Origin of the sequence: Pseudomonas sp. GL-RE-26 (genome assembly GCF_019956275.1) — a bacterium.
GTDB lineage: Bacteria > Pseudomonadota > Gammaproteobacteria > Pseudomonadales > Pseudomonadaceae > Aquipseudomonas > Aquipseudomonas grandcourensis.
On sequence record NZ_JAHBDI010000013.1, the window covers coordinates 1 to 57,671 of the forward strand.

The 57,671-nt window shown below is 60.1% G+C and carries 50 protein-coding genes and 1 pseudogene (1 of these 51 running past the window's edge); 30 read left to right on the top strand and 21 right to left on the bottom strand.

Features of this window, described 5'->3' with window-relative positions:
• The coding region (gene rlmF / locus KGB07_RS11300) for a 23S rRNA (adenine(1618)-N(6))-methyltransferase RlmF (protein ID WP_223465427.1) at positions 1-1,013 on the top strand (1,013 nt) is incomplete at its 5' end.
• Positions 1,014-1,085: 72 nt separating this feature from the next.
• On the opposite strand, the gene KGB07_RS11305 is transcribed toward rlmF, so the two are convergent.
• The gene (locus KGB07_RS11305; RefSeq protein ID WP_007905514.1) at positions 1,086-1,367 is read right to left on the bottom strand and encodes an HU family DNA-binding protein; all 282 of its coding nucleotides are present in this window, start codon (positions 1,365-1,367) and stop codon (positions 1,086-1,088) included.
• A 396-nt stretch (positions 1,368-1,763) separates the two neighbouring features.
• Between KGB07_RS11305 and yejK the strand changes: the two genes are divergently transcribed.
• Entirely contained in the window at positions 1,764-2,768 is a 1,005-nt protein-coding gene (gene yejK / locus KGB07_RS11310; protein WP_008018580.1) for a nucleoid-associated protein YejK, read from the top strand.
• The gene (locus KGB07_RS11315; RefSeq protein ID WP_046041984.1) at positions 2,768-3,118 is read left to right on the top strand and encodes a glutaredoxin family protein; all 351 of its coding nucleotides are present in this window, start codon (positions 2,768-2,770) and stop codon (positions 3,116-3,118) included. The genes yejK and KGB07_RS11315 overlap by 1 nt, the downstream gene beginning before the upstream one ends.
• 175 nt (positions 3,119-3,293) lie before the next feature.
• Here KGB07_RS11315 and KGB07_RS11320 read toward each other — a convergent pair whose 3' ends face one another.
• The 9 genes from KGB07_RS11320 to KGB07_RS11360 form a co-directional block, all read right to left on the bottom strand.
• A complete protein-coding gene (locus KGB07_RS11320) occupies positions 3,294-4,229 on the bottom strand; it encodes a glutathione S-transferase family protein (RefSeq protein WP_223465429.1) in 936 nt (311 codons plus the stop codon).
• Between the two features lie 88 nt (positions 4,230-4,317).
• Positions 4,318-4,629, bottom strand: a complete 312-nt coding sequence (locus KGB07_RS11325) for a GIY-YIG nuclease family protein (protein ID WP_223465431.1) — start codon at positions 4,627-4,629, stop codon at positions 4,318-4,320.
• Positions 4,630-4,669: 40 nt separating this feature from the next.
• Complete coding sequence (locus tag KGB07_RS11330) at positions 4,670-5,140, bottom strand: nuclear transport factor 2 family protein (RefSeq protein WP_046041981.1); 471 nt, start codon at positions 5,138-5,140, stop codon at positions 4,670-4,672.
• A 111-nt stretch (positions 5,141-5,251) separates the two neighbouring features.
• Positions 5,252-6,556, bottom strand: coding sequence for a CynX/NimT family MFS transporter (locus KGB07_RS11335; protein WP_223465432.1), 1,305 nt, complete (start codon positions 6,554-6,556; stop codon positions 5,252-5,254).
• A complete protein-coding gene (locus KGB07_RS11340; protein ID WP_046041979.1) occupies positions 6,546-7,205 on the bottom strand; it encodes a FadR/GntR family transcriptional regulator in 660 nt (219 codons plus the stop codon). Before KGB07_RS11340 ends, KGB07_RS11335 begins: the two co-directional genes overlap by 11 nt.
• Before the next feature lie 279 nt (positions 7,206-7,484).
• Positions 7,485-8,249, bottom strand: coding sequence for an amino acid ABC transporter ATP-binding protein (locus KGB07_RS11345; protein WP_223465433.1), 765 nt, complete (start codon positions 8,247-8,249; stop codon positions 7,485-7,487).
• Between the two features lie 30 nt (positions 8,250-8,279).
• Entirely contained in the window at positions 8,280-9,377 is a 1,098-nt protein-coding gene (locus tag KGB07_RS11350) for an amino acid ABC transporter permease (RefSeq protein WP_046041977.1), read from the bottom strand.
• 10 nt (positions 9,378-9,387) lie between these two features.
• Positions 9,388-10,569 carry an amino acid ABC transporter permease gene (locus KGB07_RS11355; protein ID WP_046041976.1) on the bottom strand — a complete coding sequence of 394 codons (1,182 nt, stop codon included), beginning with the start codon at positions 10,567-10,569 and terminating at the stop codon, positions 9,388-9,390.
• A gap of 65 nt (positions 10,570-10,634) precedes the next feature.
• Positions 10,635-11,666, bottom strand: a complete 1,032-nt coding sequence (locus tag KGB07_RS11360) for an amino acid ABC transporter substrate-binding protein (protein WP_046041975.1) — start codon at positions 11,664-11,666, stop codon at positions 10,635-10,637.
• Positions 11,667-12,133: 467 nt separating this feature from the next.
• Here KGB07_RS11360 and KGB07_RS11365 point away from each other — a divergent pair, with 467 nt between their 5' ends.
• From KGB07_RS11365 to KGB07_RS11385, 5 genes are all read left to right on the top strand, one after another.
• Entirely contained in the window at positions 12,134-12,790 is a 657-nt protein-coding gene (locus KGB07_RS11365; protein ID WP_046041974.1) for an alpha/beta hydrolase, read from the top strand.
• Between the two features lie 98 nt (positions 12,791-12,888).
• Positions 12,889-14,379 carry an ATP-dependent RNA helicase RhlB gene (gene rhlB, locus KGB07_RS11370; protein ID WP_223465434.1) on the top strand — a complete coding sequence of 497 codons (1,491 nt, stop codon included), beginning with the start codon at positions 12,889-12,891 and terminating at the stop codon, positions 14,377-14,379.
• A gap of 136 nt (positions 14,380-14,515) precedes the next feature.
• Positions 14,516-15,460: an ornithine cyclodeaminase family protein gene (locus KGB07_RS11375; protein WP_223465435.1), complete on the top strand. Its 945-nt coding sequence runs from the start codon at positions 14,516-14,518 to the stop codon at positions 15,458-15,460.
• A gap of 60 nt (positions 15,461-15,520) precedes the next feature.
• Positions 15,521-16,648 carry an NAD(P)/FAD-dependent oxidoreductase gene (locus tag KGB07_RS11380; RefSeq protein WP_046041971.1) on the top strand — a complete coding sequence of 376 codons (1,128 nt, stop codon included), beginning with the start codon at positions 15,521-15,523 and terminating at the stop codon, positions 16,646-16,648.
• Positions 16,649-16,738: 90 nt separating this feature from the next.
• Positions 16,739-17,380, top strand: a complete 642-nt coding sequence (locus KGB07_RS11385; protein ID WP_046041970.1) for a transcriptional regulator — start codon at positions 16,739-16,741, stop codon at positions 17,378-17,380.
• A 113-nt stretch (positions 17,381-17,493) separates the two neighbouring features.
• Here the strand turns inward: KGB07_RS11385 and KGB07_RS11390 are convergent, their stop codons facing one another.
• The 4 genes from KGB07_RS11390 to moaC all read right to left on the bottom strand — a co-directional run bounded on the left by KGB07_RS11390 (position 17,494) and on the right by moaC (position 19,726).
• The gene (locus tag KGB07_RS11390; protein ID WP_046041969.1) at positions 17,494-18,270 is read right to left on the bottom strand and encodes an ABC transporter substrate-binding protein; all 777 of its coding nucleotides are present in this window, start codon (positions 18,268-18,270) and stop codon (positions 17,494-17,496) included.
• 287 nt (positions 18,271-18,557) lie between these two features.
• Positions 18,558-19,010 carry a molybdopterin synthase catalytic subunit MoaE gene (moaE, locus tag KGB07_RS11395; protein ID WP_223465436.1) on the bottom strand — a complete coding sequence of 151 codons (453 nt, stop codon included), beginning with the start codon at positions 19,008-19,010 and terminating at the stop codon, positions 18,558-18,560.
• 3 nt (positions 19,011-19,013) lie between these two features.
• Positions 19,014-19,256, bottom strand: coding sequence for a molybdopterin converting factor subunit 1 (gene moaD, locus KGB07_RS11400; protein ID WP_223465437.1), 243 nt, complete (start codon positions 19,254-19,256; stop codon positions 19,014-19,016).
• The gene (gene moaC, locus KGB07_RS11405; RefSeq protein WP_056726185.1) at positions 19,253-19,726 is read right to left on the bottom strand and encodes a cyclic pyranopterin monophosphate synthase MoaC; all 474 of its coding nucleotides are present in this window, start codon (positions 19,724-19,726) and stop codon (positions 19,253-19,255) included. The genes moaD and moaC overlap by 4 nt, the downstream gene beginning before the upstream one ends.
• Before the next feature lie 596 nt (positions 19,727-20,322).
• On the opposite strand from moaC, the gene KGB07_RS11410 reads away from it, so the two are divergent.
• Positions 20,323-20,766, top strand: coding sequence for an HIT family protein (locus tag KGB07_RS11410; protein WP_223465438.1), 444 nt, complete (start codon positions 20,323-20,325; stop codon positions 20,764-20,766).
• 131 nt (positions 20,767-20,897) lie between these two features.
• Here the strand turns inward: KGB07_RS11410 and KGB07_RS11415 are convergent, their stop codons facing one another.
• The gene (locus tag KGB07_RS11415; protein ID WP_223465439.1) at positions 20,898-22,292 is read right to left on the bottom strand and encodes a PhoH family protein; all 1,395 of its coding nucleotides are present in this window, start codon (positions 22,290-22,292) and stop codon (positions 20,898-20,900) included.
• Positions 22,293-22,628: 336 nt separating this feature from the next.
• Positions 22,629-23,753 (bottom strand): polysaccharide deacetylase family protein, encoded by a 1,125-nt coding sequence (locus KGB07_RS11420; RefSeq protein ID WP_223465441.1) that lies wholly within the window; start codon positions 23,751-23,753, stop codon positions 22,629-22,631.
• A 324-nt stretch (positions 23,754-24,077) separates the two neighbouring features.
• On the opposite strand from KGB07_RS11420, the gene yaaA reads away from it, so the two are divergent.
• The 13 genes from yaaA to KGB07_RS11485 all read left to right on the top strand — a co-directional run bounded on the left by yaaA (position 24,078) and on the right by KGB07_RS11485 (position 42,235).
• The gene (yaaA, locus tag KGB07_RS11425) at positions 24,078-24,857 is read left to right on the top strand and encodes a peroxide stress protein YaaA (RefSeq protein WP_046041961.1); all 780 of its coding nucleotides are present in this window, start codon (positions 24,078-24,080) and stop codon (positions 24,855-24,857) included.
• Between the two features lie 826 nt (positions 24,858-25,683).
• On the top strand, positions 25,684-27,000 hold the full coding sequence (locus tag KGB07_RS11430; RefSeq protein WP_046041959.1) for a nucleotide sugar dehydrogenase: 1,317 nt from the start codon (positions 25,684-25,686) through the stop codon (positions 26,998-27,000).
• Between the two features lie 95 nt (positions 27,001-27,095).
• Entirely contained in the window at positions 27,096-28,577 is a 1,482-nt protein-coding gene (gene alg8 / locus KGB07_RS11435) for a mannuronan synthase (RefSeq protein WP_046041957.1), read from the top strand.
• 35 nt (positions 28,578-28,612) lie between these two features.
• Positions 28,613-29,782: an alginate biosynthesis protein Alg44 gene (locus tag KGB07_RS11440; RefSeq protein WP_046041956.1), complete on the top strand. Its 1,170-nt coding sequence runs from the start codon at positions 28,613-28,615 to the stop codon at positions 29,780-29,782.
• 15 nt (positions 29,783-29,797) lie between these two features.
• Complete coding sequence (algK, locus tag KGB07_RS11445) at positions 29,798-31,300, top strand: alginate biosynthesis TPR repeat lipoprotein AlgK (RefSeq protein WP_080925337.1); 1,503 nt, start codon at positions 29,798-29,800, stop codon at positions 31,298-31,300.
• On the top strand, positions 31,297-32,787 hold the full coding sequence (locus tag KGB07_RS11450) for an alginate export family protein (RefSeq protein ID WP_223465442.1): 1,491 nt from the start codon (positions 31,297-31,299) through the stop codon (positions 32,785-32,787). Before algK ends, KGB07_RS11450 begins: the two co-directional genes overlap by 4 nt.
• A gap of 26 nt (positions 32,788-32,813) precedes the next feature.
• Positions 32,814-34,388 carry a mannuronan 5-epimerase AlgG gene (gene algG, locus KGB07_RS11455; protein ID WP_046041952.1) on the top strand — a complete coding sequence of 525 codons (1,575 nt, stop codon included), beginning with the start codon at positions 32,814-32,816 and terminating at the stop codon, positions 34,386-34,388.
• 10 nt (positions 34,389-34,398) lie between these two features.
• Entirely contained in the window at positions 34,399-35,847 is a 1,449-nt protein-coding gene (locus tag KGB07_RS11460) for an alginate O-acetyltransferase (RefSeq protein ID WP_046041951.1), read from the top strand.
• An 8-nt stretch (positions 35,848-35,855) separates the two neighbouring features.
• Positions 35,856-36,980, top strand: a complete 1,125-nt coding sequence (locus KGB07_RS11465; RefSeq protein ID WP_046041950.1) for a mannuronate-specific alginate lyase — start codon at positions 35,856-35,858, stop codon at positions 36,978-36,980.
• A 257-nt stretch (positions 36,981-37,237) separates the two neighbouring features.
• The gene (locus KGB07_RS11470) at positions 37,238-38,803 is read left to right on the top strand and encodes an MBOAT family O-acyltransferase (protein WP_046041949.1); all 1,566 of its coding nucleotides are present in this window, start codon (positions 37,238-37,240) and stop codon (positions 38,801-38,803) included.
• Between the two features lie 11 nt (positions 38,804-38,814).
• Positions 38,815-39,987, top strand: a complete 1,173-nt coding sequence (locus KGB07_RS11475; protein ID WP_046041948.1) for an alginate O-acetyltransferase — start codon at positions 38,815-38,817, stop codon at positions 39,985-39,987.
• A gap of 14 nt (positions 39,988-40,001) precedes the next feature.
• Positions 40,002-40,658 carry an alginate O-acetyltransferase AlgF gene (locus KGB07_RS11480; RefSeq protein WP_046041947.1) on the top strand — a complete coding sequence of 219 codons (657 nt, stop codon included), beginning with the start codon at positions 40,002-40,004 and terminating at the stop codon, positions 40,656-40,658.
• 125 nt (positions 40,659-40,783) lie between these two features.
• On the top strand, positions 40,784-42,235 hold the full coding sequence (locus KGB07_RS11485) for a mannose-1-phosphate guanylyltransferase/mannose-6-phosphate isomerase (protein WP_046041946.1): 1,452 nt from the start codon (positions 40,784-40,786) through the stop codon (positions 42,233-42,235).
• Between the two features lie 83 nt (positions 42,236-42,318).
• On the opposite strand, the gene KGB07_RS11490 is transcribed toward KGB07_RS11485, so the two are convergent.
• Positions 42,319-42,624, bottom strand: coding sequence for a hypothetical protein (locus tag KGB07_RS11490; RefSeq protein WP_223465443.1), 306 nt, complete (start codon positions 42,622-42,624; stop codon positions 42,319-42,321).
• A gap of 197 nt (positions 42,625-42,821) precedes the next feature.
• Here KGB07_RS11490 and KGB07_RS11495 point away from each other — a divergent pair.
• The 3 genes and pseudogenes from KGB07_RS11495 to KGB07_RS11505 form a co-directional block, all read left to right on the top strand.
• A pseudogene (locus KGB07_RS11495) lies at positions 42,822-42,973 on the top strand (mannose-1-phosphate guanylyltransferase/mannose-6-phosphate isomerase); the annotation flags it as partial.
• A 373-nt stretch (positions 42,974-43,346) separates the two neighbouring features.
• Positions 43,347-43,811, top strand: coding sequence for a multidrug transporter (locus tag KGB07_RS11500; protein WP_223465444.1), 465 nt, complete (start codon positions 43,347-43,349; stop codon positions 43,809-43,811).
• A 33-nt stretch (positions 43,812-43,844) separates the two neighbouring features.
• Positions 43,845-44,669 (top strand): SDR family oxidoreductase, encoded by an 825-nt coding sequence (locus KGB07_RS11505; protein ID WP_046041944.1) that lies wholly within the window; start codon positions 43,845-43,847, stop codon positions 44,667-44,669.
• A gap of 130 nt (positions 44,670-44,799) precedes the next feature.
• Here KGB07_RS11505 and KGB07_RS11510 read toward each other — a convergent pair whose 3' ends face one another.
• From KGB07_RS11510 to KGB07_RS11525, 4 genes are all read right to left on the bottom strand, one after another.
• Entirely contained in the window at positions 44,800-45,663 is an 864-nt protein-coding gene (locus KGB07_RS11510) for an HlyD family secretion protein (RefSeq protein ID WP_046041943.1), read from the bottom strand.
• A 39-nt stretch (positions 45,664-45,702) separates the two neighbouring features.
• A complete protein-coding gene (locus KGB07_RS11515; protein ID WP_007896379.1) occupies positions 45,703-45,903 on the bottom strand; it encodes a DUF1656 domain-containing protein in 201 nt (66 codons plus the stop codon).
• Positions 45,893-48,085 (bottom strand): FUSC family protein, encoded by a 2,193-nt coding sequence (locus KGB07_RS11520; RefSeq protein WP_223465445.1) that lies wholly within the window; start codon positions 48,083-48,085, stop codon positions 45,893-45,895. Before KGB07_RS11520 ends, KGB07_RS11515 begins: the two co-directional genes overlap by 11 nt.
• A gap of 139 nt (positions 48,086-48,224) precedes the next feature.
• The gene (locus tag KGB07_RS11525) at positions 48,225-49,724 is read right to left on the bottom strand and encodes an efflux transporter outer membrane subunit (RefSeq protein ID WP_223465446.1); all 1,500 of its coding nucleotides are present in this window, start codon (positions 49,722-49,724) and stop codon (positions 48,225-48,227) included.
• A gap of 190 nt (positions 49,725-49,914) precedes the next feature.
• On the opposite strand from KGB07_RS11525, the gene KGB07_RS11530 reads away from it, so the two are divergent.
• From KGB07_RS11530 to KGB07_RS11550, 5 genes are all read left to right on the top strand, one after another.
• Positions 49,915-50,883, top strand: a complete 969-nt coding sequence (locus KGB07_RS11530; protein ID WP_046041939.1) for a LysR family transcriptional regulator — start codon at positions 49,915-49,917, stop codon at positions 50,881-50,883.
• A 588-nt stretch (positions 50,884-51,471) separates the two neighbouring features.
• Positions 51,472-52,632, top strand: a complete 1,161-nt coding sequence (locus KGB07_RS11535) for an efflux RND transporter periplasmic adaptor subunit (RefSeq protein ID WP_046041937.1) — start codon at positions 51,472-51,474, stop codon at positions 52,630-52,632.
• Entirely contained in the window at positions 52,629-55,730 is a 3,102-nt protein-coding gene (locus KGB07_RS11540; RefSeq protein WP_046041936.1) for a multidrug efflux RND transporter permease subunit, read from the top strand. The genes KGB07_RS11535 and KGB07_RS11540 overlap by 4 nt, the downstream gene beginning before the upstream one ends.
• Before the next feature lie 9 nt (positions 55,731-55,739).
• Positions 55,740-56,417 carry a heavy metal response regulator transcription factor gene (locus KGB07_RS11545; protein WP_046041935.1) on the top strand — a complete coding sequence of 226 codons (678 nt, stop codon included), beginning with the start codon at positions 55,740-55,742 and terminating at the stop codon, positions 56,415-56,417.
• Positions 56,407-57,671 carry the 5' portion of a heavy metal sensor histidine kinase gene (locus KGB07_RS11550; RefSeq protein ID WP_046041934.1) on the top strand. 100 nt of this gene lie beyond the right edge of the window, so 1,265 of the gene's 1,365 nt are visible here — the first part of the coding sequence; it begins with the start codon at positions 56,407-56,409; the stop codon falls past the right edge of the window. Before KGB07_RS11545 ends, KGB07_RS11550 begins: the two co-directional genes overlap by 11 nt.

Sequence of the window (57,671 nt, forward strand, 5' to 3'; positions counted from 1 at the left end):
CCCCCAAGCCTGCGCGCAAAAAGCCTGCCCCCAAGACCCCGGCCACGGCCGTCACCCCGAAGGAAAAGGCCAGCCTGCACCCGCGCAATCGCCATCAGGGTCGCTACGACTTTCCGACGCTGATCAAAAGCGCGCCGGAACTGAAGAAGTTCGTGATCATCAATCCTTACGGCAAGGAAAGCATCGACTTCGCCAGCCCGGAAGCCGTGCGGGTGTTCAACCGGGCGCTGCTCAAGTCGTTCTATGGCATCGCTCACTGGGACATCCCGGCCGACTACCTGTGCCCGCCGGTGCCAGGCCGCGCCGATTACGTGCACTTCCTCGCCGACCTGCTGGCCAGTGGCAATGACGGCGTGATCCCCCGTGGCGCCGCCGTGAAGGTGCTGGACATCGGCATGGGCGCCAACTGCGTGTATCCGCTGATCGGTTACAGCGACTATCGCTGGCAGTTCCTCGGCTCCGATATCGATGCGACCGCCATCGCCGCGGCGAAGGCCATCGTTCAATCCAATGGCCTGAACAAAGCGATCCAGGTACGCCAGCAGAGCAATCCCAAGCAGATCCTCACAGGCCTGCTGGAGAGCGCAGAGCGCTTTGACCTGACCATGTGCAACCCGCCATTCCACGCCTCGCTGGACGAGGCCACGCGGGGCAGCACGCGCAAATGGCGCGCCCTGGGCAAAGCCGATCCGAAACGCAAGCTGCCGGTGTTGAACTTTGGCGGCCAGTCGGCCGAGTTGTGGTGTGAAGGCGGTGAAGTACGCTTCGTGACCCAACTGGTCAGCGAAAGCGTGCAGGTCGCTCAGCAAGTGCTGTGGTTCAGTACATTGGTGTCAAAGGCGTCCAACCTGCCGGCGATCCAGACCGCCCTGAAAAAGGCCGGCGCCCTGGAAAGCCAGGTAGTGGAAATGTCCCAAGGGCAGAAGCAGAGCCGCTTCGTCGCCTGGACCTTCCAGACCAAAGCGCAGCAAGAGGCCTGGCGCCAGGCACGATGGAGCAACGCTTCAGCGTAGTGAGCGCTTTATCGCGCCCACAAAAAAACCGTGCCCGGATCGCTCCGGTGCACGGTTTTTTCTTAACAAGTCTTACTTGTTAACAGCGTCGGTCAGGCCTTTGGCCACAACCAGCTTGATCACTTTCTTGGCAGCGATTTCGATGGCGGCGCCAGTCGAAGGGTTGCGGCCAGTACGGGCAGGACGCTCAGTCACTTTCAGTTTGCCGATACCTGGCAGAGTGATTTCGCCGCCGTTTTCCAGCTGATCGGCAACGATTTGGCCCAGTTGGTCCAGAGCGTTACGCGCGGTGGTTTTCGGCGCGTCGATAGCTTCAGCGATGTCGGCGATCAGTTGGTCTTTAGTAAGAGCCATTTAGTGTTCCTTCCCTATCAAATTCATATGGATTGCAGAGTGCAATGTCAGCCATCGAGCCCGATCTTTTGGATCTGGCACCCTCGGCCAAATAACCTCGGGATCGGGGTTATAGATACCGAAATCAGGGTTTGGTTCGACCTGACAAATGCTGACTGCACGCTTAACGCAGTGACTTCGCGCAAGACCGGGCAAAGCTAGCACACAGGCGTGGAAATATCCGCCTCTAGCTACCCATTTGGTCAGCTTTATTGCGCTAAAACAGGAAAAAACTGCATAAGCGCCGTCGGTCGCCCTTCAATTGCCCTTCGCACCGCGCCAAAACCAGTGGTTGCGGTACACTGGGCGCTTTTTCGGGGGAGCACGCCCTCCTCTCCTCATTCAGCCGAGAAGCCCATGCCGATCCGTCATTGCATCGTCCACCTGATCGACAAAAAACCCGACGGCACACCCGCAGTTCTCCACGCCCGTGACTCTGAACTGGCTGAGTCCGCGGCCATCGAGAACATGCTCGCCGACCTCAACGAAAGCTATAACGCCAAACAGGGTAAAGCCTGGGGCCTGTTCCATCCGGAATCCGGCGCGTTCCCGTTCAGCGGCTGGCTGAAGGAGTACCTCGAGGGCGGCCAGGATTTCACTGCGTTCAGCCGCGTGGCGGTCGAGCATCTGCAAAAGCTGATGGAAGAATCGAACCTGTCGGTCGGCGGCCACGTGCTGTTCGCACACTATCAGCAAGGCATGACCGACTACCTGGCTATCGCCCTGCTGCACCACAGCGAAGGCGTGGCCGTGACCGACGAACTGGACGTGACCCCGTCCCGCCACCTCGACCTTGGCCAGTTGCACCTCGCAGCGCGGATCAACGTTTCCGAGTGGCAGAACAACAAACAATCCAAGCAGTACATTTCGTTCATCAAAGGCAAGAACGGCAAAAAGGTTTCTGAGTATTTCCGCGACTTCATTGGCTGCCAGGAAGGCGTCGACGGTCCGGGTGAAACCCGCACCCTGCTCAAGGCCTTCAGCGATTTCGTTGAAAGCGAAGACCTGCCGGAAGACGACGCTCGCGAGAAGACCAAGACCCTGGTGGATTACGCCAGCAGCCAGGCCAAGCTCGGTGAGCCAATGGGCCTGGAGGAGTTGTCGGGGCTGATCGACGAAGAACGCCCGAAGGCCTTCTACGACCACATCCGCAACAAGGATTACGGCCTCTCGCCGGAAATCCCGGCCGATAAACGCACCTTGAACCAGTTCCGCCGATTCACCGGCCGCGCCGAAGGCCTGTCGATCAGTTTCGAAGCGCACCTACTGGGCTCGAAGATCGAGTACGACGAAGAAGCCGGCACGTTGATCATCAAGGGCCTGCCCACTTCGCTCACCGATCAGCTGAAGCGTCGCAACTGATGCTCGGCGGCGTACTGAAGAAATTCCTGCTGATCCTGCTGGTGGTCGTGGCCTATCAGAACTGGGGCAAGATCGAGCGGGTGTTCAACCCATCGCAAGTGGTGCCGGAGCAGACCCAGGCCAAGGCCAATGTCGTGCTCTACGCCACCGAATGGTGTGGTTACTGCAAGCTGACCCGGCGCTTCCTCGATCAGAAAGGCATTGCGTACAAGGAATTCGATATCGAGAAGGATGCCGTCGCGCGCGGGGACTATCAGGCGCTGGGCGGTGGCGGCATTCCGATCATCGATGTGAACGGGACACTGATTCGCGGGTATGACCCGGATGCGATTCTGGCGGCGTTGAAGTAACCCATCAGATTCACCCAACCCTGTGGCGAGGGGGCTTGCTCCCGTTCGGCTGCGCAGCAGTCGCAATCCTACAAATGCGATTTGGCCCATTGAAATACTGGGGCCGCTTCGCTGCCCAACGGGGGCAAGCCCCCTCGCCACAGGTTCGAGTCAAAACCCATATCTGTTACGACGGTTACTGCACTTCAATCCGGAAACCAAACCGCGGGAAGTGCACGTGCACCACACCGCCACGCTCGTCCTCTCGTCGCACAATCAGCTCTTCGCGGCCGGCAAACAACAACTCCCCGGCCACCGGATCCACACCGTAGTCCGTGGCTGCGATCACTACCCGCTGCCCTGCCTTGAATCCATTGGGATCGACGAATTGCTCATCCGGCAATGCCGCTGGCGTGGACGTGCGCGCAACCTCCAGTGCCTCCTCGGACGTCATCTCGCTGGACGCACCATGACCGAAGCCCAACACCCGCGCATGCCATGCATTGACTGCCGGATAAGCTTCGACCAGCGGAGCCGTCACCGGCGTGGCCTTGAGGAACCAGAGGCAATGGGCCAGAGCGAAGTCGGCAATCGATGGCTCGCCAAACAGGTAGTCACCCTCCTCGCGCTGCAGCTGTTGCTCCAGTCGCGACATGATCGTTGGCCACTGATGCTTCGCCTGTTCGGTAGACAATTTTGTCGCGCTGCCACCACTGAACAAACCGGCACGGTCGGCCAGAAACGCCTTGATCGCTTCCGGCGATAAATTGCCAAAGCGCACCGCTATCGATTCCGGCTGGAACACCAGGCTGACCGCATGCTGGAACACCACCGAATCAGCCCAGGCGGCAAACGACGCAGTGATCATTTCCTGACCTTCCGGGAAGAACGCCGGCAAGGCCTTTTCCTGATCGAGTCGCCGGGCAATCAATGCCGTGTCGCAATAGATATCGGCACCGACCTGCAACACCGGGGTCTTGCGGTAGCCACCGGTCAACGCCGTGAGATCCGGTTTGGGCATCACTGGCGAGATCTTCACCGAACGCCAGGACAAGCCCTTGAAGCCCAGCAGCAAGCGGGCCTTCTCGGCAAAGGGGGACGTCGGGTAATGATGCAGAATCAACTCGGACATGCTCGGCTCCGCCGCAAGAATCAGGAGTCCGCAGCTTAGCGCGCAATCACCTGGCAGCCTACAGATCTGCCTGATGGGAACCGATCAGTCAAATTGATAAGCCAGGGGCTGCGCTCGCCACCAGGCATTCCTTGGCGCTCTTCTTGAGTTTCTTGATCAGCCGTTCCTGACGCAACGCATCGCTTTTGTCACGGCAGCGTTCGGTGTAGACCAGGGCCATGGCGGGGCTGGAAAGAAAGAATCGCGCGCCCTTGCCGCTTTGATGCTTGGCGAAGCGACGCACGGGATCATCGCTGATCCCACAATAGAGCGAACCGTTGGCCGCTCGAACGAGGTAGACGAACCAGGTTTTGCTCGCGGGGGTATCGGCGTCGACGGGGCTTTCGCTGAGGGTGGTCACGTAACGATCAGGGCTTGAAAGGAAACAAGCCGCGATCTTATCAGCGACTGGCCTGGAATGCCTTCAGCCCCTTCAGGGCCTGTGAGCGAACGGCGTTGCGTACAAGTGGCGTCCAACCCAGCAGCAGGCCTTTGAAACCCAACGCCTGACGCGACCATGCCCACAGGTCGAAACTGTCGTGATGCTCGCAGATCTTGCCATCGCGAAAGACAAAGCGTGCCTGGATGTCATTGACCACAGTATTGCCGGTCTGGCTGAACAGATAGGTCGCGACCCAATGGGCGCTACCGGTACGATCATCGGCACGGACATGATCGAAGGTCAGGGAGAAATCCTTGGCGCGAGTGGTGAGCATGCACCACATATCGCCAGCATCACGACCACGAAGCTCGCCGAACGCCGGGTCACTGAACACCACGTCATCGGTGTAGCAGGCAGCCATCGCTTCGCCATCGAGACGCTGGAAGGCCTGGTAGAAGCGGGTGATCAAAGCGCTGTGGACTTCACTCATGGGCAGACTCCCTGTTGTGCAATGGGTATCGAAAGATTGCCTGCACGATAGTCTGCAAATGGGTCGAACACTATCGGCATTCGCAGGACGAATACCGACAGTGTGTGGGGATCAGACCTTTTCGCTTTCGACCTGCACGTACAACGCACGTCCGGCCCCCAGACCGGCAAGGATCGCACCAAGGCCGATGACACCGAAGATCCAGCCCACGGCCGTCCAGCCGCCGGTCCAGTCATGCACGATGCCGACCGCGAACGGCCCCATGGACGCCAGGGTGTAACCGAAGCCCTGGGCCATGCTCGACAGGTTCGCCGCGACATGGGAGTCCCGCGAGCGCAGCACGATCAGGGTCAATGCCAGGCTGAACGTGGCGCCCTGCCCCAACCCCAGCACGATCGCCCAGCCCCACAGACCTTCAATCGGGGCGTAAAGGCAGCCGAACAGACCGCCGAGGGTCAGGGCCATCACGATCACAATCGCCAGGCGCTGATCTTTGCCGCGCGTCGCCAGCCATGGTGCGGCGAGGGAGCTGACCAGTTGCACGATCACCGAACCCGACAGCACCAGTCCGGCCTGGGTCGGGGTCAGGCCGCGCCCGATCAGGATCGACGGCAACCAGCCGAACACGATGTAGGCCAGGGACGATTGCAAGCCCATGTACAGGGTCACCTGCCAGGCCAGCGGATCGCGCAGCAATCCCCGAACGCGGTAGGCCACGTTGTGCGCGCCGTGTTTCTGGCCGACTTGCGGCAACCAGAACAGCGCAGCCGCCAATGCCGGAATGACCCACAAACCTAGGCCCATCGCCCAGTTCTTGTCGAAGTGTTCACTCAACGGCACGGTCGCACCCGCCGCCATCGCCGCACCCAGACACAGGGCCATGGTGTAGACGCCGGTCATGGTCCCGGCCTGTTTCGGGAAATCGCGCTTGACGATGCCCGGCAGCAACACGCCGATAACGCCGATGCTGGCACCGGCCAGCACACTGCCGGCAAACAGGCCGATCTCACCGAACGAGCTGCGCAGGATGATCCCGCCCGCCAGGGTCAGGAGAATGCCCAGCACCACCCGCTCCGCACCAAATCGCCGCGCCAGCACGGGTGCCAACGGTGCAAACAGGCCAAGGCAAAGCACCGGCAACGTGGTCAGCAATCCCGCCGCGGACGCCGACAAGCCAAGGGACTTCGAGACCTCGCTGAGCATCGGCGCCATGCTCGACAGCGCCGGGCGCAGGTTCAGCGCCACCAGAATCAGGCCCAGCAGCAACAGCCAGGGGCGGCGCAGAATCGGGTGGGTTTGCTGGACCTGTTCGTCATCGGCCTCGGCATCGATCAGCAGCTCTTCCAGTTCGGTCGAACGTTTGGAGGCTGTGGATAACTCACTGCGGTGCATGGACTTCTCGGTTTCAAGGTTCATTGATCAACTGCCTCGACAGGGCTTTGGCCCGTTCCGGGTCGCGTTGTTCGACGGCATCGAGCAGCTCGATGTGCAGGTCGAACACTTCCTGACGGCGCGGGACGATGCTCAGGGTCTGGCGCAATTGCGCGCCGACGATGCTGGAGAAATAGCGATACAACTCGCTGAGGGTCGGGTTATGCGCGGCGTCCACCAGACGGCGGTGGAACACCAGGTCGCAGGCGATGTAGGTGTCGAGATCGCCGTGATAGTGGCTGCCGCTGACGCCCAGGGCCTCGCGCAATGCCACCAGGTCTTCGTCGGTACGGCGCATTGCCGCCAGGCCAATGGCCTCGACTTCGAGGATGTGCCGGGTTTCCCTGGCCTGTTCAAGTGAACAACGGGACAGCGCCTTCAAGGTATCGAGCGGATCGACCACCGCCCGCAGGTAGCTGCCGTCGCCCTGACGGATCTCGATCAACCCGGAAAACGCCAACACCCGCATGGCTTCACGCACGGTGTTGCGGCTGATGCCCAGCTCGGCGGACAACTCAGGCTCGGTGGGCAAACGCTGGCCCACGACCCAAGTGCCCTGGTTGATGCGCAGGCGCAACTGATCCAGAGCCTGATCGACCAGGGATCGTTTCACCAATGGAGAAATTTCTGACATGGAATTCGCCCTTTCATCCAATCATAGGATGAATTTTCTGACATGTTAGTCAGCATTTTCCCACTGGGCAACCACAAAGATGCAATGAAGCAGGCAATTGTGGCGAGGGAGTTTGCTCCAGCTTGAGTGCGCAGCACTCACAATCGTCCATGATTTTGAAGACTTTAGGGCCGCTACGCAGCCCAACGGGAGCAAGCTCCCTCGCCACAGAAAAGCTTGAATTTCAGGCAAAAATAAACCCGGAACTCGGTCCGGGTTTATTTCAGTGCCTGGGTTCGATCAATGCAGGATCTGGCTCAGGAACAGCTTGGTGCGTTCGTTCTGCGGATGGTCGAAGAAGTCGTTCGGCGCAGCCTGTTCGACGATTTCGCCCTTGTCCATGAAGATCACGCGGTTGGCCACTGTGCGGGCGAAGCCCATTTCGTGGGTTACGCAGAGCATGGTCATGCCGTCTTCAGCCAGGCCGATCATGGTGTCCAGTACCTCTTTCACCATCTCCGGGTCGAGTGCCGAGGTTGGTTCGTCGAACAGCATGATTTTCGGCTTCATGCACAGCGCGCGGGCGATCGCCACACGCTGTTGCTGACCGCCGGACAGTTGCCCCGGGAATTTATGCGCCTGCTCCGGAATGCGTACGCGTTCCAGGTAGTGCATGGCAATTTCCTCGGCCTTGCGCTTGGGCAGCTTGCGCACCCACATCGGCGCCAGCGTGCAGTTCTGCAAAATGGTCAGGTGCGGGAACAGGTTGAAGTGCTGGAACACCATGCCGACTTCACGGCGGATCGCCTCGATCTGCTTGAGGTCGTTGGTCAGTTCCACGCCATCGACCACGATGCGGCCCTGCTGGTGTTCTTCCAGGCGGTTGAGGCAGCGGATAGTGGTGGACTTGCCGGAACCCGACGGCCCGCACAGGACGATACGCTCGCCTTGCTTGACGTTGAGGTTGATATCTTTCAACACGTGGAACTGGCCGTACCACTTGTTCACGCCCTGCATCTGAATAATGCCTTCAGGGCTCACAGGCTGTTTGATTGCTTCGCTCATAAGAGAACTTCCTAAATTAGGTACGGCGCTTCAGCGCTTGTGGCCAGTGTCGAGCTTGCGTTCCAGATGCATGGAATAGCGCGACATACCAAAACAGAAAATCCAGAACACCAGGGCGGCGAACACATAGCCTTCGGTGGCCATGCCCAGCCATTTCGGGTCGGCGGCGGCTTGCTTGACACTGTTGAGCAGGTCGAACAGGCCGATGATGATCACCAGGCTAGTGTCCTTGAACAGTGCGATGAAGGTGTTGACGATGCCGGGGATCACAAGCTTCAGGGCTTGCGGCAGAATCACCAGACCCATGCTGCGCCAGTAGCCCAGGCCCATCGCCGCAGCAGCTTCGTACTGACCCTTGGGAATCGCTTGCAGACCGCCGCGCACCACCTCGGCCACGTACGCCGACTGGAACAGGATCACGCCGATCAGGGCCCGCAGCAGTTTGTCGAAGTTCATGCCTTCGGGCAGGAACAACGGCAGCATCACCGAGGACATGAACAGCACCGTGATCAACGGCACGCCGCGCCAGAACTCGATGAAGGTCACGCAGACCACGCGAATCGCCGGCATGTTCGAACGACGGCCCAGGGCCAGGACGATCCCCAGTGGCAGCGCGCCGGCGATGCCGACAGTGGCGATCACCAGGGTCAGCATCAAGCCGCCCCATTGGCTGGTCGCCACGTTGGTCAGGCCGAAGATGCCGCCGTGCAACAGGAAGTAGGCAAAGATCGGGTACAGCACCAGGAAGCTCAGCCCGTACACCGCTTTATGGTGAAAGCGCGAGATGAACAACGGCGCCACGCCGACGATCGCCAGCCACACCGTCAGGTCCACGCGCCAGCGCAGTTCCGGTGGGTAGTAGCCGTACATGAACTGGCCGAAGCGCTGCTGGATGAACACCCAGCAGGCGCCCTCCTTTGTGCAGTCGGCGCGAGTCGTGCCCACCCAGTTGGCGTCGAGGATCGCCCAGTGCAGGATCGGCGGCACCACCAGGTAGATCAGGTAGAACGCAAACAGGGTCAGCAGGGTGTTGAGCCAGCTGGAGAACATGTTCGCGCGCATCCACGCCACCACGCCGATGCTGCGGCCCGGTGGAGGCATGTCAGGTTTGAAAGTATGAGTACTCATGCGCTTTTCCTTACCGCTCGATCAGCGCAATGCGCTTGTTGTACCAGTTCATCAGCAGGGAAATGCTGATACTGATCGCCAGGTACACGCTCATGGTGATGGCAATCACCTCGATCGCCTGGCCGGTCTGGTTCAGCACCGTACCGGCAAACAGCGAGACCATTTCCGGATAACCAATACCGGCCGCCAGCGAGGAGTTCTTCGCCAGGTTCAGGTATTGGCTGGTCAGCGGTGGAATGATCACGCGCAGGGCTTGCGGAATGATCACCTTGCGCAGAGTCGGACCGTTGCGCAGGCCGAGGGAATGCGCCGCCTCGGTCTGGCCATGGCTGACCGACTTGATGCCCGAGCGCACGATTTCGGCGATGAATGCCGCGGTGTACACGGTGAGGGCCAGGGTCAGCGCCAGCAGTTCCGGGATCAGCACCCAGCCACCGACGAAGTTGAAGCCTTGCAGCTTCGGCATTTCCCAGTGCAGCGGTGCGCCGAAGATCAGTGCGCCCAGTGTCGGGATCACCACGAACAACGCCAGCCCGACCCAGAACTTGTGGAACGGCACACCGGTGGCTTCGAAACGCTTGGTGGCCCAGCGACTCATCAGCACGATGGCGACGATGGCGACTACGACGCTGACCACAAACGGCCAGAAACCATCCGCCATCAGAGCGGCGGGCATGTTCAGGCCACGGCTGCTGACAAAGAAGGTGTCGCCGAAGTTATGGCTGTTGCGCGGCCCCGGCATGGTCAGGAACACCGCGAAGTACCAGAACAGGATCTGCAGCAGTGGCGGAATGTTGCGGAAGACTTCCACGTACACCGTCGCCAGCTTGGCGATGATCCAGTTCTTCGACAGCCGCGCCACACCGACGATGAAACCCAGGATCGTCGCCAGGATCACGCCGATGAAAGTCACCAGCAAGGTGTTGAGCAGGCCGATGACAAACACCCGGGCGTAAGTGTCCGATTCGGTGTAGTCGATCAGGTGTTGAGCGATGCCGAAACCGGCACTGCGCTCCAGAAAACTGAAGCCCGAGGTAATGCCCCGGTGCTGAAGGTTGGTCTGCGTGTTATCGAACAGATACCAGCCCATCGAGACCACCGCGACAATGGTGATGATCTGGAATAGCCAAGCACGCACACGTGGATCGCTGAGGCTGAGCCTCTGCTTTGGTGCGCCGATTGAATTTTGCATGAAGTGCCCCGGAAATAATGGAACAGAACATCACCCGGTGGTTGGCCCACCGGGTGATAGAACCATCAGCGCACTGGTGGTGCGTATTGAATGCCGCCAGCGTTCCACAGGGCGTTCAGCCCGCGGTCGATTTCCAGCGGAGTGCCCTTGCCGAGGTTTTTCTCAAACACTTCGCCGTAGTTGCCGACTTGCTTGATGATCTGCACGACCCAGTCTTTCTTCACTTTCAGGTCTTTGCCGTACTCGCCATCGGTACCCAGCAGACGGGCAACGTCAGGGTTCTTGGTGCCCTTGGCTTCGGCTTCGACGTTCTTCGAAGTGATGCCGGCTTCTTCAGCGTTGAGCATGGCGTAGCCAGTCCAGCGCACGATGGCCAGCCACTCGTCGTCGCCATTACGCACGACCGGGCCCAGAGGCTCCTTGGAAATGGTTTCCGGCAGAACCACGTAGTCCTTCGGCGAAGCCAGCTTGCTGCGCTGGGCGAACAGCTGGGATTTGTCGGAGGTCAGTACGTCGCAACGACCGGATTCCAGCGACTTGGCGCTTTCGTCGGAGGTGTCGAAGGTGATCGGGGTGTACTTCAGGCCATTGCCGCGGAAGTAGTCGGAAACGTTGAGCTCGGTGGTGGTACCGGCCTGGATGCAGATGGTCGCACCGTCCAGTTCCTTGGCGCTCTTGACGCCCAGCTTGTTGTTTACCAGGAAGCCGATGCCGTCGTAGTAGGTAATGAAGCCTGGAAACTTCAGGCCCATGCCCGCGTCACGGGAGCTGGTCATGGTGGTGTTGCGCGACAGAATGTCGATTTCGCCGGATTGCAGCGCGGTGAAGCGCTCCTTGGCGTTCAACTGGCTGAACTTGACCTTGGTCGCGTCGCCGAAGACAGCCGCTGCTACTGCACGGCAGTAGTCAGCATCGATACCCACGATCTTGCCGGTGGAATCCGGAACCGAGAAGCCTGGCAAGCCATCGCTGACGCCACACTGCACGAAACCTTTCTTCATCACTGCATCCAGGGTTGCGCCCGCCTGGGCAAACCCGCTGACACCGAGTACTGCGGCTGCAGTCACGATAGCCAGGGTGGATTTCAACATCTTCATTCAAACCTCCAGTTTTGCTCTTGTTGTGTCGGAGCGTGAGTCCTGTCGCACCCTTTTGAGGCGTAGTCGACCCGTGTTGGCTTGTTTTGGGGTCAACCGACGTAAGACGTTAGCTATGAGTCTAGTAGGAGAAAATCCACGTCATGGAAAACTCGCTCTCACCAGTCGGCCGAACGGGCTGTAGCCCTTTCACGTTCGCGAAGCCCCGTAGCGGCCATTGGCGAACATCCATCACCGGATTCATTGCTATCCCGCAGTCGGCATTACACTGATAGTGTTACCGCCGGGCGCGAGATGGGTTGCACCGTTTCCCCATAGCAAAGCCCGTACCACACTGCTTGCCAAAGCGGTTCCGGGACAGGTCAATAGCAAAACTTGTAACCTTGCGACATCTTCGTAACTGATCAACCAGACGCGCACTCAGACCTCGCACTCAATGAGAGCGCACGCACAACATTGGAGCAGACATGACCGAGCCCTTGATTCTTCAGCCCGTAAAGACCGCAGACGCCTGCGTTATATGGCTGCACGGCCTGGGCGCCGATCGCTACGACTTCCTGCCGGTGGCCGAAGCGCTGCAGGAAACCTTGCTGAGTACCCGCTTCGTTCTCCCGCAGGCACCGCATCGCCCTGTCACTATCAACGGCGGCTACGAGATGCCGAGCTGGTACGACATCCTGGCCATGAGCCCGGCGCGCGCGATCAACCGTGAGCAACTGGAAGTGTCGGCAGACCGCGTCATTGAATTGATCGAAGTGCAGCGAGCCAGCGGAATAGACGCTTCGCGGATTTTCCTGGCCGGTTTTTCCCAGGGCGGGGCCGTGGTTTTCCACGCCGCGTTTCTGAAATGGCAGGGCCCATTGGGTGGCGTCGTTGCCCTTTCTACTTATGCACCGACCTTCAGCGACGAACTGCAACTGTCCGCCAGCCAGCAGCGGATTCCGGTGCTGTCGATGCACGGCCAGTACGACGATGTGGTGCAAAACTCGATGGGGCGCAGCGCCTACGAGCATTTGAAGCTGCGTGGTGTCACCGTGACATGGCAGGAATACCCAATGGGTCACGAAGTGTTACCCGAAGAAATTCGCGACATCGGCGTCTGGCTCGCCGAGCGCTTGCGTTAAGCATTTCTGTTTAAAAGCGCCCTTTGATCCATCCCACTACGCCGCGCCCGATTCTTGCATTACACTGGCCGGCGTACATTCCTTAATCAATTGATGAGATGACCGTGCTCAAAGCACTCAAGAAAATGTTCGGTAAAAGCGAGACTGAGCAACTCGCGCCAGTTCCCAGCCCTGCGTCTCACGCTCCCGGCCACCGCACCGACGGTATTCAGTCTGAACGAGCCACCGCCACGGCGGCACCCAAGCATGAGCCGAAGACCGCAACAGCTGACCAGCCTGCGGCGATAACAGCCCCGGAGCAGCCGCTCAGCGAAACGCCGAAACCCGCCAAACCTCGCCGCGAACCCAAGCCCAAGGCACCGGTCATCCCATGGAAACTCGAAGACTTCGTCGTCGAGCCCCAGGAAGGCAAGACCCGCTTCCACGATTTCAAACTCGCCCCGGAACTGATGCACGCCATCCAGGACCTGGGCTTCCCGTATTGCACGCCGATCCAGGCCCAGGTGCTGGGTTTCACCCTCGCGGGCAAAGACGCCATCGGCCGCGCCCAGACCGGTACCGGCAAGACCGCTGCGTTCCTGGTCTCGATCATCACCCAGTTGCTGCAAACCCCGCCGCCAAAAGAGCGCTACATGGGTGAGCCACGGGCACTGATCATCGCGCCGACCCGCGAACTGGTGGTGCAGATCGCCAAGGACGCCGCCGACCTGACCAAGTACACCGGCCTCAACGTCATGACGTTCGTCGGTGGCATGGACTTCGACAAACAGCTCAAGCACCTCGAAGCCCGTCACTGCGACATCCTCGTGGCCACGCCGGGCCGCTTGCTGGACTTCAACCAGCGCGGCGACGTGCACCTGGACATGGTCGAAGTGATGGTGCTCGACGAAGCCGACCGCATGCTCGACATGGGCTTCATCCCGCAAGTGCGCCAGATCATTCGCCAGACGCCGCCGAAGTCCGAGCGCCAGACGCTGCTGTTCTCCGCGACCTTCACCGAAGACGTGATGAACCTGGCCAAGCAATGGACCACCGACCCGTCGATCGTCGAGATCGAGTCGCAGAACGTGGCCAACGAAAACGTCGAGCAGCACATCTACGCGGTGGCCGGTGCCGACAAGTACAAACTGCTCTACAACCTGGTCAACGACAACGGTTGGGAGCGGGTGATCGTCTTCGCCAACCGCAAGGATGAAGTGCGGCGCATCGAAGAACGCCTGGTGCGTGACGGCATCAACGCCGCGCAACTGTCCGGCGACGTGCCGCAGCACAAGCGCATCAAGACCCTCGAAGGCTTCCGCGAAGGCAAGATCCGCGTACTGGTCGCCACCGATGTGGCCGGTCGCGGCATCCATATCGACGGCATCAGTCACGTGATTAACTTCACCCTGCCGGAAGTGCCGGACGACTACGTGCACCGCATCGGTCGTACCGGTCGTGCGGGTGCCGACGGCGTGTCCATCAGCTTTGCCGGTGAAGACGACTCCTACCAGCTACCGTCCATCGAGGAAAAGCTGGGGCGCAAGATCAGCTGTGAAACGCCACCGACCCACCTGTTGCGGGCCGTTGAACGCAAGCGTCCTCATTAAGCGACGCTGAAAAGACAAGCGCAGCCGGCAACGGACTGCGCTTTTTTTTCGTCCGGATTTTTCAACAGGAGCTTGCGGCGGATATCTAAAAGTCCATAATGGACAAATTAGTTTACTTTCAACTCCGGAGCCGACCATGTCCAGCACGCCCCAAGTGATCCCTCAAGCCCAGGCTCGCGAGCTACTGGCGCAGGTCGATGTGCCGCAGATCCTGCGCAAACTGTTCCGCGACCTGGCCGCCGGGCAGGCCGTACAACCGGCGCAACAACTGGTGGAGTTTCCACAGGGCGCCGGCGATTTCATCAACTACCTGGGCGTGTTGGCTGAAGACGGTGTGTACGGGATCAAGACGTCGCCATACATCGTCCGTGAACAAGGGCCGCTGGTGACGGCGTGGACGCTGCTGATGTCGATGCAGACCGGTCAGCCGCTATTGCTGTGCGATGCCGGCGAACTGACCACAGCGCGCACCGCTGCGACCACCGCCGTAGCGGTCGATGCCCTCGCGCCACTCACAGCCATTCGCCTGGCCATCATCGGCAGCGGCAAAGTGGCCCAGGCGCACCTGCATTACGTGAAAGGCCTGCGTGACTGGCAGAGCATCAGCCTGTACTCGCCGAGCTTGAGCGAAGATGCCGAAACCGTGAGCCTGCTGAAAAACATCGAGCCACGCCTGAACATCGTCGACAGTCGTGAAGCAGCCGTTCAGGACGCCGACGTGATCATGCTCTGCACCTCGTCCGCCGGTCCGGTGATCGATCCATCGAGCTTGCGCAAACCGGCGCTGATCACCTCCATCAGCACCAACGCACCGCGCGCCCACGAAGTGCCGCCGCAGTGCCTGAACGACATGCAGGTGTTCTGCGACTATCGCCTGACCACCCCAGGCTCGGCCGGTGAAATGCTGATCGCCGCCGAACAGCACGGCTGGGACAAGGGCGCGATTGTCGGCGACCTGGCCGACCTGCTCAGCGAAAAAGTCCTGCGCCCTGATTACGATCGCCATGTGTTTTTCCGCTCCATCGGCCTGGGCCTGGAAGACATTGCGCTGGCCAATGCGATCTATCGCCTGTCCCGCTGACATCTCGGCCCCTACAGGGGATCACCATAATTCCGGCATTGTGCTTTACAGGAGACGTTCATGAGCCAGGCAGATTTCATCATCATCGGCGGCGGGATTGCCGGTGCTTCCACGGGTTTCTGGCTGTCGCAGCACGGCCGCGTGATCGTGCTCGAACGCGAATCCCATCCGGCCTATCACTCCACCGGCCGTTCGGCGGCGCTATACACCGCCGCCTACGGCACCCCGCAAGTGCGGGCGTTGACCCTGGCCAGCCGGGACTTTTTCGACAACCCGCCCAGCGGTTTCTGCGAGCACCCGCTGCTGACCCCGCGCGGTGAAATGACCGTGGACCTGACCGGTGACCCGGACGAACTGAACAGGCAATACCAGAGCGCAAAAACCACGGTGCCGGAGATGCAATTGCTCGGCGTCGACGAGGCTTGCGCGTTGGTGCCGGTCCTGCGCCGGGAAAAGGTCCACGGCGCCATCTACGACCCGACCGCCAGCGACATCGACACCGATGCCCTGCACCAGGGCTATTTGCGCGGTATCCGCCGCAACCAGGGCGAAGTGCATACCGACAGCGAAGTCGTCAGCCTGAGCCGCGACGACCAAGGAACATGGCACGTCCAGACCGGCAGCCAGACCTTCAGCGCGCCGATCATCATCAACGCCGCCGGCGCCTGGGCCGACAAGATCGGCGAACTGGCTGGCGCCAAGCCCCTGGGCCTGCAACCCAAACGCCGTGCCGCTTTCATCTTCGCCGGCCCCGAAGGCGTGGACATCCATCATTGGCCGATGCTGGTCAGCCTCGACGAATCCTTCTACATGAAACCCGACGCCGGGATGTTCCTCGGTTCGCCGGCCAACGCCGACCCGGTGGAACCCCACGATGTGCAGCCCGAAGAACTGGACATCGCCATGGGCATCTACCAGATCGAAGAAGCCACGACCCTGACCATTCGCCGCCCGACCCGCACCTGGGCCGGCCTGCGCAGCTTCGTCAGCGACGGCGACTTGCTGTCCGGCTTCGATCCGAAGGTACCGGGGCTGTTCTGGGTCGCGGCACAGGGCGGTTATGGCATCCAGACCTCGCCGGCCATGGGCCAGGCCAGTGCGGCACTGGTGCGCGGTGCCGCGTTGCCCGAGTCGCTCAGCCATTTCGGTCTGAATGCCGAAATGCTCTCCCCTGCCCGCCTCGGCTGATCCTGATCCTCAGGTGACGTGCCCACACGTTTACGGCACACTTTCAGCGCCCCTTTGATGGGGCGCTGACGCTGCCTGGAGTTCCACTGAATGAACGCCCCCGAAAAAGACTCGGCCCTGGACGACACGTCCCTGGATAACTTCCACGCGATCGCCGACGCCATCGCCACGTTGTTTTTCCCCCACGCCGAAGTGGTGCTGCACGACCTGCGCACGCAAAAGGTCGACTACATCGCCAACAACCTGTCCAAGCGGGAAATCGGCGACGACTCGGCGCTGGAAGACATGCTCAGCGACGATGTCAGCGAACGAAACATCGGGCCGTACGAAAAGCTCAACTGGGATGGTCAGAAGATTCGCAGCCTCAGCACGGTGCTACGGGACAGCGAAGGTCGTCCACTGGCGGTGCTGTGCATCAACCTGAACATTTCGTTGTTCGAAAATGCCAAGGCCGCCCTGGACCTGTTCCTGTCGCCGACCAAGCTGATCCCGCAACCGGATTCACTGTTTCGCGATGACTGGCAGGAGCGGATCAACACCTTCCTCCACGCCTGGCTGCGCGAGCGCCAGTTGAGCCTGAATCTGCTGACTCGCGACCACAAGCGGGAACTGGTGCTGGCGCTGCACGCCGAAGGCGCGTTCAAGGGCAAAAGCGCCTCGAACTACGTGGCCAATGTGCTGAACATGGGCCGGGCGACGGTGTACAAGCATTTGAAGGAATTGAAGGGCTAGGCCCGGAGATTTTGTAGTGTTTGATCTGACCTCATCGCGAGCAGGCTCGCTCCTACAATGGATCGGTGTACACCGTACCCTGTAGGAGCGAGCCTGCTCGCGAAAGCGGTTGATCAGTCGCCGTAGATATCGGACTTGAAGTACTTGTCCGAAATCTTCTGGTACTCCCCACTGGCACGAATGCCATCAATGGCCGTGTTCAGCTCGCTGACCAGTTCGGTGTTGCCCTTGCGCACCGCAATCCCCGCACCCTCGCCCACATACTTCGGATCTTTCAGCTCCGGCCCGGCAAAGGCGTAACCCTTGCCACGCGGCATCGACAGGAAGTCATTCAGTGGAATGGTGTCGGCAAAAATCGCGTCGAGGCGGCCGGCTGCCAGGTCCATGTAGATTTCTTCGTTGTTGCTGTAGCGCTTGACGTTGATGCCCTTGGGCTCGAACACCTCGGTGGCGTAACGGTCGGTGGTGGTGGCGCGCTGCACGCCGACAGTCTTGCCCTTGAGGCTGGCGTACTGATCATCCACCACCGCACCATCCTTCATCACCAGACGCGACGAAGTGAAATAGTACTTGTGGGTGAAGTCCACCGACTTCTTGCGGTCTTCGTTGATGGTCATGGACGACAGCGCCATGTCGATTTTCTTCACTTTCAGGGAAGGAATCAGACCGTCGAACTCGCCTTCGACCCACACACACTTGGCCTTCATCTGCGCGCACAGGGCGTTGCCGATGTCATAGTCGAAACCGACGATTTCGCCTTTGTCGGTTTTCGAGGCGAACGGTGGATACGCCGCTTCGATACCGATGCGCAAGGTTTTCTCGGCGGCGAACACAGCGCTGCACGCCAACAGGCTCAGGGCCAGACCGGTGATGAGGGGGAACTTCTTCATGTTCGTTTTCTCGCGGTTGTTGTTGGTTTGGCAAGACAGAAGAAAAAGCTGAAACGGGTGGAAACCTTTTTTGTACTTATAATTCCATACTGGACTTTTATGTATTAATCGTCAATGAGGCAAATGCAGCCCGTGCCGGCCGATGGTCGGGTGGTGGATCAGCAAGATTTTTAGTGGTGCAGATGACGCCATCGCGAGCAGGCTCGCTCCCACAGTGGTCCTGCGAACACATATCTACTGTAGGAGCGAGCCTGCTCGCGATGGCTTAATCAGAGACGCCGCAGAAATTACTGCTTCCAGCGATCCGCCGCCGCATGATCACTGTCACGCCCCTCGACCCAACGCGGCCCGTCACTGGTGATTTCTTTCTTCCAGAACGGTGCACGGGTTTTCAGGTAATCCATGACAAAGGCGCAGGCGTCGAAGGCCGCCTGACGATGGGCGCTGGCCGCGCCGACGAAGACAATCGGCTCGCCCGGCTCCAAGGCGCCGATGCGGTGCAGCACTTCCAGCTTGAGCAACGGCCAGCGCTGCTCGGCCTCGACGGCGATCTTGCCCAAGGCCTTTTCGGTCATGCCCGGATAGTGTTCGAGGAACATTCCGGCAACGTCGAGGCCGTCATTGAAATCGCGCACGTAGCCGACAAAACTCACCACCGCACCCACGCCGACATTGGCATCGTGCATGGCGTTGACTTCGGCCCCCGGGTCAAACGCGGTGGACTGCACGCGAATCGCCATGGCTCAGCCTCCGGTCACAGTCGGAAAGAACGCCACTTCATCGCCCTCGCTGACCGGCTCGTCGAGCTGGCACAGGTCTTCGTTGCGGGCGCACATCAGGTTCTGTTCGCTCAACACCTCGGCACCGTCACGTTGGGCCAACAGTGCGCGGACGTCGTCGACTGTGGAGAAGTTGCCTTCCACTTTCACCGAGTCCAGCCCCAGCGCTTCACGATAACGGGCGAAAAACTTCACGGTAACGTTCATGACTGCTCCGCTTGGAAATGTCCGCTCTTGCCGCCGACCTTCTCCAGCAGACGCACGCTTTCGATGGTCATGCCGCGGTCAACGGCCTTGCACATGTCGTAGATCGTCAGCGCGGCGACACTGGCGGCGGTCAGGGCCTCCATCTCGACGCCGGTCTGCCCGGACAGCTTGCAGCGCGCCACGATGCGCACCGAATCGTCGCCTTCGGCACTGAGCTCGACCTTGACGCCGGTCAGCATCAGCGGATGGCACAGGGGAATCAGATCGCTGGTCTTCTTCGCCGCCTGAATGCCGGCAATGCGCGCCACGGCAAACACATCACCCTTGGGGTGGCCGCCACTGACGATCATCTGCAGGGTTTCGGGCAGCATGCGCACCAGCGCTTGAGCGGTCGCCTCACGGAACGTCACGGCTTTTTCAGTGACGTCGACCATGTTGGCGCGACCTTGGGAATCGAGATGAGTCAGCACGGGATTACTCCTGATCAGGAGCGTCGATTGTAAACCTGCGGGTCAGATTTCCGCACGCACGATTGTCGGCCCATCACAAACCAATGTGTGCGAGCTTGCTCGCGATAGCGGCCTGTCATTAACCCGAGATGTCGACTGACACACCGTCATCGCGAGCAAGCTCGCTCCCACAGGTTCCTCATACGCCCGGACTCGGTGGACAGTTTCAGATGCGATTCCTTATTAAGTTTAAAAAACACAAATTAAAGTCATGCCAAACAACAGAAAGAAATGTAACAAAAGTCTACTGAACATTCGCTTTTTCTGACATCAGCGATCAGCTTTAATTGGTGCACCAGCCGATAAGTTACTGATTATTTTATAACAAATTCTGACGTAAGAATTTTCCGTAAGTACGCACTAATGGCCCGCCATGAAACTTCCTACAACTGAATGTTAGACCGATTTGTTAATTCGAGAAAAACTGACCAAGAAAGCTAACGATTCTAAAATTTCAGTACTGAGGTATCGCATAAGGTTTTTTCTACTGACCTCCGGCAGCAGCTCAACGGGGCAGGTCCTACACGTCAACCATGGTGGCACACGGGAGGCTAGTCATGTCAGCGCGGACAATTTACTCAGGAAAACACATCGTAATCTCTCACTGCCGGGACTGTGACATCCCGGGCTACATGATTATTTCTCTCAAGCGGAAGATATTTAAACTGGAAGAGTTAAGTTCGACGGAAAGTGCTGAACTGATGAAAGGCTTGGCACTTACGGAGCGAGCCTTAAACACGCTATTTTCTCCTGAGAAAATATACATAATGCGTATTTCCGAACTCAATCATGAACTGCACTTTCATGTTTTCCCCAGATATGCCTCCGTGACCAAGTTATATTTGGCGGAACACAATGAACGTATTATTGATGGCCCCTTCTTTTTCAGCTGGACGCGAAAAAAGTTCAGTAGCTCACAGCCTGAGCCGACCCAAGAGGTATTGAACGCTCAATCAATTCTTACGGAAACCCTCAATAGCTATTTTTCGCAATCTCTGTAAATAAGACTGCTTTCGCGCCAAGCTTTGCAGAAACACATTCATCGGTATTGGGTCTGGCCTGAGGCACGGGCCTTTACGCCGCGTACAAAAAAACCGGGCGACCTTGCGGCCGCCCGGTTTCGATGAAGCGATTACAAATGCGTTTCGGCGTATTCGGCCAGGATCGAGCGTGGTACCCCTTGCAGGGTGATGTGCACCCCGTTCGGGAAGTCCTTGAAGCGTTCAGTGAGGTAGGTCAGCCCGGAGCTGGTCGCGGACAGGTAAGGGGTATCGATCTGTGCCAGGTTGCCCAGGCACACCACTTTGGAACCGGCGCCGGCACGGGTGATGATGGTTTTCATCTGGTGCGGTGTGAGGTTCTGGCATTCGTCGATCAAAATCAGGCTCTGCTGGAAGCTGCGGCCCCGGATGTAGTTGAGGGATTTGAACTGCAATGGCACTTTGCTGAGGATGTAGTCGACGCTGCCATGGGTGCTTTCGTCATCCATGTGCAAGGCTTCGAGGTTGTCGGTGATGGCGCCCAGCCACGGCTCCATTTTTTCGGCCTCGGTGCCGGGCAGGAAGCCGATTTCCTGGTCCAGGCCCTGCACGCTGCGGGTGGCGATGATGCGGCGATAACGTTTGCTGACCATGGTCTGCTCGATCGCAGCGGCCAGCGCCAGGATGGTTTTACCCGAACCCGCGGCACCCGACAGGTTGACCAGGTGGATGTCCGGATCGAGCAAGGCGTACAACGCCAGGCTCTGATAGATATCACGCGGCTTGAGGCCCCAGGCTTCCTGATGCAGCAGCGGTTCCTGGTGCAGGTCGAGGATCAGCAAGCGGTCTTCTTCAATCTCCTTGATCCAGCCAACAAAGCCCTGCTCATCAATGATGAATTCGTTGATGTGCACCGCCGGCAGGTTGTCGATCAACTGCACCTGATGCCAGGTGCGGCCGTGGTCCTGACGGGTTTCGACCTTGCTCACGCGGTCCCAGAAAGAGCCGGTCATGTTGTGGTAGCCGTTGGGTAGCAAGGACACGTCATCGACCAGTTGGTCGGTGCTGTAGTCCTCGGCCGCGATCCCGCAGGCGCGCGCCTTGAGGCGCATGTTGATGTCTTTGGTGACCAGCACCACAGGCTTCTTAGGGTCGCGAGCGTGCAGATCGATCAGTTGATTGATGATTTTGTTGTCGTTCAGGTGCTCGGGCAGAATCAGGTTCGGCTCGGCATGTCTGCTCATCAGAATTGACAGCAAACCCTTGGGTCCGCTTTTGCCACGCTGGATCGGCACACCCTGCTCGACGTCCTCGGGTGAGGCATCGCCCAGGGTCTTGTCGATCAGGCGGATGGCCTGGCGGCATTCGGCGGCTACGCTGTGATGCCCGCTCTTGAGCTTGTCGAGCTCTTCCAGCACGGTCATCGGGATCGCGACGTGGTGTTCTTCGAAGTTAAGCAGCGCGTTTGGATCGTGAATCAATACGTTGGTATCGAGTACATAAAGGATTGGCTGGTTGGAAGAAGAGCTACGTCCGTGATCATCCATACTCGGTCACCTTTGTGGGAGCCATTCGACGCAATACCTTGACAGTGCTGCGCCTCGAAGTGACTGCCGAATACACCTGCGGGGACTCAAGTGTTCTGCATACATGCGGGGTCTTGGAAGACGCCACCTGTGTTGCAGGTTTCGGCGGTCTGTCTTCGTAATACTCCAAAACGTGTGACAGAAAAAAGTACTTTGACGCTTTTTTGAAGTTTATTTTGCAGATTGACCAATAGCACTTGGCGGACTGCCATCACCCGTTTAAAGTCGGAAGTCCACCCGCAACGAATCCCCTTCCAAAATTGCCAAAAACCCAATGTTTACGGGGTTTTGTCATTTTCAGCGAAACGCATCCTGGCAATCCTCCCAGCCGATTCCAACAGGCGCCGTTTGCGTGACCAGCCACGGCAACGCCGTTTTCACTGCATCCTGTTTCACATTGAAATTGATCACTCCGTGCCGCCACAGCAGCATCAGGGTCAGCACCCGTTGCGCACTCGGGTTGCCCTTGAGTTTGCCGGCGCCGTCCTGGGCGTCGATGTCCCACAACGCTACCTGCAGACCCTGAGTCTTGAAGAAGCCTTCGGCATCTGAACGGCGCTGACCGTCGGGCGGACGGAACAGGGGCACGTAGTTCTCCGGCAGCTTGCTTTTGACCAGTTCGGCGCTGCGGTGCACCGAATCCTGCCAGTCCTGCCAGTGGCTGTGGGAACGGAACTCCCAGCCTTGTACGCCGATGCACTGGCTCGAGTAGGTCGCTTGCAGGTTACTCACCGAATGCTCGGCCAAACGCGCCTGGATGTCCTTGCCGAGGACGAAGAACGTCCCGCTCAGATTCGACTTGCGCAGGTACTCGGTGACCCAGGCGGTGTTATCCGGCGCGGCGTTGGCGGCGCTGTCGAAGGTCAGCAGAAACAGCCGGTCATGCATCCCGTCGCCACTGCGTTCATAGTCGCCAAAATGATCGACTTCGCTGCTGGTTTGTGGAAACAAAGCCGCCTTGCGCAACTGTTCGTCCAGGTACTGGGTGTGGAACACACGGCTCGGCTCGGCCCACTTGGTGTAGTAGCTGTCTGCGCCGACCTGGAATTTGGCAGCCTGCTCGCGCAAGGTGGGCATGTCTTCGACCAGAAAACAGAAGGAGGCATCCTGGTCGCAGCTCTGTTGGGCGAAGTTGTAGTTGGCCAGAAGCCGTTGCCACATACGCTGGCGAACCCGGTTGACCGATTCCAGATTGATCGTGCGCAAGCCCAGGCGCTGGGCCAGGGCGGGTTCATCCAGTGCCTCGCTGGCCAACAGGACGCTGGAAAACATGAGGATCTCGGCCCTCGACGCCACGTCGAACAGCGTCGGGTTGCCGAGTTTTTCCGGCCAGGTGCTGCGATCGAGCGTCGCCACATCGCTTGGTGCCGCGATGGCGCCGAAGCTGAGTAGCCAGATCGAGATGAGAAAAGCGATACGCAATGGGATGTCTCCATAACAAAACCCGCGCGGCACTATAGCTGATAAGGCACCCACTCCTCCTGAGGCATGAATGCTTTCTGTGGCGAGGGAGCTTGCTCCCGCTGGGCTGCGAAGCAGACCTAAACCTGTCATCACATTCCTTCAGCCAGACCCCGACTACCGGTTTTGCGACCGCTTCGCGCTCGAGCGGGAGCAAGCTCCCTCGCCACAGAAGCCCATCCAGACAAAATCCGTGCTCCACCGGCCATCACCTATGGACGCCATAGCTGGAGTCAACGAGGACAACCCCCTAGAATCGCCGCCACGATTAAAGGAGACGACTTCATGCTGATGGTGATTTCACCCGCCAAGACCCTCGACTATGAAACACCGCCGGCGACCCAGCGCTTCACCCAGCCGCAGTACCTCGACCACTCCCAGGAGTTGATCCTGCAATTGCGTGAGCTGACGCCCGCGCAAATCAGTGAGTTGATGCACGTCTCCGACAAGATCGGCGGGCTCAACGCCGCGCGTTTCGGCAGCTGGACGCCTGCGTTCACCCCGGAAAACGCCAAGCAGGCGCTGCTGGCCTTCAAGGGCGATGTGTACACCGGCATGAATGCGCAAACCCTCAGCGAAGACGATTTCGACTACGCCCAAAAACACCTGCGCATGCTCTCGGGCCTCTATGGCCTGCTGCGCCCGCTAGACCTGATGCAACCCTATCGCCTGGAAATGGGCACCAGGCTGGCCAACGCCCGGGGCAAGGATCTGTATGCCTTCTGGGGCACGCGCATCAGCGAATGGCTGAACGAAGCCCTGGTCGACCAGGGCGATGACGTGCTGCTCAACCTGGCGTCCAACGAGTACTTCTCGGCGGTCAAACGCAACGCCTTGAACGCGCGCATCATCAATACCGAATTCAAGGACCTGAAGAACGGCCAGTACAAGATCATCAGCTTCTACGCGAAAAAGGCCCGCGGCTTGATGAGCCGCTTCGTCATCGAAGAACGCATCAACGACCCGGCCACCCTCAAGCAGTTCGACGTTCAGGGCTATCGCTACAGCGCCGAACAGTCCAAGCCGGACAATCTGGTGTTTCTGCGAGACCACGCACCAGAGTGATGCATCCGGTCGGCGCACGACCTCCTCACCCCCCTGGTGCGCCGACCCTTGACTCACTTCAGCCTTCCCCGCCTTTTCGCCATTTTTATGGCGCCAGAAAAATACCGACCAGTTTTCTAACTTTAGTTTCACTCGACTTCAATCATTTTTTTGCGTAGTGGCACTGACTTTTTTTAACAGTAGTGGCAAAAAAATATCCTGCCCAATGATCCGCCTATATATAAAGGGCGAAACGGTAAGTGCTATCAGTTTGAGAGCAGTGCCATCTTTCTCAATATTTCAAGAAATTTCAGATTTGACGATGAGCGGACTGGAACTATGTCCAAACGCGCCGTTCATACCACCGGTAACGATTCTCGCCGAGCGTGTACGAGATAACTTACGCAGATAAGCGATTCATGTAGTCAAGTTGTAATATTAACTTGCCCTCACTAATCACTGATTTGGACAACGGCAATCGGAGAGGAGATAACGCAGTATGGCTATCCCCTACAAGGCCACGGCAGCGCCCCTATAAACGTGCTCACCCGAGCACCCAACCGCTTGATCCACGGGCTTTCGGCCCGACATCAAGCGTGCAAGGCCGTTGCACCTGCATCCTTCTGAAAGGAGGATCGGCTGCATAACAGGGCAAATCATAACAACAAGGCCTAGTTGCGCACACCTTGAGTGCATTTATTTAGACACTCGTAACTTATATGCCAGCACAGGGCATTGTCGTGCCTGCAAGGCACACTTGCGAGTGCACTAAACACGCTGAACACCATTAACTCCGGCCATCTAATGGCTTGATGTATACAGGCTTGATAACAGAGAGGTAATTGCGATGCGCATCAGCATTTTTGGTTTGGGTTACGTCGGCGCAGTATGTGCCGGTTGCCTGTCTGCACGGGGCCATGACGTCGTTGGCGTCGATGTGGCCAAAGACAAGATCGATATGATCAATGCCGGCAAATCGCCGATCGTTGAACCGGGCCTGGGTGAACTTCTGGCCCAGGGCATCCAGACAGGTCGTCTGCGTGGCACCACCAACTTCGCCGAGGCGATTCGCGACACCGACCTGTCGATGATCTGCGTGGGCACGCCGAGCAAGAAGAACGGCGACCTGGAGCTGAACTACATCGAGGCAGTGTGCCGCGAAATCGGTTTTGTCCTGCGTGACAAGACCACCCGCCACACCATCGTCGTACGCAGCACCGTACTGCCGGGCACTGTGGCCAACGTGGTCATCCCGATTCTCGAAGACTGCTCTGGCAAGAAGGCCGGTGTTGATTTCGGCGTGGCCGTGAACCCTGAGTTCCTGCGCGAAAGCACCGCCATCGCCGACTATGACCAGCCGCCAATGACCGTCATCGGTGAATTCGACAAGGCGTCCGGCGACGTTCTGCAATCGCTGTACGAAGAGCTCGACGCACCGATCATCCGCAAGGACATCGCGGTTGCCGAGATGATCAAGTACACCTGCAACGTGTGGCACGCCACCAAGGTCACCTTCGCCAACGAAATCGGCAACATCGCCAAGGCGGTCGGCGTCGACGGTCGCGAAGTGATGGACGTGGTCTGCCAGGACAAGACCCTCAACCTGTCCCAGTACTATATGCGCCCAGGCTTCGCCTTCGGTGGCTCGTGCCTGCCAAAAGACGTGCGTGCCCTGACCTACCGCGCCGGTTCCCTGGACGTGGAAGCCCCGTTGCTCAACTCGCTGATGCGCAGCAACGAATCCCAGGTGCAGAACGCTTTCGACATCGTTTCCAGCCACGACAAACGCAAAGTCGCCCTGCTGGGCTTGAGCTTCAAGGCCGGCACCGACGACCTGCGCGAAAGCCCGCTGGTCGACCTGGCGGAAATGCTGATCGGCAAGGGCTATGACCTGAGCATCTACGACAGCAACGTCGAGTACGCCCGCGTTCACGGTGCGAACAAGGACTACATCGAGTCGAAGATCCCTCACGTCTCGTCCTTGCTCAACTCCGACTTCGACGCGGTGATCAACAACTCCGACGTGATCATCCTCGGCAACCGTGACGAGAAATTCCGCGCCCTGGTGCAGGACGTTCCACACGGCAAGCAGGTGATCGACCTGGTTGGTTTCATGTCCAAGGCCACCAGCACGAATAGCCGGGCCGAAGGTATCTGCTGGTAAAGCAGCCGCAAGCTTCAAGCTCCAAGCCGCAAGTTCAAAGCTCCTCGCTTGGGGCTTGAAGCTTGGGGCTTGCAACTGACTTTAGGATTCCGATTATGCACAGGCTAAAGCACGGCCTACTTCAGGCCGCCGGTTGGCTGTTCTACCTGAGTTTACTGATGGGCCTCGCCATGGCGTTGCCCGTGTCCACGTTCGACTCCGAGTCGAAGGACTTCATTTTCCTGATTGGCGCCGTAGGTATCTGGCGCTACTCGATGGGTGCCACTCACTTTGTGCGCGGCATGATTTTTCTGTACATCGTCTACCCGTACCTGCGGCGCAAAGTGCGCAAGCTGGGCAAAGCGGCTGACCCGTCCCACGTGTTCCTGATGGTCACCAGTTTCCGCATCGATGCCCTGACCACCGCACAGGTCTACAGCTCGGTGATCCGCGAAGCCATCGACTGCGGCCTGCCGACCACAGTGGTCTGCTCCATCGTGGAAATGTCCGATGAGCTGCTGGTCAAAAGCCTGTGGAACCGGATGAACCCGCCGTCCCGGGTCAAGCTCGACTTCGTGCGCATTCCCGGCACTGGCAAGCGCGATGGCCTGGCCTATGGCTTCCGCGCCATCTCCCGGCACCTGCCGGATGATCGTGCCGTGGTCGCGGTGATCGATGGCGACACCGTGCTGGCCGAAGGCGTGGTGCTCAAGACCGTGCCGTGGTTCCAGCTGTTCGGCAACGTCGGTGGCCTGACCACCAACGAATTCTGCGAAGTGCGCGGCGGCTACATCATGAGCGAATGGCACAAACTGCGTTTCGCCCAGCGCCACATCAACATGTGCTCGATGGCCTTGTCCAAGCGCGTGCTGACCATGACCGGCCGCATGTCGGTGTTCCGCGCCACCGTGGTCACCAACCCGGACTTCATCGCCGACGTGGAAAGCGACTCCCTGCAACACTGGCGCCTGGGTCGCTTCAAGTTCCTTACCGGCGATGACAAGTCGAGTTGGTTCAGCTTGATGCGCCTTGGCTACGACACGTTCTACGTGCCCGACGCGGCGATCAACACCGTTGAACACCCGCCGGAAAAGAGCTTCATCAAGGCCAGCCGCAAACTGATGTTCCGCTGGTACGGCAACAACCTGCGGCAGAACTCCCGTGCCCTGGGCCTGGGGATCAAACGCCTCGGCGTGTTCACTTCGGTGGTGCTGTTCGACCAGCGCGTGTCGATGTGGACCTCGCTGCTGGGCCTGACCGTGGCGTTGATCGCCAGCTTCAAGTACGGCACCGCGTTCATCCTGGTGTACCTGCTGTGGATCGGCATCACCCGGTTCATCCTGACCTTGTTGCTGTCGTGCTCCGGACACCGGATCGGCCCGGCCTACCCGGCGATTCTCTATTACAACCAGATCGTCGGCGCGCTGGTGAAGATCTACGTGTTCTTCCGCCTCGACAAACAGTCCTGGACTCGCCAACCCACTTCTCTGACCCGTGATCTCGCCAGCTTTCAACGTTGGTTCAACACCTGGTCGTCTCGGACCATGACCTTCTCTGCCGGCAGCATTTTTGTCGCCGTGCTGCTGTTGATGGTCTGACCGAACTCGCCTGAATTAACTAGGAAAACGCCCCTATGAATACCGCCGTCAACGCCAACGTAGTGCACGAATCCGAAGCCCAGCGCCAACACGCCCGAGTGAAAATCCCGGCCAAGTTGCGTTTCTTCGGCCCAGACCGGACGCCGGTCGAAGCCCGGGTGATCGACCTGTCCGCCGGTGGCCTGGCGTTCAACGCCGGTCAATTGCCGCTGAAGATCGGTGACGTGTACAAGGCCCGCCTGCAATTCGTCATCGACAACCTCGGCCTGGCCATGGACGTCGAGTTGCAGGTCCGCTCCTTCGATCGCGAGACCGGACGCACCGGCTGCCAGTTCCAGAACCTGGAACCACGGGACATCTCGACCCTGCGCCACCTGATCACTTCGCACCTGGCCGGCGACATCGTCAGCGTGGGTGAAATGCTGGCGACCCTGCAGCGCGACAACTTCACCAAGGCGCGCAAGATGAAGGACGGCGGTCACGGCATGACCGCGTTCGGCCGCATGAAAGCCGTGACCTTCAGCCTGGGGATCTTCGTTGTTGGCCTGGCTGCATTCGGCTTTGTTTTCAAATCGGTGTACGGCATGTACTTCGTCAGCCACGCCCAGGCCGGTCTGGTCAGCGTGCCGGGCGTGAACATCACCATGCCCCGCGACGGCACCGTGCAGAGCCTGGTGAAAGCCGACGGCGTAGCCGCCAAGGGCGCACCGCTGGCGACCTTCAGCACCAGCATGCTCGACGTGCTCAAGGGCCATCTGGACGAAGACCAACTGCAACCGGCCAAGGTTGAAGAACTGTTCGGCAAGCAGATGACCGGCACCCTGACCTCGCCTTGCGACTGCACCGTGGCCCAGCAAATGGTCGCCAACGGTCAGTACGCCAGCAAGGGCGACGTGATCTTCCAACTGGTGCCGCGCAACAGCGAAGCCAATGTTGAAGCGCGCTTCTCCTATCGCCAGTTCGGCGACGTGCGCCCCGGTACTTCGGTGCGCTTCCAGATCGCCGGCGAGGACAAGAGCCGCACCGGCAAGATCGTCAGCAGCACCAGCCTGAAAAGCGCCGACCTGTCTTCGGACATCCGCGTGCTGATCCAGCCGGACGAAACCCTGGACAGCTCCCTCGCCGGCCGCCCGGTGGAAGTGAACAGCGACCGTGGCCCGAACCTGAACTGGCTGATCGACAAAGCCATGGCTGTCGGTCTTTAAGTCGAGGACATGCCTGTGACTACTCCAACCCTCAACACGCCGCCGACCCTGTGGGAGCGAGCCAGCTCGCGATGGGATCGACGCGGTCTGTCTGATGCACCGAGTCGCCTGCTGCGCGAGCAGGCTCGCTCCCACACTGGATTGATGGTGTGCTCGCTGGCCTTGGCAATCAGCCTGGCCGGTTGCGCCGGCCTGCCCGACCAGCGCCTGGCCAACGAAGCGCTCAAGCGTGGCGATACCGCCACCGCCGCGCAGAATTACCGGCAACTGGCAGACCTGGGCTACAGCGAAGCGCAGGTCGGCCTGGCCGATATCCAGGTCGACAGCCGTGACCCGGCGCAGATGAAACAGGCCGAGGCGACCTATCGCGCAGCGGCCGATGTTTCGCCGCGCGCCCAGGCACGCCTTGGACGCTTGCTGGTGGCCAAGCCCGGCTCCACCGAAGCCGAGCAACACGAAGCCGAAACCCTGCTGAAAAAAGCGGCAGCCAATGGCGAAGGCAATACGCTGATTCCGCTGGCGATGCTGTACCTGCAATACCCGCACAGCTTCCCCAACGTGAATGCGCAGCAGCAGATCAGCCAATGGCGCGCCGAGAACAAACCGGAAGCCGGCCTGGCGCAAGTGCTGCTCTACCGCACCCAGGGCACCTACGACCAGCACCTGGATGACGTGGAAAAGATCTGCAAGGCCGCGCTCAACACCAGCGATATCTGCTACGTCGAACTGGCCACGGTCTATCAGAAACAGGCCAAGCCAGAGCAACAGGCCGAGCTGATCAAGCAGATGCAAGCCGCGCATGCCCGCGGCACCGTTTCGGCACAGCGCGTCGACAGCGTCGCCCGTGTGCTCGCCGATGCGTCCCTGGGCAAGACCGACGAGAAAACCGCGCAGTCGCTGCTCGAACCGATCGCACCGGGCTACCCGGCGTCGTGGGTCACCCTCGCACAACTGCTCTACGACTTCCCCGAACTGGGTGACGTCGACCAGATGATGAAGTACCTGGACAACGGCCGCGCCGCCGACCAGCCCCGCGCCGAGTTGTTGCTGGGCAAGCTCTACTTCGAAGGCAAACTGGTGCCTGCCGACGCCAAGGTCGCCGAAGCGCATTTCCAGAAAGCCGTCGGCCGCGAAGTCGCTGCCGATTACTACCTCGGCCAGATCTATCGCCGTGGCTACCTGGGCAAGGTCTATCCGCAGAAGGCCCTCGACCATCTGTTGACTGCTGCGCGCAACGGCCAGAACAGCGCCGACTTCGCCATTGCCCAACTGTTTTCCCAAGGCAAGGGCACCAAGCCTGATCCGCTGAACGCCTACGTCTTCAGCCAACTGGCCCTGGCCCAGAACACTCCGCAAGCCACCGAGCTTGCGCAAACAATCCAAACGCAATTGCCGCCCGACCGGTTGGCCGAAGCCCAACGCCTGTTGAAACAAGAACAGGCCGTGCGCGGTGCCCTGAGCCCGAACACGCCGGAACTGCATGCCCTGCAAGAAGAAGATGGCGAGGAATCCCAATGAAGTTGAATCCATTCATGAAGGCCGGCATTGGCCTGACATTCGCGCTGATCTGGTCTTGCCCGACGCTTGCTGCGATGACTGAAGAAACCAAGAACTTTGGCCTGGAAGTGAAGGTTACCGGCCAATCCGAAGACGACAGTGACCTCGGTACCCAGAGCGGTGGCGACGTCAACGGCGTCGGCCTCGACTTGCGTCCATGGATCTATGGCGAAAGCGGCGCGTGGAGCGCCTATGCCATGGGGCAAGCCGTGACGGCCACCGACATCATCGAGACGGACACCTTGCAAGGGACCGCCAGTGATGGCACCACGCCCACCGACAACGGTGATCGCAAGACCAAGAAAAACTACCTGGCCATGCGCGAATTCTGGGTCGGCTACAGCGGACTTACGCCGTATCCGGGCGAGCAGTTGAAGCTCGGTCGCCAACGTCTGCACAACGCCGACGGCCAATGGCGCGACACCAACATCGAAGCCCTGAACTGGACGTTCGACACAACCCTCTTGCGCGCCAACGTCGGGGTCGCCGAACGTTTCAGCGAGTACCGCACCGACCTCACGGAACTCGCCCCGAAAGACAAGGATCGCCTGCACGCCTACGCCGATGCTTCGTATCAGTGGACACCGGGCAACTGGGTCGGTATTCGCGGTCATCATACCCACGACAACGGCAAGCTCGACTACCCGGAACCGGGCGTGCCGGCCGATTCGCTGGACAAGAAACAGAACGGTGACATCAGCTGGATCGGCCTGACCGCCGACAGCGACGCCTATAACTGGCGCAATACCAACACGGTCAATTACTGGGGCAGCATCACCGGCATGAGCGGCGACATCGACAAGGTCAACCCGCTGAACGCCGATGGCACGTCGCCAGCTGAAGCCAAGCGCGGTGAAAGCCTCAACGGCTGGGCCACCGATGTCGGCGTGCGCCTGCGCCTCGATCCGCAATGGCAAGTCGGTGCTGCCTATGCCCGCGCCAGTGCCGAGTACGAACAGAACGGTCTGGAAAGCAACCGCTCGAACTACACCGGTACGCGCTCGCGGGTTCACCGTTTCGGCGAAGCCTTCCGTGGCGAAATGCAAAACATGCAGACCGCGACTTTGTTCGGCTCGTGGATGCTCAACGACGAATACGACGCCAGCCTGATCTACCACAAGTTCTGGCGCGTCGACGGCAACAAGCCGATCGGCAGCAATGGCATCAACGCCGTCGAAAACAACACCGACGATGCCACCGGCGCAATTCTTTCCACCACGTCCCTGCCGCTGAACGATGGCGAGAAAGACCTCGGTCAGGAGATGGATCTGGTAGTCACCAAGTACTTCAAGCAAGGCCTGTTGCCGGCGGCATTGAGCCAGTCGATCGACGAGACTTCGGCCCTGGTGCGCTTCCGTGGTGGCGTGTTCAAGCCAGGCGATGCGTACGGCAAGGAAGTCGATTCGTACATGCACCGCGCGTTCATCGACGTGATCTGGCGCTTCTGATGCACATTGCGAAGGGAGTCTCCCAGATGAATCATCCAGCCCGAAAAGGCTCGATCAGCCTGTTGGCCGGCGCGATGCTGCTGGCCAGCGCGACTGCCTTCGCCAATGTGGAACCGGCGAAGCCGGTAACCACGGCCAAGGAACTGCAACAGGCCAAGACCTACACCGTCAGCAGCGCGCCGACCGCGCCGTTGGAACTGGCCACGCCGAAACTGCCGGACGTTTCCGGCTACACCGCCGAGGCCATCGCCGCGAAGGTCGTGCGCAGCAAACCGGGCAAGATCAGCCTGCGCCGGATGATGCAGGAAGACGCCCTGAAGGACTTCATCGGTGGCGACAACAAGATGGCCGAATGGGTGGTGCGTCAGCACGGCATCCCCCAGGCAATCTTCGTCGACGACGGCTACATGAACCTCAAGGACCTGGCGAAAAAAGTCCCCAAGCAGTACTTCAGCGAAACCTCGCCGGGAGTGTTCCTCTCCCGGTTGCCGATCGTGGTCGGTCGTCGCGGCATTCTGGAAATCGACAAGCAGACCCAGGAACTGCGCCTGTCCCAGGAGGCCGGTGCGTTCCTGGTCAACGACGGCCAGCTGTTCGTGCGCGATACCAAGATCACTGGCTGGCGCGAGAAGGACAACGGCCCGGCGACGTTTACCTCGCCCAAGGAATTCCGTCCGTTCCTGCTGTCCTGGGGCGGCACCGAGACCTACATCGCCAACAGCAAGATCGCCAGTTTCGGCTACGCCAACAGTAAGTCCTACGGCGTGAGTATTTCCCAGTACACGCCGAACATGGCCAAGGTGCTCAAGCGCCCTGAGCCGACCGGCTGGATCGTCGGTTCCGAATTCTCGGACATGTGGTACGGCTTCTACTGCTATGAAACCCGCGACTTCGTGGTCAAGGGCAACACCTACAAAGACAACATCGTCTACGGCATCGACCCGCATGACCGGTCCCACGGCCTGATCATCGCCGACAACACCGTTTACGGAACGAAGAAGAAGCACGGGATCATTATTTCCCGTGAGGTCAACGACAGCTTCATCTTCAACAACCGCAGCTACGACAACCACCTCTCGGGGCTGGTGATCGACCGTAACAGCGTCAACAACCTGATTGCCCACAACGAGATCTACCAGAACCACACCGACGGCATCACCCTCTACGAGAGTGCCGACAACCTGCTGTGGGGCAACCGCGTGTTGAGCAACAAGCGCCACGGCATCCGCATTCGTAACAGCGTGAACATTCGCCTGTACGAAAACGTCGCCATGGCCAACGGCCTGACCGGTGTCTACGGGCACATCAAGGACTTGAGCAACACCGACCGTGACATCAAACTCGACCCGTTCGACGCCCAGGTATCGCTGATCGTGGTCGGCGGTGAGCTGGCGGCCAACGGCAGCGGCCCGCTGTCCATCGACTCGCCGCTGAGTGTCGAGCTGTATCGCGTGTCCATGCTCGCGCCAGCCAAGGCCAGCGGCATCAGCTTCACCGGCATCCTCGGCGAGCGCCAGGATGAAATTCTCGACCTGCTGGTGCGCCAGCAGAAAGCCGTGCTGATCGACCCTGTCGAACGCCAGACCGAAATGCGGGACTGAGGATAATCTTATGCACCCACACTTGATCAAATTACTCAGCCTGTCGGCCCTGACCGCCGGCATTCTCGCGGCCAGCGGCGGTGTTCGCGCCGACGAAATCAAAGCGCCGAGCTTCACCGCAGAACCGTGCTGCAGCCTGTGCCCGGCTGCTCACGATCCGAAGAACTACACCACCCGTTATCAGCAGAACTTCACCACGCTGGTGCAGGCCCAGGGTGACTGGCTGTTCCGTACGCAAGAAGACTTGCGCACCGAATTCGACACCACGCCCGCCGGCTACAAACGCATGAAACAACTGCACGATGCGTTCAAGAGCAAAGGCGTGGAACTGGTTGTCGTGTACCAGCCGACCCGTGGTCTGGTGAACCGCAACAAGCTCAACCCGGCGGAGAAAGCCAGTTTCGACTTCGACAAGGCGCTGAAGAACTACCAGTCCATGCTCGGTCGTTTCGCGCAGATGGGCTACGTGGTTCCGGACCTGTCGCCGCTGACCAACGAGTCGTTGCCCGACACCCTGCCTGCCCACGATTTCTACTTCCGTGGCGACCAGCACTGGACCCCGTACGGCGCCCAGCGCACGGCGAAAATCGTCGCCGAGAAGGTCAAGCAATTGCCTGAATTCGCCGACATTCCCAAGCGCGAATTCGAGACCAAAAAGTCGGGTCGCATGGGCAAGACCGGAACCTTGCACAACATGGCCGGTCAACTCTGTGGCACCAGCTACGCGATCCAGTACATGGATCAGTTCACCACCGAGCCGAAGGGCGAAGCGGGCGATGGCGATTTGTTCGGCGACTCCGGCAACCCGCAAATCACCCTCGTGGGTACCTCCCACAGTGGCAAGAACTACAACTTCGCCGGCTTCCTCGAAGAGGCCATCGGCGCCGACATCCTCAACGTGGCGTTCCCCGGCGGCGGCCTGGAAGGTTCGATGCTGCAGTACCTGGGCAGCGACGAGTTCCAGAAGAACCCGCCGAAGATTCTCATCTGGGAATTCTCGCCGCTGTACCGCCTCGACCAGGAAACCATCTACCGCCAGATGATGGCGTTGCTGGACAACGGTTGCGAAGGCAAGGATGCACAGATGTCCGGCAGCGCCACGCTCAAGCCGGGCAAAAACGAGTTGATGGTCAACAGCAAGAACATGGACCTGCGCAACGGTAGTCATCAGGTCGACGTCCGCTTCGCCGACACCTCGGTGAAAACCCTGCAAGCCACCCTCTGGTACATGAACGGTCGCCACGAGGACATCAAGATCGACAAACCGGAAACCTCCGAGACTGACGGGCGTTTCGCTTTCGAGTTGCGCACGGATGAAGACTGGGCCTCGCAGAACCTGCTGGCCGTTGAAGTCCAGGGCCCCGAAGCCGGTGCCGCACCACAGAAAGTCGAAGCGAAAATTTGCAAACGCAACGTATTCCCGGGCGCCGAACAGCGTACTGCTTCGGTCGGGCAATGAGGTCTGCTATGCGCTATCCGAAATTTTCAACACTGTTGGCACCGACGCTCTTGAGCCTGGCGATGTTCACCGGGGCCACGCAAGCGGCTGCGCCACTACGTCCACCCCAGGGCTATTTTGCGCCTGTGGATAAATTCAAGACGGGCGACAACAGCGAAGGCTGCGATGCGATGCCGACGCCGTACACCGGCTCGTTGCAATTTCGCAGCAAGTACGAAGGTTCGGACAAGGCCCGCGCGACCCTGAACGTGCAATCGGAAAAAGCCTTTCGCGAGAGCACCGCCGACATCACCAAGATCGAGCGCGGCACCAGCAAGCGCGTGATGCAGTTCATGCGTGACGGTCGCCCGGAACAACTGGAATGCACGTTGAGCTGGCTGACGGCCTGGGCCCAGGCTGACGCGCTGATGTCCAAGGACTTCAACCACACCGGCAAGTCGATGCGCAAATGGGCGCTGGGCAGTATGGCTTCGGCGTACATCCGCCTGAAATTTTCCGACTCTCACCCGCTGGCCACCCATCAACAGGAAGCGCAAGTGATCGAAGCCTGGTTCAGCAAGATGGCCGACCAGGTGGTCAGCGACTGGGACAACCTGCCGCTCGACATGACCAACAACCACTCGTACTGGGCCGCCTGGTCGGTGATGGCCACCTCCGTCGCCACCAACCGCCGCGACCTGTTCGACTGGGCGGTGAAGGAATACAAGGTCGGCGCCAACCAGATCGACGCCGACGGCTACCTGCCCAACGAACTCAAGCGTCAGCAACGGGCCTTGGCCTACCACAACTACGCCCTGCCGCCGCTGGCGATGATCGCCAGTTTCGCCCAGGTCAACGGTGTGGATCTGCGTCAGGAAAACAATGGCGCACTCAAACGCCTGGGTGACCGGGTGTTGTCCGGGGTGAAAGACCCGGATGAGTTCGAGGAAAAGAACGGCAAGGAACAGGACATGACCGACCTGAAAGAGGACATGAAATTCGCCTGGCTCGAACCGTTCTGCTCGCTCTACACCTGCTCGCCCGAGGTGCTGGCGAAGAAGCACAAGATGCAACCGTTCAAGACCTTCCGCCTCGGCGGTGACCTGACCAAGGTCTACGACCCGGCCAATGAAAAGGGCAACAAGGGTTCTTGAGGTTTAACACGATCCAATGTGGCGAGGGGGCTTGCCCCCGTTGGGGTGCGCAGCGCCCCCAAATCCTGACAACGCGGTAATTCAGACAGAGCGCGCGGACAGGTATTACGACTGCTTCGCAGCCGAACGGGGGCAAGCCCCCTCGCCACAGGTTCAGTGTCAGGTGTGAGTTTTTGTGTGATGCCCCCCGGTTTTTCTTGGGGGGTTTGGGGGGGCCGTTGGCCCTTGACTGTTGGTTCAAACAAGGAGAGATCGGGATGGTTTTTTCGTCCAACGTGTTCCTGTTTTTGTTCTTGCCGATCTTCCTCGGCTTGTACTACCTGAGCGGGCAACGCTATCGCAATTTGCTGCTGCTGATTGCCAGCTACGTGTTCTACGCCTGGTGGCGTGTGGACTTCCTCGCGCTGTTCGCCGGCGTCACGCTGTGGAACTACTGGATCGGCCTGAAAGTCGGTGCCGCCGGGGTCAGGACCAAACCGGCGCAGCGCTGGCTGCTGCTCGGCGTGGCCGTCGACCTGTGCATCCTCGGCTACTTCAAGTACGCCAACTTCGGCGTCGACAGCATCAACGCAATGATGACGTCGGTGGGCCTTTCGCCATTCATCCTGACCCACGTGCTGCTGCCGATCGGGATCTCGTTCTACGTCTTCGAGTCCATCAGCTACATCATCGACGTCTACCGTGGCGACACCCCGGCGACCCGCAACCTGATCGACTTCGCGGCGTTCGTGGCGATCTTCCCGCACTTGATCGCCGGCCCCGTGTTGCGTTTCCGCGACCTGGCCGACCAGTTCAACAACCGCACCCACACCCTCGACAAGTTCTCCGAGGGCTGCACGCGGTTCATGCAGGGTTTCATCAAGAAAGTCTTCATCGCCGACACTCTGGCGGTGGTGGCCGACCACTGCTTCGCCCTGCAAAACCCGACCACGGGCGATGCCTGGCTCGGCGCGCTGGCGTACACCGCGCAGTTGTATTTCGACTTCTCCGGTTACAGCGACATGGCCATCGGCCTGGGCCTGATGATGGGTTTCCGCTTCATGGAAAACTTCAAGCAGCCGTATGTCAGCCAGTCGATCACCGAGTTCTGGCGGCGCTGGCACATCAGCCTGTCGACCTGGCTGCGTGACTATCTGTACATCACCCTCGGCGGTAACCGCAAAGGCACGCTGATGACCTATCGCAACCTGTTCCTGACCATGTTGCTCGGTGGTCTGTGGCACGGCGCGAACATCACCTACATCGTCTGGGGTGCGTGGCACGGCATGTGGCTGGCGATCGAGAAAGCCATCGGCCTGAACACTTCTCCACGCAGCTTCAACCCGATCCGCTGGGCACTGACCTTCCTGCTGGTGGTGATGGGCTGGGTGATCTTCCGCGCAGAAAACCTGCACGTCGCCGGTCGCATGTACGGCGCGATGTTCAGCTTCGGCGACTGGTCGCTGTCGGAACTCAACCAGGCCAGCCTCACCGGTCTGCAAGTGGCGACCCTGATCGTGGCTTACGTAACCCTGGCGTTCTTCGGCCTGCGGGATTTCTACACCAATCAGCCTCCGGCCAAGACCAAGCCTGCGGTGAACGTCGACGCCGACGGCCCGGCCGCTGCGACACCGGGAACGATCAAGGCCGTGCCTGGGGATAACCCCGCGAGCATCCACCAGCCTGGCTACACCGTCGGCGTCGAAGCCCAGGTGCAACCGGCCTACTGGACCGCTGACTGGTCGCGCTACGTGATGCGTGCGCTGGTGCTGCTGCTGTTCATTGCCTCGATTCTCAAACTCTCGGCGCAAAGCTTCTCGCCGTTCCTTTACTTCCAGTTCTGAGGGATCTGACCATGACCCGCTCATTACGCATCTTCTACATCGCGCTGTTCCTGGTGACCCTGCTGGTGCTCGGTCTGTGGTCGGTGCGCAGCTTCTTCGGCTTCAGCACCAACGCCGATGCGACGGTGCTCAACGGTCGCTGGACCAAGGCCGTGGAAACGCACTACGACGACGAGTTCCCGATCAAGCGCCTGGGCACCAACCTCTGGGCCGCGCTGGATTTCAAACTGTTCAACGAAGGTCGTCCGGGTGTGGTGCTCGGTCGCGACCAGTGGTTGTACAGCGATGAAGAATTCCACCCGGTGGTCAACGAAGAGCTGAACCTGCAAGGCAACTACGCGCTGGTCGAAGGCGTACGCCAGACCCTGAAAGAGAAAGGCGTACAACTGGTGATGGCGGTAGTGCCGGCCAAGGTGCGCCTGTACCCGGAACACCTCGGTGAAGTGAAACCGGCGAGCATCCACGCCAACCTCTACAAGGACTTCCACCAGCGCCTGGCCGCCGACCGGATTCCGGCCCCTGACCTGCTCGGCCCGCTGCAACAGGCCAAGCAGAATGGCCAGCAAGTGTTCCTGCGCACCGACACCCACTGGACGCCGCAAGGCGCCGAGATCGCCGCCAACCGTCTGGCCAAAACCATTGCCGACCAGTACCCGCTGAGCGGCGAGCCGCAGCGCTTCGTCACCGAACCTGCGGAGACCATCACGCACAAGGGCGACCTGCAGTTGTTCCTGCCGCTCGACCCGCTGTTCGAAAACCTGATGCCGGCGCAAGAGCCACTGCAAAAGCGCAACACCGTGGCAGCGGATGACCAGCCGGCCGGTGACGATGCCCTGTTCGCCAACACCGAAGTGCCGGTGGCCCTGATCGGCACCAGCTACAGCGCCAACCCCAACTGGAACTTCGTCGGTGCGCTCAAGCAAGCGCTGCACAGCGACGTGGTCAATTACGCCGAAGACGGCCACGGCCCGATTCTGCCGATGCTCAGCTACCTCAAGAGCGATGCCTTCAAGAACAGCCCGCCACAGGTGCTGATCTGGGAGTTCCCTGAACGATATCTGCCTGTGAACAACGAAATCGGCGACGCCGACCCGCAGTGGGTCGCAGAGCTTAAACAAGCCGGCGCCCGCCAACAAAACGTAGCCATCAACAAATCCGAGACGCCCGACCGGGCGCAAAACTGAAAGAGAGGTACACCATGACTTTCACTACAACTCCTCGTCGTCTCGCCAAACGCATTGCCCTGGTTGCCGGCCTCAGCGTGCTGTCGGTACAGGCTTTCGCCGGTGGCGACGCCGCCCTGTACGGCCCGACCGCACCGAAAGGCTCGACCTTCGTGCGTATCTACAACGCGAGCAACTCCGAAGTCAGCGCCACCGTCGGCAGCACCAACCTGAGCGATGTCGCGCCACTGTCGAGCAGTGACTTCAGCTTCATGCCGGGCGGCGACTACAGCGCCAAGGTCGGTAGCCAGAGCCTGCCGGTGAAACTGGCCGGCGACCACTATTACACCCTGGTCAACAACGCCAGCGGCGCACCGCAACTGATCGAAGAGCCGCCGTTCAAGAACAAGCAGAAGTCCCTGGTACGCGTGCAAAACCTGAGCGACAAGGCGCTGACCCTGAAGACCGCCGATGGCAAGACCGACGTAGTCCCGAACGTTGCACCCAAGGGTCGCGGCGAGCGTGAAATCAACCCGGTGAAGGTCAGCCTGGCCTTGTACGACGGCACCACCAAAGTCGGCGACGTGAAACCGGTCGCCCTGGAACGCGGTGAAGCCGCGGTGCTGTACGTCACCGGCAGCGGCAGCAGCCTGTCGCCGGTCTGGGTGAAACGCCCGGTGTCGACGCGCTAAACGATTTGCCTGGCTGACGCCGCTCCCACACTGAATCGCAGCGTCAGCCCGGACACGGAACAAAAACAAGAGTGAAACGACAGAACGCAGTAGCTCTAACCAATCGATATTCAAGGAGTAACAACATGATTCCGGTGATCTTGTCAGGTGGTAGTGGCTCACGTCTTTGGCCGCTTTCCCGTAAACAATTCCCTAAGCAGTTCCTGGCCCTGACCGGCGAACACACCCTGTTCCAGCAAACCCTGGAACGCCTGGTGTTCGAAGGCATGGACACGCCAATCGTGGTCTGCAACAAAGACCACCGCTTCATCGTCAACGAGCAATTGGCGGCGCGCAAGCTGGAGTCCCAGCGCATCCTGATGGAGCCGTTCGGTCGCAACACCGCGCCGGCCGTGGCCCTGACCGCGATGATGCTGGTCAATGAAGGTCGCGACGAACTGATGCTGGTACTGCCGGCCGACCACGTGCTGGAAGACCAGAAAGCCCTGCAACGCGCCCTGGCCCTGGCCACTGTCGCCGCTGAAAACGGTGAAATGGTGCTGTTCGGCGTGCCGGCCACCAAGCCGGAAACCGGTTATGGCTACATCAAGTCGACCAACGACTCGCTGCTGCCTGAAGGTGTCAGCCGCGTCTCGCACTTCGTCGAAAAACCTGACGTGAAGCGCGCCACCGAGTTCGTCCAGTCCGGTGGCTACTTCTGGAACAGCGGCATGTTCCTGTTCCGCGCCAGCCGCTTCCTCGAAGAGCTGAAGAAGCACGATCCGGACATCTACGACACCTGCCTGCTGACCCTGGAGCGCAGCAAGCAAGATGCCGACACCATCACCTTCGACGAAGCCACCTTCGCCTGCTGCCCGGACAACTCCATCGACTACTCGGTGATGGAAAAAACCCAACGCGCCTGCGTCGTGCCGCTGACCGCAGGCTGGAGCGATGTCGGCTGCTGGTCGTCGCTGTGGGAGGTCAATGCAAAAGACGCCAACGGCAACGTCACCAAAGGCGACGTGGTGATCCAGGACAGCAAAAACTGCATGATCCACGGCAACGGCAAACTGGTGTCGGTGATCGGCCTGGAAAACATCGTCGTGGTCGAAACCAAGGACGCCATGATGATCGCCCACAAGGACAAGGTCCAAGGCGTGAAGCAGATGGTCAACACCCTCAACGAACAGGGTCGCAGCGAAACCCAGAACCACTGCGAGGTCTACCGTCCGTGGGGCTCCTACGACTCGGTGGACATGGGCGGCCGCTTCCAGGTCAAGCACATCTCGGTCAAGCCGGGCGCGTGCCTGTCGCTGCAGATGCACCACCACCGCGCCGAGCACTGGATCGTGGTCAGCGGCACCGCTGAGGTGACCTGTGATGAAAACGTGTTCCTGCTGACCGAGAACCAGTCGACCTACATTCCGATCGCTTCGGTGCATCGGCTGCGTAACCCGGGGAAGATCCCGTTGGAGATCATCGAAGTTCAATCGGGTAGCTACCTGGGCGAAGACGATATCGAGCGGTTTGAAGATATCTACGGGCGTTCGACACCGGTTGAGCGTGGCGTGGCGGTGAAAACCATCGCGCAATAACGTTCAGTAAAACAAGAAGCCCTCGTCCAGCCTGCTGCGTTCCCTATCCGCAGCAGGCTGGTTGGGGGCTATTAGAAATGATCTTAATTAACTTCAAGCACCAACCATCCCTTAACGTCATAAATTTCTGAATAGCACGAAACAATGATCATCCCTACAGAAGAAGGGGCGGTGTATAAGCCGTTTTGTGTAATAGTCCCTGAGTTTTCATTTATCCAACTATGTGCCTCCCACTTTACCGATGCAGCATTTTCCGAATCAGTACCTGCACCATCAAAAACAGGAAAAAAAGCTCCTAACTGTATAGGTTCCGAGGCTCTGACTTTTATCCATGAACGCTCCTGATCAGCAGGAAAAATAGCTAAAAACTTTGTTTGTTGAGTACCCATATTCGAATCCTCGCAGTACGTTATTTAATACTTCGAGGGCTAACGTACTCCGAAACAATTAACCTCACCACTAACAGAACTGATAGGTTGACAAACAAAAATCAATACACATCCACACCTAAAAATAAAACTTCTAGTTTAAAAATATAAAATTACAACAACCAGTTAACTCATTACGTTACTGCCAACGATAAGCTAAGAAGGAATCGATGATTAGCTTGGAAAACATCGTGGTGGTGGAAACCAGGACGCCATGATGATCGTTCACAAGGACAAGGTCCAAGGCGTGAAGCAGATGGTCAACATCCTCAACGATCAGGAGCGCAACGAAATCCACAAACCTGAGTGAAGACGAGATCGAGCGGTTTGGAGATATCTACAGTCGCTCCACTTCGGCTGTACGTGGGGGTTCGGTGAAGACCGTCGCGCAGTAACGTTCAGTAAAACAAGAAGCCCTCGTCCAGCCTGCTGCGTTCCCTATCCGCAGCAGGCTGGGCGGGGGCTTTTTTTGCACTGGGTTTTTTATTGCTTTACCTGGCCTCATCGCGAGCAGGCTCGCTCCTACAGGGTATTAGGTTGATCACAGATTTTGTGCTCGGCTCGGTCCAATGTGGGAGCGAGCCTGCTCGCGATGGGGCCAGTCAGCACGCCACCGAATCGCCCATCGCCAACCCCACCCGCGCTTAGGTAGGATGACCTCTCTATTCCCGAGATTTCACGTCATGTTCATCGGCGTCCTGCTGGTCATCACCTGGCTGATCCTGTTGCTGCGCTATCCGGCCAAGGCCTTGCCCGTATCCCTGGCGGCTGCCGTGGGGCTGGGCATCGTCGCCACCTGGGTCATCTGGATGGACCACCGCGAACTCAAGCAACTGCAACGCCTGGAGTTGCGCATCAGTTACGCGCCACAACAATGTCCCGCCGACCGCCCATTGCAATTGACCCTGAACAACGGCAATGACGTGCCGCTGACTGAGTTGCGGTGGCGGGTTGCGGCTTATGCACCGGGCGATACGGTGAACCTGGCCGACAATCAATACACCGCCCCGCGTTATCGTGGCCCTGGTGAATTGCAGGCCGGTGGCAAATGGGAAGACTGTTTGCCGCTGCCGCCACTGCGTCCTGGCTACCGTCCGGAAACCCTGGAGTTTCGCGCCGAGCGATTGCAGGGTAGTTTTTCCGACTGATCCTTCCCCCATTTTTTGCACAAGGAATGCGCCATGCCCGTTGCGTTGATTACCGGTTGCTCCAGCGGCATTGGCCGCGCCCTTGCCGATGCGTTCAAGGTCGCCGGCTATGAAGTCTGGGCCAGTGCGCGCAGGGCTGAAGATGTCGCTGCACTCACCGCCGCGGGTTTCACGGCCGTACAACTGGATGTCAACGACGGCCCGGCACTCGAAGCCTTGAGCGAGCGAATCAACCAACAGACCGGCGGCCTCGACGTACTGATCAACAACGCGGGTTATGGCGCCATGGGGCCGCTGCTCGATGGTGGCGTACCGGCCATGCAACGCCAGTTCGAAACCAATGTGTTCGCTGTCGTTGGCGTCACTCGCGCGATGTTTCCCGTGCTGCGCCGGAGCAAAGGATTGGTGGTGAATATCGGCAGCGTTTCGGGTGTTTTGGTCACGCCATTCGCCGGAGCCTACTGCGCCTCGAAAGCCGCCGTGCATGCCTTGAGCGATGCCTTGCGCATGGAACTGGCGCCGTTCGGTGTGCGGGTCATGGAAGTCCAGCCGGGGGCCATCGCTTCCAGCTTCGCAAGGAATGCCGGGCACGAAGCCGAGCAACTGATCAGCGAACAGTCGCCATGGTTTCCGCTACGCGAAGGCATACGCGCCCGAGCGAAGGCCTCTCAGGACAACCCGACCCCGGCCAATGAGTTTGCCGTCGGTTTGCTCAAGGCTGTGCAGCAGGACAAGCCACCGCGACTGGTGCGCCTGGGTAATGGCAGCCGCGCGTTGCCGCTGCTGGCCGGGTTGTTGCCCAAGGGGCTGCTGGAATCGGGGTTGATGAAGCGGTTCGGGTTGCGTGGGCAGCTCTGAGACCGAGTCGCCCCCTTCGCGAGCAGGCTCGCTCCCACAAGGGATTGGGGGCGTCCACACCGTCAGTGGCTGAACACTGAATCCCTGTAGGAGCGAGCCTGCTCGCGAAGGGGGCGACTCGGTCTACAAGTCATGCACCATCACCTTGCTTGACCACCACAGTACAAGTAATCCCCGCCGCCAACAGCACACCCTCCGGCACTTCATCGATGTGAATCCGCACCGGCACCCGCTGCGCCAGGCGCACCCAGTTGAACGTCGGGTTCACATCAGCAATCAGTTCGCGGCTCTCCGGGTTGTCGCGGTCGTAGATGCCGCGCGAGATGCTTTCCACATGGCCCTTGAGCACTTCGCCGCTCATCAGTTGCATGTCGGCCTTATCACCGACGCGCACATGGGGCAGCTTGGTTTCTTCGAAGAAGCCGTAGACCCAGAACGAGTTCATGTCGACCACGGCCATTTTCGCCTCGCCGATGCGCGCATAGTCGCCGCGGTGCACGTTGAGGTTGGTGACGTAGCCGTCCACCGCCGCGCGCACTTCAGTGCGCTTGAGGTTGAGTTCGGCGGCTTCCAGTTGCGCCTGGGCCTGCTGGTAATCGGCCAGGGCCGAGTCGGCGAGGTTACTGGCGTCATCGCGGTTTTCCCGGGAAATCACCAGGTTGTCCATATCGGCGCGACGATGGGCGTTGACCTTGCGCATCTCCCAGGTCGCCTTGCGCGATGCCACCAGGCTTTGCGCCTGTTTCACCGCTAGACGGTAGTGCTCGGGGTCGATCTGCATCAGCAAATCGCCCTTCTTCACCAGCTGGTTGTCGCGCACCGGCACCTCCACCACTTCGCCGGTGACGTCGGCGGCGACGTTGATGATGTCGGCGCGCACGCGGCCGTCGCGGGTCCATGGCGTGTTCATGTAGTGCTCCCACAAGGAGCGGCCGATCCACAGCGCGAGGGCCAGCACCAGCAAGGTCGCGAGCAGGCTGAAAAACTTTTTCATCGGGGCATTCTTCAGAGATAGAGAGTCAGTGATAGAGAGTCAACGGTAGACAGTCAGCGCCAACGCGCCGAACAGACAGGTAAACAGGCTCAGGCGCAGCAACGCCGGATGCCAGAAAAAACGGTACAGGTCGAACCCGGACAGAAACCGGTCCAACGCCCAGGCAAGCGCCGCCGCGATGAAAAACATCAGGGTCATGGTCGGCATGTACACGCCGTGGAAGGCGATTTCACGAGGCATGTTCAAGTCCTTGGGGCTGGCTGCTTGCGAAGGCGGCGAGCGGAGATTGCGGATCGAGCAGCGAGGTGCGGATGAAGTGCAGGTAGCTCTTCACCCGGCGCAACGCTGAGGTATCGAAGTGCGGGGCGAAGGGTTCGTCGGTGGACTGCACATGGCTGATCGCGTGATCGACGGCGATCAGCGCGCGTTCGAGGTTGCTGCTGTTCGGTTGCAGGAACAGCCGCACCAGCGCACGACCCATCACCCGGATCGCCTGGCGCCACGGCTGGGATTCGGCATAGGCCGGATGCACCGGCAGAATCGCCTGTTCCTTGCGCAACTCGATGATCGAGTGACCGACTTCCAGCACCACGAACATCCAGCGCAGCAAGTCCCGCTGCACTTGCGGTTGACCCGCCGCGAAGCCGTAGGCCTGATGCACCAGATCGCGGGTGCGGCTTTCGAAACTCGACGCCAACCCCTTGAGCTTGCCGCTGATGGCGTACACCACCTGACCGCGCAAATCCTGCTCCAGCCGACGCCACAGCCAGCGGCTGTTGGGCGGCAGAATGATCGCCCCGGCCGCTGCGCACACCAGCATGCCCAGCACCATGGCGATGTAGTCGTTGATGAAGGTGTAGGGGTTGTAGACCGTGAGGTTGTCCGGCACCGATCCGGTGCTGAAGAAAATCAGCAAGCCCAGGCCGACGCCGACATATTGCGGCCGCGAAGTCAGGAACGAGCCGAGTACGATCACCGGCGCGAGCATCACGCACAGCAACGGAAATCCGTCGATCCACGGAAAAATGAAAAACATCTCGACGAAGCCGATCAGCGCCCCGAGCAACGTCCCGCACGCCATCTGAAAGGCCATGCGTTTCGGGTTCGGGGTGGCGGCGGACAGGCCCACGGTCGCGGCCGCAATCAGGGTCATGGTCGCGCCGCTCGGCCAGGCGGTTGCCACCCAATAACTGCCCAATACCACCAGGATGAACGCTGCGCGTATCCCCGATGCTGCCGCTGCCATCCAGTTGGTTTGCGGAGTGAACGGCTCGTCCCAGCGCTCCCGTTCGTGACTGTGATCGGCCAGGGAGGCGTGGGTCTGTGCATAACTGTGCAGGTCGTCGACGAAGCGATAGAGCAGTTCGTAGGCGGTGTGGAAGTCCAGCAATTCGTCGTCGCTCGGTTCGCTCTCCTGAAAGATCGCCCGCAGGCTGCGCACCCGCGCCGGCAACCCTGCCTTGTATGTGCTCAGCGCCGTAACCAGACGCGCCGCATCGGCGCTGGTCAGCGCACGGCCACTGAAGCCGTCGAGTAATTCGGCGAGGTCTTGCAAGCCCGGTTTTATCGCCGCCACGGCATGATCCGTATTGTTGCTGCGCAAGCGTTCGAGCAACTGATGCAGGGCATTGAAGCGCGTGGTGATGCCCATGAACTCACTGTTCAGGCGGCTGAGCCGGCCATTGCGCCGACGCATGTGCGGGTCTTCGAACACAGTGACGCTGCGCAAGCCTTCCAGGCCCACGGCTTCAGCGATGAAACGCACGTTGCCGGCCTCGAACGCCTCGCGCTGACTGCGGCCACGCAAGCCGTCGGTGACGAACAGGGCGAACACGCCAAAGCGCTGATACAGGGCATTGCGCATGGCGGCGCTGGCGGTTTGCGGCAGGATGGCGGCACTGATCAGTGTCGAACAGAGAATGCCCAACGAGATTTCCAGTACCCGCCAGACCGCCGCCATGAACGCGCCGTCCGGGTGAGCCAGCGCGGGCAAGCCGACCATCGCCGCGGTGTATCCGGCGAGTACGAAACCGTAGGCGCGGAAGTTGCGGCAGCGGGTGGCGCCGGCCGTGCAGATACCTACCCAGATCGCCAACGAACCGAGGAACAGCTCGGTGTTCTGCGCAAACAGGGCGATCAGCGCAACCATCACCGCCGACCCGGCCAGGGTGCCGAGAAAACGATAGAAACTCTTGGCGAACACCTGGCCGCTTTGCGGCTGCATGACGATGAACACAGTGATCATCGCCGTGCGCGGTTGCGGCAGCTCCAGGCGCATGGCCAGCCACAGCGTCAGGAATGCCGCGAACAGCACCTTGAAGATGTAGACCCAGGTCACACCGTCGCTGCGTGCCCAGTCGAAGAAACCCCGACGCCATTCAAGGGAGTACAGCCAACGCAAGGGTGCGGGCAAGGGAGTCATCAAATCCTGCTCAGTGAAGTTCGATAAAAACCGGCACCTTGTAGGAGTGAGCCTGCTCGCGATAGCGGAGTATCAGCCGGCATCAATACTGGATGTGCCGCCCTCATCGCGAGCAAGCTCGCTCCCACAGGTTTTGTGTTCAACGCAAAAGGCTCGGGATTTTCGGCGCCTGAGTCTGGCTGTCTTTCGGCACGTCGTTGCCGGCACCGAGGCCACCACCGAGCGCGGTCACCAACTCGGCATGAGCACTCAAACGCGCCGCCTGAACCTGCTGCTGCACTTGCTGCTGCTTGAACAGCAGGGTCTGGGCATTGAGCACGTTGAGGTAATCGGTCAGCCCACGCTGGTAGGCGATCATCGCGATGTCGTAGGTCTTCTGCGCAGTGGCCACCGACTCGGCGGCGAAAGCCTGCTGCTTGTCCATGGACTCGCGGCGGATCAACTGATCGGAGATGTTTTTCAGGGCATTGACCAGGGTCTGGTTGTACTTGGCCACGGCAATGTCATAGCCGGCCGAGGCTTCACCCAACTCCGAGCGCAAGCGTCCGCCATCGAAGATTGGCAAGGAAATCGCCGGCCCCACGCTGTAGTTGAGCTTCTTGCCAGTCAAGAACTCCAGGGCCCCACCGCCGGTGGCCATGTAGCCGAGGCTGCCGACCAGATCGACGTTCGGATAGAACCCGGCATGGGCAACATCGATGCCCCGCGCCTGCGCCGCCACTTGCCAGCGGCTGGCGACCACGTCCGGGCGTTGGCCGAGCAATTGCGCCGGCAGCGACGACGGCAGTTTCAGCGGCGCACCCAGTGACAGCGTTGGCCGCTGCAACTGCGCGCCCTCCCCCGGCCCCTTGCCGGCGAGGGCGGCGAGCTGGTTGCGGCTCAAGGCGATTTCTTCGTCGAGGGCGTCGATCTGGCGATGGGTTTCCGGCAGCGGCGTCTCGGCCTGGCTGACCTCGAAATGGGTGCCGATGCCACCGCTCAGACGCTTTTGCGCCAGTTCAAGGATCTGCTGTTGCTGCTTCAGGGTCGCTTCGACGATGTCCCGCTGGGCGTAATGCAACGACAACTCGATGTAGACCCGTACGATGTTGTCCTGCAATTCAAGCTGAGCCTGGCGAGCTTCGGCGACGCTCATGTGCGCCATGTCTACGGCGCGCTCGGTGGCATTGCTTTCGCGGCCCCAGAGGTCGAGGGCATAGCTGAAACCCAGCGCTGCGTTATTGTCCCAGGTGGTGCTGTTGGCCAGCTCGCCGGGGCCATAGAACTGGTCGGTAGGCCAGTTGTGACGCTTGAGGGTGGACTCGCCATTGATCTGCAGCGACTCGGCCGCTTCGGCCACACCGGCCATGGACCGGGCCTGACGCACCCGGGCGGCGGCCATGGCCAGGGTCGGGCTGCCTTGCAGGGCGAGGTCGATCCAGCGATTCAGTTGCGGGTCGCCATAGGCTTGCCACCATTGCGCGGTGGGCCAGTGCGCATCCTGCGCGGCGCTCTGGATCGCTTCGTCGGTGGCCAGTGAATTGGTCTCCAGCGCCTTGCCTTGTGGGGCAATACCTCCGGTTCCGATGCAGCCGCTGATTGCCAGGGTTAAAGCCAAAACACTGAGCGGCTGAAGCGCTCTGCTGATGCGACGCGGCACTGCTGCGATTTCCTGAGGTGGGGAGTTTTGCGAGTTGCGCAATTCTATGGGGCGGCCTGAATGGCGATAAGCTGGGATTCCTGTGAATCTTTGTTACCGTTAACGAGATAATCCGTAAGTCGATCTTTAGTCGCCTGTAAATAAACAGAAACTTCGTGTCACAATTTGTCATTCGACGAGAGAGCACCCCATGGACACTTTGCAAAACATGCGCGCCTTCAGTTACGTGGCCGAAGCCGGCAGCTTCACCGCCGCCGCCGTGCAACTGGACACCACCACGGCCAACGTCTCGCGCGCGGTCTCCAACCTGGAAGCCCACCTGCAAACCCGCCTGCTCAACCGAACGACCCGCCGCATCGCCCTGACCGAAGCCGGCAAGCGTTACCTGTTGCGCTGCGAACAGATCCTGGCCTACGTCGAAGAAGCCGAAGCCGAGGCCAGCGACGCCCACGCGCGCCCGGCCGGGCAACTGAAAGTGCACACCATGACCGGCATCGGCCAGCACTTCGTGATCGACGCCATCGCCCGCTACCGCAAGACCCACCCGGACGTGACCTTCGACCTGACCATGGCCAACCGCGTGCCGGACCTGCTCGACGAAGGCTACGACGTGTCCATCGTGCTCGCCCGCGAACTGCCGGACTCGGGTTTCGTCTCCCAGCGCCTGGGCATCACCTACAGCATCGTTTGCGCCTCTCCGGCCTACGTCAAAGCCAACGGCTGCGCACAAAAACCCAGCGACCTGCTCAACCACGCCTGTCTGCGCCTGGTCAGCCCGGTGATTCCGCTGGAGAAATGGGCCTTCGACGGTCCTGACGGCCAGGAAATGGTCACCATCAACAGCTCACCGTTCCTGGTGAACTCCGCCGACGCGATGAAATCCGCGATCATCAGCGGCATGGGTGTTGGCGTCCTGCCGCTGTACGCCGCAATAGAAGGCCTGCGCAACGGCACACTGGTGCGCGTGATGCCCAACTACCGCTCGCAGGAACTGAACCTGTATGCGATCTACCCGTCGCGCCAGTACCTGGATGCGAAGATCAAGACCTGGGTCGAGTATTTGCGCGGATCGTTGCCGGAATTGCTGGCGGCGCATCAGGCGGAATTGGCGGCATATGAACTGAGCGGGAGTTTGGGTGGGGTTCGGGTGGCGAATTGATCCATCGGGTCAAAGATTGATTCCTTGCGGGAGCGAGCAGGCTCACTCCCACAGAAGAGCAAAAACAGATCGGCGCCCCCCACGCTTCTCACCACTCATCAGGCCGAGCGTTAGCTCGCCTGCAGCTCTTGATCTTGATCCACCCGCCCCCTCGGAAGGCTGAGTGGAGGCGTTTATCCGGGGATTGGCGCGTAGCGCCGTTCGACGCAGTCGAACTCATTGCATGTAGGTCGAAGCGAAGCCGACCGGAGGGCAATGCCCCCGGATGAATGCCGGAGCGAAGGCACGCCGAGCCCCAGCGAGGGGCCGGACGTTCGGGGCGAGCGCTTTTTTTGCTTACTTTTTTTGAGGCGCTTGTTAAAAAAAGTGAGTCGCCGTAAGGGCGAAACCATAGGTGGCCGTTACAGAAGAAACGGATATGTACACGGTCAACCAAGAACATGGTCGGCCCAGAGGCCGCCAAGACCAAACCAAACCGCAAACTGACAGCGCCGTCAGTTAGCCGTCACCCTCCTGACCAGCAAACAGGTTTATAAAGGAAACTACCTTACCCACCGACCGACCACCCAGCCCCGGCGCCCCACTCGCATGCGAATCCAGAAAAAACCCGCCCTGCTCGTCGCCCTTCTGATCGTCCTGGCAGCGCTGGGCCTGTGGTACGCCAACAAACCGGCCAAGGCCAAACTCGCCACCCCCACCGCCATCCCGGTGCGCGTGGTCGCCGTCGCCGAAAAAGACGTGCCGCGCTACGTCAGCGGCATAGGTTCGGTGCTGTCCCTGCACAGCGTCGTGGTCCGCCCGCAAATCGACGGCATTCTCACCAAAATCATGGTCAAGGAAGGCCAGCTGGTGAAAAAAGGTGACCTGCTGGCCACCATCGACGACCGCTCGATCCGCGCCAGCCTCGACCAGGCCAAGGCACAACTGGGCGAAAGCCAGGCGCAACTGCAAGTGGCGCTGGTCAACCTCAAGCGCTACAAGCTGTTGAGTGTCGACGACGGCGTGTCCAAGCAGACCTACGACCAGCAACAAGCCCTGGTCAACCAACTCAAGGCCACTGCCCAAGGCAACCAGGCCTCGATTGACTCCGCTGAGGTACAGCTTTCCTACACGCAAATTCGCTCCCCGGTCAGCGGGCGCGTCGGTATTCGTACTGTGGACGAAGGCAACTTCCTGCGCATGACCGACACCCAGGGCCTGTTCACGGTGACCCAGATCGACCCGATCGCTGTGGAGTTCTCCCTGCCACAGCAAATGCTGCCGACCCTCCAAGGCCTGATCAACGACCCGCAACACGCTCAGGTAAAGGCCTACATCGGTGCCGACACCGACGGCGAAACCGGCAACCTGCTCGGCGAAGGTCACCTGACCCTGATCGACAACCAAATCAACGCCAACACCGGCACCATCCGCGCCAAGGCCGAATTCGACAATCCGGGGCAGAAGCTCTGGCCGGGCCTGCTGGTGACGGTAAAGATTCAGACAGCCCTGGATAAAGATGCGCTGGTGGTGCCGCCGACAGTCGTACAACGCGGCCTCGACCAGCACTTCGTGTACCGGGTCAATGGCGACAAGGTCGAAGCCGTGCAGGTGCAGATGGTCTATCAAGGCAGCGGCCAGGACATCATCAAGGGTGTGAAGCCGGGTGATGTACTGGTCAGCGATGGTCAGTCGCGGCTCAAGCCCGGCGCTACTGTGCAAGTGCTGACCGAACCTCCTCAAGTGGTGCGATCGGAGGCGGCACAATGAAAGGCCATGGTTCGATTTCAGCCTGGTGCATCGACCACCCGGTGGCCACGGTCCTGCTGACGTTCGCCCTGGTGCTGCTAGGTGTCATCGCGTTTCCGCGCCTGCCGGTAGCACCGTTGCCGGAGGCAGAATTCCCAACCATCCAGGTGGCCGCGCAACTTCCCGGCGCCAGCCCGGAAACCATGGCTTCCTCGGTGGCCACGCCCCTTGAAGTGCAATTCAGTGCCATTCCCGGCGTAACCCAGATGACCTCGAGCAGTGCACTGGGCTCGACCAACCTGACCCTGCAATTCACCCTCGACAAGAGCATCGACACCGCCGCCCAGGAAGTGCAGGCAGCGATCAATACTGCCGCGGGCAAACTGCCCAAGGACATGCCGAACCTGCCGACCTGGCGCAAGGTCAACCCGGCGGACAGCCCGGTGCTGATCCTCAGCGTCAACTCGTCGCTGATGCCAGGCCCTGAGCTCAGCGACCTGACGGAAACCCTGTTGTCCCGTCAGCTCAGTCAGGTCGACGGTGTAGGCCAGGTCGTCATCACCGGTCAGCAGCGTCCGGCGATTCGCGTCCAGGTATCCGCCGACAAACTCGCCGCCATTGGCCTGACCCTCGCCGACATCCGCCTGGCGATCCAGCAGACCAGCCTCAACCTGGCCAAGGGTGCGCTGTACGGGGAGTCGAGCATCTCGACCCTGTCCACCAACGACCAGTTGTTCCACCCCGACGAATACAGCCAGTTGATCGTTTCCTACAAGGACGGTGCACCGGTTCACCTCAAGGATGTCGCGAAAGTCGTCAACGGTTCGGAAGATGCCTACGTTCAGGCGTGGGCGGGTTCGCAACCGGGCGTAAACCTTGTGATCTTCCGCCAGCCAGGCGCCAACATCGTCGAGACCGTGGACCGCATCCAGGCCGCCTTGCCGGCACTGGAAGCGATGCTCCCCGCCTCGGTGCAGGTCAAGACGCTGATCGACCGCACCCAGACCATCCGTGCCTCGCTGCATGAAGTGGAAATCACCCTGCTGATTGCAATCATGTTGGTGGTGGCGGTGATGGCGCTGTTCCTGCGCCAACTGTCGGCCACGCTGATCGTGTCGGCAGTGCTCGGCGTGTCACTGATCGCCAGTTTCGCGCTGATGTATGTGATGGGCTTCAGCCTGAACAACCTGACCCTTGTGGCGATCGTGGTCGCCGTGGGCTTTGTGGTGGACGATGCGATCGTGGTGGTGGAGAACATCCACCGGCATCTGGAGGCCGGTGACGGCATGCGCGAGGCGGCGATCAAGGGCGCCGGCGAGATCGGCTTCACCGTGGTTTCGATCAGTTTTTCACTGGTGGCGGCGTTCATTCCACTGCTGTTCATGGGTGGTGTGGTCGGTCGGCTGTTCAAGGAATTCGCCCTGACCGCCACCTCGACCATCATGATTTCGGTGGTGGTCTCGCTGACATTGGCGCCAACGCTGGCAGCGCTGTTCATGCGGGCACCGGTGCATCACGTTCATAGCAAACCGGGCTTTGGTGAACGTCTGCTGGCGTGGTACGAAAAAGGCCTGCGCCGCGCCCTCGCCCACCAGAAAATGATGATCGGCGTGTTCGGCCTGTCGCTGGGGTTGGCGGTCGCCGGTTACATCTTTATCCCTAAAGGTTTCTTCCCGATCCAGGACACTGGCTTCGTCCTCGGTACCACCGAAGCAGCTGCGGATATTTCCTACGGCGACATGGTGAAAAAACACCTGGCGATGGCCGAAATCGTTGCCGCCGACCCCGCTGTCGAAACCTTCTCGCACTCAGTCGGCGTCTCGGGCAGCAACCAGACCATTGCCAACGGCCGCTTCTGGATCACCCTGAAAAAACGCGGGGATCGCGACGTCTCGGCCAGCCAGTTCATCGACCGGATTCGCCCACAACTGATGAAAGTCCCGGGCATCGTCCTGTACCTGCGTGCAGGGCAAGACATCAACCTCAGCTCAGGCCCGAGCCGCGCCCAGTACCAATACGTGCTCAAGAGCAACGACGGTGCGACCCTCAGCACCTGGACCCAACGCCTGACGGAAAAACTGCGCGCCAACCCGGCCTTCCGCGACATTTCCAACGACCTGCAACTGGGCGGCAGCATCACCCACATCAGCATCGACCGCAGCGCCGCCGCACGTTTCGGCCTCACCGCCAGCGACGTCGACGAAGCCCTGTACGATGCCTTCGGCCAGCGCCAGATCAACGAATTCCAGACCCAGGTCAACCAGTACAACGTGATCCTGGAGCTGGACACCAAGCAACGCGGCAAGGCCGAAAGCCTCAACTATTTCTACCTGCGCTCGCCCCTGAGCGGGGAAATGGTGCCGCTGTCGGCCCTGGCCAGGTTCGATGCGCCGACCATCGGCCCGCTGTCCATCGCCCATGACGGGATGTTCCCCGCCGCCAACCTGTCGTTCAACCTGGCCCCCGGCGTGGCGTTGGGCGATGCGGTGATCATGCTCAACCAGGCCAAGGCCGACATCGGCATGCCGACCGCCATCAGCGGCAACTTCCAGGGCGCGGCCCAGGCGTTCCAGAGTTCACTGGCCAGCCAGCCGTGGCTGATTCTGGCGGCACTGGTGGCGGTGTACATCATTCTCGGCGTGCTCTACGAGAGCTTCGTGCACCCGCTGACGATCATTTCCACCTTGCCTTCGGCGGGCCTCGGTGCGGTGATCATGCTGTGGATTTGCGGCCAGGACTTTTCGATCATGGCCTTGATCGGGCTGGTGTTGCTGATCGGTATCGTCAAGAAAAACGGCATCCTGATGATCGACTTCGCCCTCGAAGCGCAGCGCAATGGCGGACTGTCGCCTGAAGAGGCGATCTTCAAGGCCTGTATCACGCGGTTCCGGCCGATCATCATGACCACCCTCGCCGCCCTGCTCGGCGCCCTGCCGTTGATGCTCGGCTATGGCACCGGTGCCGAACTGCGCCAGCCCTTGGGGATCGCCGTCGTCGGTGGCTTGCTGGTCAGCCAGGCGCTGACGCTGTTCACCACGCCGGTCATATACTTGTGGCTTGAGCGGCTATTCCATCGACCTAAACCTGCGCCAGAACCGGTGCTGGCGACCACAGACTGAGGCGGGGTCATGCGCGTTCTGATTATCGAAGACGAAGAAAAAACCGCGGACTATCTGCACCGCGGCCTGACGGAACAGGGTTTCACCGTGGATCTGGCCCGCGATGGTGTGGACGGTCTGCACCTGGCGCTGGAGAGCGACTACGCGGTAATCGTCCTCGACGTGATGCTGCCGGGCCTCGACGGCTTCGGTGTGTTGCGCGCCCTGCGTGCGCGCAAGCAAACCCCGGTGATCATGCTCACCGCCCGCGAGCGTGTGGAAGATCGCATCAAGGGCCTGCGTGAAGGCGCCGATGACTATCTGGGTAAACCGTTTTCCTTCCTTGAACTGGTGGCACGCCTGCAAGCGCTGACTCGCCGTAGCGGCGGCCATGAACCGGTGCAGGTGAGCATCGCCGACCTGTGGATAGATTTGATCAGCCGCAAGGCCACCCGCGCCGGTACACGTCTGGACCTGACCGCCAAGGAGTTCTCGCTGCTCAGCGTGCTGGCCCGGCGCCAAGGCGAAATCCTGTCAAAAACCGCCATTGCCGAGATGGTCTGGGACATCAATTTCGACAGCGACGCCAACGTCGTCGAAGTCGCGATCAAACGCCTGCGGGCCAAGCTCGACGGGCCGTTCGAAGAGAAACTGCTGCACACCATTCGTGGCATGGGTTATGTGCTGGAGAGCCGTGGTGTCCAGTAATTCCATCGCGCTGCGTCTAAGCGGGATGTTTACGCTGGTAGCGCTGCTGGTGTTCCTGTTGATCGGTTGGGCGCTGTACCAGCAGGTCGACAAAGGCCTGGGCCTGCTGCCAGAAGCCGAACTCGATGCGCGCTACAGCGTGCTCGAATCCACGGTCGGCCGTTACGGCACGCCCGAGCATTGGGTGAAGATCAACAACAAGCTCAATCTGTTGAGCGAAGAAGACAAGCGCATCAGTTTCTGGATCATCAGCGGCGATCCACACTACGAATACGGCAACCTGACACCGCAGATCCGCGCCTTTGCCCAAGGGCCACTGGGCACGCGCGACATGCATCTGCCGGAGCACCCGTATCCGCTGAAAGTGCTGGTCAGTGAGTTCCCGGCCAAGGACCAGCGCCCGCCGCTGCGCTTCATGATCGCCATCGACACCGAAACGTTTTTCCACACCCAGCATCACCTGCTGGTCGCGCTGATCAGCCTGGCGATTGTCGGTGTGCTGCTGGCCTCGGCACTGGGTTATTGGGTGGCGCGGATCGGCCTCAAGCCGCTGATCAAACTGTCCCAGGAAGCCCGGCGCCTGGCCCCGCCGTTGCGCTCGGGGCGCTTGCGATTGTCACCGTTGCCGCCGGAACTCGATCAATTCGTCAGCTCGTTCAACTCAACCCTGGAACGGGTCGAGCAGGCCTACTCGCGCCTTGAGTCATTCAACGCCGATGTTGCCCACGAACTGCGCTCGCCACTGACCAACCTGATCGGCCAGACCCAAGTCGCATTGACCCGCGGACGCTCCGCCGAGCATTACTTCGAAGTGCTGCAATCAAACCTCGAAGAGCTTGAGCGACTGCGTTCGATCATCAACGACATGCTGTTCCTCGCCAGCGCTGATCAGGGCAGCAAGGCGACCAAACTCACCTCGACCTCGCTGGCCGATGAGGTGGCCACGACCCTGGAATATCTGGACTTCATTCTCGAGGACGCTCAAGTCCAGGTCGAGGTCAGTGGTGACGCGCAAGTGCGGATCGAGATCGCCCATCTGCGCCGGGCGTTGATCAACTTGTTGAATAACGCGGTGCAGCACACCGCGCCCGGGCAGGTGATTCAAGTGCGGATCGAAGCCCAGGAGCATCAAGTCAGCATCGGCGTCGCCAACCCAGGTTTGCCGATTGCCAGTGAGCATCTGCCGCGCCTGTTCGAACGCTTCTATCGGGTCGATGCGTCGCGTAGCAACAGCGGCCACAATCACGGCCTGGG

Bases quoted from the DNA above. Each gene is read 5' to 3' on its own strand.
- KGB07_RS11410 (WP_223465438.1), top strand. From the start codon at position 20,323: ATGTCAGCGCGGACAATTTACTCAGGAAAACACATCGTAATCTCTCAC.
- KGB07_RS11545 (WP_046041935.1), top strand. From the start codon at position 55,740: ATGCGCGTTCTGATTATCGAAGACGAAGAAAAAACCGCGGACTATCTG.
- KGB07_RS11385 (WP_046041970.1), top strand. From the start codon at position 16,739: ATGAACGCCCCCGAAAAAGACTCGGCCCTGGACGACACGTCCCTGGAT.
- KGB07_RS11465 (WP_046041950.1), top strand. From the start codon at position 35,856: ATGCGCTATCCGAAATTTTCAACACTGTTGGCACCGACGCTCTTGAGC.
- KGB07_RS11540 (WP_046041936.1), top strand. From the start codon at position 52,629: ATGAAAGGCCATGGTTCGATTTCAGCCTGGTGCATCGACCACCCGGTG.
- KGB07_RS11510 (WP_046041943.1), bottom strand. From the start codon at position 45,663: ATGAAAAAGTTTTTCAGCCTGCTCGCGACCTTGCTGGTGCTGGCCCTC.
- KGB07_RS11390 (WP_046041969.1), bottom strand. From the start codon at position 18,270: ATGAAGAAGTTCCCCCTCATCACCGGTCTGGCCCTGAGCCTGTTGGCG.
- KGB07_RS11360 (WP_046041975.1), bottom strand. From the start codon at position 11,666: ATGAAGATGTTGAAATCCACCCTGGCTATCGTGACTGCAGCCGCAGTA.
- KGB07_RS11330 (WP_046041981.1), bottom strand. From the start codon at position 5,140: ATGAGTGAAGTCCACAGCGCTTTGATCACCCGCTTCTACCAGGCCTTC.
- moaE (WP_223465436.1), bottom strand. From the start codon at position 19,010: ATGGCGATTCGCGTGCAGTCCACCGCGTTTGACCCGGGGGCCGAAGTC.
- KGB07_RS11320 (WP_223465429.1), bottom strand. From the start codon at position 4,229: ATGTCCGAGTTGATTCTGCATCATTACCCGACGTCCCCCTTTGCCGAG.
- KGB07_RS11440 (WP_046041956.1), top strand. From the start codon at position 28,613: ATGAATACCGCCGTCAACGCCAACGTAGTGCACGAATCCGAAGCCCAG.
- KGB07_RS11305 (WP_007905514.1), bottom strand. From the start codon at position 1,367: ATGGCTCTTACTAAAGACCAACTGATCGCCGACATCGCTGAAGCTATC.
- KGB07_RS11475 (WP_046041948.1), top strand. From the start codon at position 38,815: ATGACCCGCTCATTACGCATCTTCTACATCGCGCTGTTCCTGGTGACC.
- KGB07_RS11490 (WP_223465443.1), bottom strand. From the start codon at position 42,624: ATGGGTACTCAACAAACAAAGTTTTTAGCTATTTTTCCTGCTGATCAG.
- KGB07_RS11470 (WP_046041949.1), top strand. From the start codon at position 37,238: ATGGTTTTTTCGTCCAACGTGTTCCTGTTTTTGTTCTTGCCGATCTTC.
- KGB07_RS11530 (WP_046041939.1), top strand. From the start codon at position 49,915: ATGGACACTTTGCAAAACATGCGCGCCTTCAGTTACGTGGCCGAAGCC.
- KGB07_RS11345 (WP_223465433.1), bottom strand. From the start codon at position 8,249: ATGAGCGAAGCAATCAAACAGCCTGTGAGCCCTGAAGGCATTATTCAG.
- KGB07_RS11375 (WP_223465435.1), top strand. From the start codon at position 14,516: ATGTCCAGCACGCCCCAAGTGATCCCTCAAGCCCAGGCTCGCGAGCTA.
- KGB07_RS11520 (WP_223465445.1), bottom strand. From the start codon at position 48,085: ATGACTCCCTTGCCCGCACCCTTGCGTTGGCTGTACTCCCTTGAATGG.
- KGB07_RS11480 (WP_046041947.1), top strand. From the start codon at position 40,002: ATGACTTTCACTACAACTCCTCGTCGTCTCGCCAAACGCATTGCCCTG.
- KGB07_RS11415 (WP_223465439.1), bottom strand. From the start codon at position 22,292: ATGGATGATCACGGACGTAGCTCTTCTTCCAACCAGCCAATCCTTTAT.
- KGB07_RS11485 (WP_046041946.1), top strand. From the start codon at position 40,784: ATGATTCCGGTGATCTTGTCAGGTGGTAGTGGCTCACGTCTTTGGCCG.
- rhlB (WP_223465434.1), top strand. From the start codon at position 12,889: ATGACCGTGCTCAAAGCACTCAAGAAAATGTTCGGTAAAAGCGAGACT.
- KGB07_RS11350 (WP_046041977.1), bottom strand. From the start codon at position 9,377: ATGAGTACTCATACTTTCAAACCTGACATGCCTCCACCGGGCCGCAGC.
- moaD (WP_223465437.1), bottom strand. From the start codon at position 19,256: ATGAACGTTACCGTGAAGTTTTTCGCCCGTTATCGTGAAGCGCTGGGG.
- algG (WP_046041952.1), top strand. From the start codon at position 32,814: ATGAATCATCCAGCCCGAAAAGGCTCGATCAGCCTGTTGGCCGGCGCG.
- KGB07_RS11315 (WP_046041984.1), top strand. From the start codon at position 2,768: ATGCTCGGCGGCGTACTGAAGAAATTCCTGCTGATCCTGCTGGTGGTC.
- KGB07_RS11505 (WP_046041944.1), top strand. From the start codon at position 43,845: ATGCCCGTTGCGTTGATTACCGGTTGCTCCAGCGGCATTGGCCGCGCC.
- KGB07_RS11355 (WP_046041976.1), bottom strand. From the start codon at position 10,569: ATGCAAAATTCAATCGGCGCACCAAAGCAGAGGCTCAGCCTCAGCGAT.
- KGB07_RS11340 (WP_046041979.1), bottom strand. From the start codon at position 7,205: ATGTCAGAAATTTCTCCATTGGTGAAACGATCCCTGGTCGATCAGGCT.
- yejK (WP_008018580.1), top strand. From the start codon at position 1,764: ATGCCGATCCGTCATTGCATCGTCCACCTGATCGACAAAAAACCCGAC.
- alg8 (WP_046041957.1), top strand. From the start codon at position 27,096: ATGCACAGGCTAAAGCACGGCCTACTTCAGGCCGCCGGTTGGCTGTTC.
- KGB07_RS11450 (WP_223465442.1), top strand. From the start codon at position 31,297: ATGAAGTTGAATCCATTCATGAAGGCCGGCATTGGCCTGACATTCGCG.
- KGB07_RS11500 (WP_223465444.1), top strand. From the start codon at position 43,347: ATGTTCATCGGCGTCCTGCTGGTCATCACCTGGCTGATCCTGTTGCTG.
- KGB07_RS11460 (WP_046041951.1), top strand. From the start codon at position 34,399: ATGCACCCACACTTGATCAAATTACTCAGCCTGTCGGCCCTGACCGCC.
- KGB07_RS11515 (WP_007896379.1), bottom strand. From the start codon at position 45,903: ATGCCTCGTGAAATCGCCTTCCACGGCGTGTACATGCCGACCATGACC.
- KGB07_RS11335 (WP_223465432.1), bottom strand. From the start codon at position 6,556: ATGAACCTTGAAACCGAGAAGTCCATGCACCGCAGTGAGTTATCCACA.
- KGB07_RS11365 (WP_046041974.1), top strand. From the start codon at position 12,134: ATGACCGAGCCCTTGATTCTTCAGCCCGTAAAGACCGCAGACGCCTGC.
- KGB07_RS11535 (WP_046041937.1), top strand. From the start codon at position 51,472: ATGCGAATCCAGAAAAAACCCGCCCTGCTCGTCGCCCTTCTGATCGTC.
- yaaA (WP_046041961.1), top strand. From the start codon at position 24,078: ATGCTGATGGTGATTTCACCCGCCAAGACCCTCGACTATGAAACACCG.
- KGB07_RS11380 (WP_046041971.1), top strand. From the start codon at position 15,521: ATGAGCCAGGCAGATTTCATCATCATCGGCGGCGGGATTGCCGGTGCT.
- KGB07_RS11430 (WP_046041959.1), top strand. From the start codon at position 25,684: ATGCGCATCAGCATTTTTGGTTTGGGTTACGTCGGCGCAGTATGTGCC.